Below are 57671 nucleotides of genomic sequence, written 5' to 3' on the forward strand. Positions count from 1 at the left end.
GACACTCACTGACAACACATAAACTCTTAATCACTAAAATTATGCTGCAAAGTACTTTTTTTGTAAAGAATATAAATCCTATATTCCGAATATATATTATCTTAATGCGTATAAGGTAACTTAATTAATTCTGTTTATAGTCTGATTTTTACCGAAGATGAAGGGTTAATACATTAGGAGTCAGAAATATAAAGATTTAGTAGACACCTACAGTCGGTTCAAAATAAAAGCGCTACGATTGTAGTAAAGTAAATAGCTTTATATATATTCATAGAACCCACTCTTTTTCTCTTATCCCTTCAAAATAAGCCGTCTGATCGCCTCTCAGTATAAAAGACATAAGCCACTGTGCACGGAAATACAGTTTATACTGATAGTCCTTTTCGCTGATAAGATCAAAAGGGTTTAAACTTATATTAAACTGCTTAGCCAATCTACGATACTCGCTCATAATTCGCCAAATAGTTATCCACCCTTTATTGGGCATGACACTAAAAAACATCTCAGCACTGTCTATCAAGTACAGCTGAACAAAACGCTGCTTTACGATATTGATTTCTATATCAGTTTTGGCAAGTACCAAACTTTCTTTCAGTCCACAAGTTGATGTGTAAAGACGATCAAGTGATTTTAGACTTATTTCACCTCTAGTAATAGAAGCGAATTCTTGATGATATAGATAACCAACGATGTCTGTTTTTAAAAAACTCGTGACGAGAAGCGGAACAGTGAATGCCAGTGGGATGTCTTCGTAATAGCAGTAATCAGGATAACGAACTTGGTTTTTAATTAAAAAATTTCGCCTAAAAGCTTTGCACATTTGAGGCATAAACCTACTCAGAAGTATATGAGGGATTTCTTGTGTATTTATATATCTACCTGCTACTACGCCTATTGTATTCATAGGAATACCATCTGAGCTTATAATATTGAAATCAATAAAATCATACTGATGGTCGCAGTTGTCTTTTATGCACGCTAATGCCTCTAGCGTTATATCATCATCAGAGTCGACGAACCAAACATATTCACCTTTTGCGAGTTTCAGCCCCGTATTCCTAGCACCACCAGGACCTTTATTTTTTTGTTTTATTACTGTTATATTGGCTTGTGGCAAGCTATCTCTAAAATCTGTAAGTAAACGATAAGTGTCGTCAGTTGAGCCGTCATCAACTAAAATAAGCTCGAGATCGAGATCGAGATCGCTCGACATTATTTCTTTTACACGTTTAAGAAGTCTCTTGCATTTATGTGCCGAATTGAAAAACGGAATAACCAAACTTAAGTACATATCAGAGCTCCCGTCAGTAACGCTAAGCGTATTTAGTCATTTCTTTAAACTTTACATTACGTACCACAAGTTCCTGATAGGTCCCATAATCAATTATTTTACCGTATTCCATAAAGTAAATAAGATCACATTTCTCTACAGTCTTTAGACGATGAGCGATCATGATAATGGTCTTTTGACCACTGAACTCATGGATAGCGTCCATGACTATCTTTTCAGTAATACCATCTAATGCACTGGTTGCTTCGTCGAATACTAAAACCTCTGCTTCATGATAGAGTGCGCGCGCAATACCGATACGTTGCCGCTGACCACCTGAGAGCTGTACACCGCGCTCACCTACTTTGGTATTGATACCTTCTGGCAGTTGCTCCACCAATTCTGTCAAACTGGCTAAATTTAACGCTTTATTAACTTGTTTTAGGCTGATGTCTTTCGCCGGAATACCAAAGGCAATATTTTCAGCGATGCTTCCTTCACTTAGAAAGATACTTTGTGGTACAAATCCCAATAGATCTTGCCAGGCTCGTTTATTATCTGCAGTGATGCGAATGTTATCGACATATATACCGCCCTGTTGCGGGGTCAGCAAACCAAGTAGTAAATCTATCAAAGTTGATTTGCCAGAGCCTGATGAGCCAACAAGACCAATCACACTATTGACAGGGATACTCATATTGACGCCGTCCACGGCCGCTCTATCCTTACCAGGATAACTAAATGCTATATCATTCAGAGCAATGTTTTGATAAAGGTTTATGGATGGAACTATCGAGGCTTCGCTGACGATCTTCTGGTTTTCAAGTGAGCGCTGTAAGTCATCTTTGACGGCCTCGAACGCAGCGACATTACCTTTAATAACAGATAGACTAGAATATATTTGTTGTAAAGCTGGCAACAACTTAAATGCCGCCAGAGCATAAACTGCTAAGATTGGTAAGACTTCTCCTAAATTACCAGAGTGTACCTTAATCAATACCAATACTAATGAAATCATCGCACCAAAGGCTATAAGCTCTATAAAATATCGTGGTACTTGGCTAATAGCTATATTGGTTCCTTGAGCACGAGCGAAGACTTTACCGCTATCATGAAACCGAGTGATAAAATCATGGCTACGGTTTAGCAGTAAGACGTCTTTAATACCGCCAAACCCCTCGTTCATGAGTCTAAAACGTTGGGTCGACACTTCAGACAGCTGTTGACCATTACTTTCTAATTTTTGTCGCACCAACCTATATAGTACAAAGTATGCTAACGAAAATATGAATAATCCCAATATCGCGATAACTGGATCATAAATCACGATACTGATGGATATAAATAGTGCTAAGACTAGCTTGGAATTCATTTGCATCAACGGTTGTATGATGTCATTACTGATGCGTGCCGCTTCAGTGGATACTTGCTTAGTAAGCTGTGCACTACTACCGCTGGCATGAAACTGCCAGCTTTGCTGCATATAGTAGGTATAGAGACGATCCGCAATCTCAGTACCGATCCGCGCGCCAAAGATTGATAATCTCCAAATTGTAAACATAGAAATGACAGTAGAAAACGTCAACATAACTAGGACTATCACACCAGTATAGAATAAAAAGTCCATAGGATTATTTAAGCCAGACAGCTGATACAATTGCGCAAAAACGCCATTAGTCTCTAGTATGCTAATATCACCAACTAAAGCCATAAAAGGGGCTATAGAAGCAATCCCTAATAGCTCTGTAAACGCCATAATAACCACTAACACTTGTAGCGTATAAAATTGCTTTAGTTGCTTATCCGTCAACAACGAGAAAAGCTGCATAATTACTTTCAACATAGATTATCCAACTACAAGTTGTTTTGTAAAAAATCAACATACCAAGGCATCGCTTTTCTGATACCTTGGACGATATCGAATTTAGAATCATATCCTAATGCGTTTTTGATTTTACTGATATCTGCTTGACTGTGACGCACATCACCTTCTCTAAAATCACGATAAATCGGCGCTTGGCTATAGTCTACGCCATTAGTATGTAAACTATCTTTTAACGCATTAAATAAGGTATTTAGCGTAGTGCGACCACCGACTGCCACGTTATATACTTGGTTTTTGAAATCGTCATTAGCGGTTGCTGCTAAAATATTAGCCTGCACAGCATTTTCAATAAAATTAAAGTCACGGCTAGTGTCACCATCTCCATTAATATAAACTTTTTCACCCTGAATCATGGCCGCCGTCCATTTAGGGATTACGGCCGCATAAGCACCGTCCGGAGTTTGACGCTTACCAAAAATATTAAAATAACGTAGACCAATAGTATGAAAATCGTAAGTACGAGCAAAGACTTCAGCATATAGCTCATTGACATATTTAGTCACTGCATAGGGTGATAAAGGCTTACCTATAGCATCTTCGACCTTTGGTAATGCTGGATGATCACCATAAGTTGAGCTACTAGCGGCATAGGTAAAGCTAGCCACTCTAGCATTACGAGCCGCGACTAGCATGTTTAAAAAACCTGAGATATTAGTGTCGTTAGTATTGATAGGGTCAGCGATAGAGCGTGGCACTGAACCTAATGCCGCTTGATGTAAGACATAATCTACGCCTATGCAAGCTGTCTCACAGTCTGCTAAATTTCGTATATCACCTTCCATGAAGTCAAATCGTTGCCATTGCTCTGCAGTTACTAATGACTGCACTTCATCCAAGTTATGTTGAAAACCAGTGGCAAAATTATCTAAACCAATGACTTTTTGATTCAACAATAACAAGCTCTCAAGTAAATTTGAACCTATGAACCCTGCAACTCCTGTAATGAGCCAGATCTTTGGTTGATTAACCAACGCTTCTGTAACTTGTTGATATACGGTTACTTTCATAGTAAATACATTCCATATTACTGTATATATTAAAGGCGTATGTCAGTTTCTTCTCTAGTAAACAGATACTTTAAATCATAGAGGACATGGTTATCTTTACCCAAAGCCCTAATTTTATCTATACCCATTTTAATAAACTGCTCATGAGCGACCGCTAAAATGACGCCGTCATACTGGTTTAATAAAGGTTTAGAAATAGGTGTGATACCGTATTCTCTATCAGCTTCGTGAGCATCAACCCAAGGATCATATACATCAACTGCTATATTATATTCCTGTAGCTCATGTACAATATCAATAACTTTAGTATTACGTACATCAGGACAGTTCTCTTTAAAACTTAGTCCTAAAACCAAAACTTTAGCACCTTCAACTTGTATGCGCTTTTTGATCATGGTTTTGACCAACTGTGTGACCACATACTCACCCATACTGTCATTCAAACGCCGACCTGCCAATATAATCTCAGGATTATGGCCGATAGCTTGCGCCTTATGAGTCAGATAATAAGGATCAACACCAATACAGTGACCACCTACTAGGCCGGGACGAAACGGTAAGAAGTTCCATTTGGTTCCCGCTGCCTTGAGCACCGCTTCGGTATCTATTCCCATCTTATTAAAGATTACCGCTAACTCATTAATCAGGGCAATATTGACATCTCTTTGGGTGTTTTCGATTACCTTGGCTGCTTCTGCGACCCTAATACTTGGCGCTTGATGCGTACCAGCGGTAATGATTAAGTTATAAACTTCATCAACAAAATCAGCGACTTCAGGGGTCGAGCCTGCCGTTACTTTTAGAATATTAGTTACGCGGTGCTCTTTGTCACCCGGATTGATACGCTCAGGACTATAGCCTGCATAGAAATCTTGATTGAGGGTTAATCCAGATACTTCCTCTAGTACTGGGACACAAACCTCTTCGGTCGCGCCAGGATAGACTGTAGACTCATAGACCACAATGTCATCTTTCTTTAGTAAAGAACCTATTGCCTTTGAGGCCGTGATTAGTGGCATTAAGTTAGGTTGCTTTGAGCTATCGATAGGTGTCGGTACGGTTACAATAAAGAAATTACAGTCTTTGAGCGTTTGGATATCTGAGCTATAGCGTAAATGTATCGCTACAGCTAGCTCTTCATCACTAACTTCCAAGGTATGGTCTGTGCCTGCTATTAGCGCAGCAATGCGGCTGGCATTAATATCAAAGCCTACCACTGAATGCTGCTTGCCAAACTCGACTGCTAATGGCAATCCCACATACCCCAAACCAATCACAGCTATTTTTAGCTCATTTATATTTATCATAGAGTTCTATTACCTAACTATATATAGTTAATTCTAAATAAAAAGAGTGCAGCCTTCACAGCGGGCTAGTGATGAAACTGCACTATATTACCGATTGTCGGCATAGCCATAGGTATAGCGATAATGGTAGCTATATTTACTCATCAGGCCTTGCTTTACGTCATTGAGAATAATGCCATCTACTCGAGTATTAGAGTCATACATTTGTTTAACGGCATATACTAACTGTTTTTCCATTGATTCATCGTATCTGGTTATCATGAGTACTTGGTCTGCATATTGAGCTAACACCATTGCATCTGAAGCGGCCAATAATGGTGGTGAGTCGATGATAATATAGTCGTACTGAGACTTTAATCCTGTTAGCAACGCTTCAAACTTTTCGCTGATTAGTAGTGATTCAGGATTACTTGGATGCTTTCCGCGTGGCATAAAGTCAATATGCGCTATATCACTAGGGTGAATAAAATTCTCTAGACTAAAGTCAGAGACATCGTTCATGATTTGATTATCGGCGCTTTTGTTAAATTGGTTAAGTTGCAAACTGCTGTCATCTAACAGCAGATAATCTGCTAGGCCATCATATTGACTCATACCAAAAACCTTATGCAGCTCACCCATACGCATATCGGCATCTATGACCAAAACTTTTTTGTTCAGCTGAGCAAAGACTTCTGCCAAGTTAGCAGAGATAAACGACTTACCAACGCCTGGGCTTTCACCAGTGAACAAAAGTACTTTTGCTTTTGGGCTATCTGAAATGACCGTTGGCATACTCAAGATAAGTCTCGTTCGAAGGCTTTTGATCGCTTCATAACTCAAACTACTATTATCAACATGAGCCAGCATTCGAGGGGCTGCTTTTTTGTTCATACTTAATCGTGATAATACAGCAGAGCGTGGAATCGTGGCGATGACTGGCACTCCTGTCTTAGACTCAATACGTTCAGGGTCTTTAACGACATTTCTAAGCAGGTTCATAATGAATATTAATAAAGCACCTAACAGAGCACCTGCTAGGGTGGCTAACATTATTATTAATTGTTTTTTAGGGGTAACGATTCTATTGGTATTGATAGGCAAATCAATGATACGGGCGTTGCTGACTTCACCTGCTTTGACAATTTTTAGCTGCTCGTATTTCTTAAGGATGGTGAGATAGATCTCTCTATCGATGTTTACATCCTCAGAGAGTGTCAAGAACTCTCGCTGTACTTCTGGTAGCGCACTAATGGTATTGTCGATTTGCTGTTTTCTAGCATTCAATACTCCAAGTTGTTCGTTTATCTGGATGACTAAAGGATGCTCATTGGTATAGTAAGTGGTTAGATCTGCCCTTTTTAGCTTAAGCTCACTGATTTGTGTATCAATTCCAGCATTTTCGCTAAGCAATATTGAGGCTTCTTGTGCCACATCAATGGTGCCAGTATTTTCACGAAACTTATTAAATATTGCTTCTGATGCTTTGAGTTTTTGTTTTAATTCTGGAATTTGTTTTTTCATAAACTCAATAGTTTTGATAGTTTGTTCCGAGCTACGTGTTTGGTCCTGTGCACTATAAGACCGTACAATATGTTCTAATATTAGGCTAACTTGCTTTTGGTTTAGACCTGACAAAGACAGCTCGATCATACCGGTCTTAGTGCCTTCTTCCACTACTGATAACGCACTATTGATAGAGTCCGTGGTGATTTGCAGTGATTGCTTAGTAATATCGATAGGATGTTCATCAGTAGGTAGATCATTGACCATAATTTCAATGAGACCGCTCTTGCCTATGAAACGATGGGCTTTGTTCAACTGCCCCTGAAATTGCTCACTATCATTACTTAAAACAAAGCCTGTCTTAGTTCTTGATAAAGTGAAGGGTTTATCTAAATAGTCTTCTGTCACATTAAACTGACTAATTTGTACCCGGCCATCACTAGTCTCGAGTACAACGCCATCAGCACTATTCATTTGCACGTTCGTTTGGTTGTTTTTTATTCTATCTATCTTATTAACTGCTGGATCATTCAATTTAATACCTAAATGAAGCAAATCCACCACTGGCTCTAATACCATGCGAGATCTTATTAGCTTAATCTGCGCTTGCATTGAACTATCATCAGGTGGCAATAGCTCTGCTATATTCGATCCTAGACCTGATAAGTTTTTGGAGGTTTCATCAATTTGAATCAATGCATCTGATTTAAAGGTAGGGTTTTCGTAGCGAACATATAACACCCCTATTATTAAACCCAAAATTGCAAACAGAGCAATGATCTTCCAGCCGCGTAGTAATACTAAAAGCAGACCCAGTAGATCATTATCTTTGTCGGTACCTCTGAGGGTATTGTGTCTAGATAAATCTTTTGAATTGTTATCCATAACTATGTCTTCATCAATTAGTGTTAGTCAGTCAGCTTATTTTTTTAGTCCATTATTCAAGGCTCGTGATGATATTATCAAACGCCATAACTGTTATCGCTTAAAAGTCTGAGATTGACCTGATCGCAGAAGTTGATGGTAAAAGAGCACTGATCACACGGTTCCAACGAGTTAGGCCCGTAGGATCAACGTAAAGAATGTCATTGGCTTGCATCTCAAAGCGATTTGCCAATGCTAAGCCGGTAATAGTCTGCATATCGGCATAATAGATATTGGTATAGTTATACTTTGAGTTATCACGGACAATATATACTTTGGCAGCATTGGCTGTGCTCGCATTTAAACCACTTGATTCACCCAGTACGTGCGCTAAGCTAAGCCCCTGCTCAGGTATAGCAACTGGTGCGATTCGACCAAACTCTCCCAAGACATAGACTTTATTACGGCTTTGACTATTGACATGAATGGAATCGCCATCTTGTACATAAATTTGGTTGGCAGATAGTCCCATCTGCCTTAATGACTGCAACCCTAAGTTATAATTTTTACCTCGGCGATTTAATACAATATTATTTGAATCGCCTGTCGTAGTGGCACCCCCTGCCATGGACAAAGCACCATATAAGGTGACCGGTGCATCAGTAATAGGAAACTCGCCAGACTTAGCAACTTCTCCATCGATAAAGAATTTGCTACCAAGATAGTTGATGACTCTGACTTGCGGGTCTGAGTATTTCAGATAGCGTTGCAACCTACCTTGTAATACTGCAGTGAACTGCGGCACACTCATGCCACTCGCCTTCAGGCGTCCTATCAATGGAAACTGAATAAAGCCTTGCTGATCGACAGTCAGACTTGAGGTTGATGCACTGATATTTGGATAGTCAGTGAGCACTATACTCATTACGTCTCCTGCTTCAATACGATAACTTATTGGTCTTGAAGCTTTGACCAAGTTATATAGCTCATTGTCGAGTACTGGGGCTTGCTTAGCTGGTAAGGTCGCTACGTCTAATGGTTGAACATTGAAGGTAATACCATTTTCTGCGACAAAGGCACCACTGGGCGGTAAGTTGCCCGCTTGTAGTCCAGAATTAATACTGCTACAACCAGATGTGACAGTGAAGAGCACTAAGCACGCTATCGTTGATAATTGAGATGAATATCCGCCCATAGTAAACCCCTTGTAATCTATAGCTATAAGTAACAGCTATTAGCGATACCGTAATTTTCATAATGTAGGGCTATGACAAACTCATTAAATAGCTACATCACAAACAAAAAACGTCTTAGTGATAATACGAGTCATAATCTAGTAAGTAGTGGTTACCTATTTAACAGAAACTATATATACTAAATTGAATTTATATACTCATTAACAGTTATATACTATCTGTCAACAATTGGCAACAAAAGTTATTTATTACTTACATTAGCTCAAAGGGGGAGAATTACCGGATGAGCTACCAGATCTGGCAGCAATTGAGGCTATTGGTTAAATTTTTGACAAAAAAATAGGACTTGCTAACTTATTAGCAAGTCCTATTCTGGTTATATACAACATTATCCTAACTTATAAAAACTCATATCTCTAAGTAGCTTTACTCTAATAAGTTGCTAGCTCAATACCTACACCTACGCCGAAATCAGTCGACTGGCTATCTGAATCTACTGCCCAAATTCGGCTAGAGATGAGCGCTTTGGGGTTGTATTGATGCTCCCAAGCGACATCGATACCAGTCAGTTTATCAGTATTTGGGAATGCTTGATTGGTGTCGTTTCTTCTGTCCGCTTGATTTACCTTGGCATGCTGCACTTTTGCATTGATAAAGTTACGGTTATCCAGCCATAATCGACCACCAACCGCGATACTTTCTGCATCGCCGCCTAGAGCATAGCCTAATGGGAAGCCTTGCTGATAATAACCATCGGTATAAATACTATGGTTATAAGAGATACCTCTAACTTCACCACTAGTACGGGTATCTGTATACTCAGCATAAAGCTGGTACGGCTTACCGTAAGCAGCAGACGCATAATCAACACCCGCCAAATACATGTTTTTAGCTGGCAAGCCGCCTGCTTCATCTTCACCGATATACTGAGCATAAACACCCGCAGGCACATTCACCAATGGCGCCAGATTTAAGCGCGCATCAAAACCAGCAAGTTGGTTGGCAGGGTCACCTCTTTCGTTACCACCATTATCTTTGGTTCCTAAGAGAGCATCAGTAAAGGAGCCAAAACTTTGTGGACGACCTTCACCACCCCACATAAAGGTACGTGAAGCACCGACTTCTAACCACTCCCATGGGCTGGCCGTAAGCCTTGCGCCAAATAACTTAGCATCCGGAATAGCTTCATAATCCTCTAGCTGACCTGCAAATAACTGATATTGCCAAGGCCCGGCCCACGATAAATACTTCGATGTAGGCGCTGTTTGCTGATCACGCTGCATGGTGAAACCAGCGACTGGCAAGCTTGCATCGCCTCGAATAAGGCTACCATCATGCCCAGGTCCCCACCATGTTGGTATTTTACCCGCTATTAACCATTGATTGGCAGTCGTACCCGCAAGGTACGAACCCTCAAAGCTAACGTCTGAGCTGTCGTCGATGAGTTCATCATTTTTCAAATTGGCTTGTAAATTAAATTCCCATTCCGCTTCGCTAAGCGACACCCCAACGCTTGCTTGTTGACCAGCAAGTTGATCGTCGGCAAATTTTTGCGGCAGCTGATCTCTATCTGTTTGTATATGCAGTGTTGCCGACCCTTTTACCACTGAGTCACGGTTCTGATTCAGTCGCGTTTGTACTGACTGTAATATCTGCTGCTGCGCTGGCGTTTGAGCATTAGCCGTATTTAGAGCGTGCTTAATCTCGTTAGCAGTCAACGGCCAAGTACTGGTACTAATCTGCGTGACCCCTTGAGTATTCAGCCAGTCAAGATCGGCCTTAAGCTTTAGATCGTTCATATACAGGTTCTGCGCTGATGCCAGCATAGACACTGTCGATAGAACACCAAAACCCAATAAAATACTCAGCTTCTTATACATGATTAAACACTCTTTGGTTATCAGCTGTTAATTATAAATGCTATCTGTCAAACATCAATCAGTAGTAACATAATAAAACTGTACAGCCAATAAATCATTGGTTATGTATTTTAGTAAATACTTTATTAATAGTTTGTACCGTTTGCTCAATCTCTGCGCTGGTCAAAGTCGGATGCACCATAAACATTAAGCTAGTTTCACCCAGTTGTTTCGCCATTGGCAATCTAGACTGTGGTCGTAAACCGGTATTATCGAATGCTTTTTCCAGATAAACCTCAGAAGCTGATCCTGAAAAACAAGGCACCCCTAACGCATTGATCTCATGAATAATACGATCTCGTGACCAGTCGCTAGGTAGATTATCTGCTTGTACATAAACATAAAGCTTATAATAAGCATGAGTCGAACCTCCCAACTGCGGTGACGCTTCTAACCTTGGTACAGAAAGATAGCCTTTTTCTTCCCACGGGGCACACTCGTCTAATATAGTTTGAGCGTTTGCCGTACGCTTGGCGGTCCAATCAGGCATTCTAGTTAATTGAATACGACCGATTACTGCTTGCATCTCAGTCATGCGCCAATTGGTACCAAAACTTTCATGTAACCAGCGATAGCCCGGTGGATGTTCCGCTTCATAAACAGCGGCGTAGCTTTTACCATGGTCTTTATACGCCCACATCTTGCGCCATAACTGCTCATCATTGGTAGTGACCATACCGCCCTCACCACCTGTGGTCATAATCTTATCTTGGCAAAAGCTCCAAGCACCGATATGCCCAATGCTACCAACGCTACGACCTTTATAACGCGCACCATGTGCCTGCGCACAGTCTTCGATAACATATAGATTATGCTTATCTGCCAATGCCATGATGCCATCCATATCACAAGGCCAGCCTGCCAAATGCACACAGACGATACCTTTAGTTTTATTCGTCAATACAGCCGCGATCGATTCAGGGGTGATATTACCGGTTGCTTCATCAACCTCCGCAAAAACAGGCGTTGCGCCCGCATTCACCACCGATGAGATACTTGCGATAAAGGTGCGCGGAGTGACGATCACTTCGTCGCCTGCACCGATTTCTAACGCTTGTAGGGCAACGTCTAATGCCAACGTACCATTACCCATGGCAATCGCATACTTACTGTCTCCCCACTCAGCAAACTCAGTCTCAAACTGACGACACTCTTGCCCTGTCCAATAATTCACCTTATTGGATAGTAATACTTGGCTGACAGCATCAGCCTCTTGTTGAGTAAAGCTTGGCCAAGGTGAAAATGGGGTGTTTAACATGGTTACCTCGATGGTACTTATTTATAATTGATGATTCATCATTGACGATTAATAACTTATAACGAAATATTTGATTCTGAGTTTTTATTTATGGAGTGGTCGTGCAGGATTACCAACTACGACTGCCCCAGCTGGGACGTCTTTAGTAACCACCGCACCCATCCCCACGATAGCACCTTTACCAATAATTAATGGCTTGTCAGGTGTACCCTGCTTGATAACTGCTCCTGACCCAATGTAGGCATGGTCATGAATATGAATATTGCCATTACAGCTGACGCGTGGGGCAAAGGTAACATAATCGCCAATCACGCAATCGTGAGCAATATAACTATAAATATTAGCGTGGAATTGCTTACCAATTTTAATATTTGATGTCAATTGGGTGAAATGACATAATACCGAACCTTCGCCTATTTCAACGTTATCTAATACAATAGTGTTAGAGGCTTTTACTGATAAAACAGCTAGATTATTTTTGCTACATTTAGCTATTAAAACCTCTCGAATCTTACTATCCGCAATAGCCAAAACTACCGACTTATCTTGATACGCTAAGCTTAAATAGTCTTCATAGTTATAAATCTTATAGCCATTTAGTTCTTTATCTTCTGATCCATCATCTACAAAACATAGACTTGCTTTTGGGTATTGCTCACGTACCAAAGGCAATAACTCTCTACCAAAACCACTTGCACCATATATACCGATTAATTGCTGCATTTTACTTCCTTTTTTTAATTATTTACTTCCTGTAAACTTACTCATGGTCGCTTCACCATCAGCACTAATACCGTCTTTGATAAGCACTTTTTTGACTGTCTTAAGCAATATCTTAATATCTAGCCACAATGATTGATTATCCACATACCATGTATCGAGCTCAAACTTCTTATCCCAACCGATGGCATTACGCCCATTCACTTGCGCATAACCAGTAATACCAGGGCGTACATTATGACGACGCGCTTGCTCTTTACTATATAGTGGCAGGTATTCCATCAATAATGGGCGTGGTCCGACTAAGCTCATGTCACCTTTGACTACATTCCACAGCTCAGGTAGTTCATCAAGACTGCTATTACGTAAGGCTTTACCAAAATCAGTCAAACGCTCACTATCAGGTAAAGGATTGCCATCACTATCTATCGCATCTTTCATCGTGCGAAATTTAATCATATCAAACGGCTTGCCTTCTAAACCAGGACGCGTCTGACGAAATAGCACTGGCGAGCCTAAGTTCTTTTTGACTTTATAGGCAGTGATGGCATATACCGGAGATAAAGCGACCAAAGCGGTGGTCGCAGCAGTGATATCGAAGAGTCGTTTAAGCATTTTTCACTCCAGTAACCCAATCATTAAATTTTTGTGCAAGCTTGGCTCTATCAAACTCGCGTTTAGCTAAGGCCTGAGCATTCTTACCCATTTGTTTTAATTTTTCACGATTCAAAGCTGCTTTCTCTAAAGCGTCAGCAAACTGAGTAGGACTTTCAGGGCTAACGGCATATCCAGCATCTTCTTGTTTAATGAGCTCAGCTAACCAACCTGGATAGTTATTTAAGACCGGTAGACCAGCAGCAATATAATCAAAAAACTTGTTAGGTGAAGTGCCATAGTAGAATGCAGGAATATTTGCTAGGATTTGTAGTCCTATATCCGCTTCGGACATGAGCCCTGCAAGCCGCTTTTTATCAACAGGATCATGAAAGATGACATTCGAAAGATTTAACTCTTGCGCTCTTTTTTGTAAAGCTGTTTTTTTCATACCATTACCAACAAGTACCAATTTGATATCTTGTTGCTTTCTATTTTTTAGCTCTGACGCTACTTCTATAACCGCATCTAAGCCATTAGCTAAACCATGAGTACCCGTAAAAATGGCCATCAAGTCTGTTTTTGCTACGCCTTCAGGACGCCAACCGTCTGGTTGGATAGCAAAAATATCTAAATCGCAGCCATTCGGTATCATAGCTACTTTTTCTCTATTAATACCACGACTTATGATACCGTCGACAATACCTGGAGATAGTCCGATGAGGCGGTCTGCTGAATGATAAGATACCCACTCTAATACGGACATCAACCCTAGTATAATAGGATTTTTTATTACCCCCATTGCCTTTGGCAACTCTGGCCATAAGTCTCTCACTTCAAATACAAATGGCTTTCGGCGTAGCCATTTTGCAACAATACCAGGAATAGAAGCTGTTAAAGGTGTTGTCGTTGCAAATATTACATCATAATTTTCAGTCATCGCCACTTTGACAGACTTATACGCAAAGCTCAAAAATAATGATACGCGCTGTGCAAAAGTTAAATTATTTGAATAAGACAACTCAAACTCTATAATTTCGATCCCATCTACAGTGCCACGGCGCATACCATTCTCGAAGGAGCCAGTTAGCCCTGTCTGTCCATTACTAAATGAGCCACATACCATAGTCACTTGATGACCATTTTTAATCAAGCTCTGAGCCATAGCATATGATCGTATACCAGCGGATCCTTTAGGAGTGGAAAAATGCTGATGAAAGTAAAGTATTTTCATGATTTCTCTTCGTTTTTTCTAAAAAATAAAATTATTATAAAAGTTATGAACAAACCGTGTGTGACCAGAACAGAGACAAAAGAAGTTTCAATAAAACTCCAAAATGTAGGTACAGTAAATAATATAATGAATAGCTTTTTATTATTGCCACCCTGTGCAAACTTATTAATAACTACTAAAATCAATAATAATAATAACAAGAAAACCAAAACTATAATAAGACCACCATTACCATAGGCATCAATAGCAAAATTCACATTGGCTGAAGTCCATTCATTACCAAAATAGTACTTACCTATAAGAAATGGCGCAGCTAAACCATCATTACCGTTAAAAAAATTACCCAGAAAACTATTGTTAAAATAGGCATAGTCATGAGAATCAAAATAGTTCACCCACCAAATAGACAAAACTCCAGGAACAAGCAAAGCACGTCTTACAACCACATCAACAAGAAAACTAAAACCAAATACTTTATATAAGAAAATAGAAGTAAAAGAAAACAAGGTTAAGGCAGATATCCATTGATAGAATGTAGTTCTATATACAAGAAGGATATAAATTATAAAAATTAGTAATACCGAAAATATAAAGCTTTTATGTGCGGATATACTAAATATTATTACCTGTAGAACAACACCAATAATTAAAAAATATTTTTTCTTAAATGCCAGTCCATAGCATATAAAAAAAGGAACTAGAACTTTAGCTAGCCAAAAAATAGCATATGATGTTAAAGCAGAAGAACTTGCTTTAGATTCACGAAATTCATCACGAATTAAATAAGCATCTTTAAAAATAGATAAATCTATAACTTTAGCGAAATTGAAATTATAGTTCTTAATAAGTAAAGCAATAAAAAACACAGTTACTATAGAAACAACTATAATCATAGCTTTATAGTTCACTCCTTTAATTTTTGGTACAATTTTATTTTCATCAATAACACCAATAAATATTAGAAAGAAACTTACTAAAACTACTATGGAATTTACTATAAACCCTGTATAAAAACTACTCGCCAAATAAGGTGCTAACGACACTGTAGGTATACAGGCTAAGAAAAAATAAATCCAACTTAAAAAATCAGAAGGTTTTTTTATAGACTTTCTTATAAAAATACCTATTATTACGGGTACCAAATAAAATACAAACAAACCCTTCTTAATATCAGGGTTTATATAAAACCAATAATCATACTCTATTATTACATAATATATATATATATATGAGATTAAAAACAATAGAAGGATAATAGATATCGAGCTAATTAACAATCTCTTCATTAGATTAGTATTTCCTGAAAAAAATCATCATACTCAGACCATTTCAAAACTTCAGGTTTTCTTATCAACTGTTTGAAACCTACTTCATTAACAATCTCTTTTATCGAATGCCTATTAATATTATCTAAGACTAAGACATCATTATAATCAGATGTAGTTCCGACTAAAGTTGGATTATTACCAATTATAACTGGCACACCAAGAGACATAGCTTGGTATAGGCGATTAGCATCACAGTATATTTGATTTAAAGAATTTTGTTTATAAAAAATAACTGTAAAATCGCATTTATTCAAAACCCTATTTATCTGATTTATATTTAAGTATCCAGATAAATATAAATCATTACTATATAATTTATATTTATCTAAAAATACTTTATTTATTTTCCCAGCATGAAACACTTTATATCCAGACTCTAAAAGTGCAGTTATGGTCTCAAAACCATATCTATTTTCTTGTAAACTATTTTGTAAATACACAAAACTACCTGCATTTTTAATCCAACACTCAGCTTCATGAGTAAGTTCAGCTTCATCAGTATTATTAGCATCTGGATAATTACTAATTATATATGACTTTCTAGCTTTTACATTTAAATGTTTTTCTAAAAAATCTTGCCTATATTTATTAGCATGAATCACTATATCTGTTTTTCTATATGCGATTTTAAATATATTTGTTAAATATTTACTTTCTAGAAACCAACTTGGTGGCAGCTCATGATGGTCCCAAACCACTTTAAGCTCTGGTTTAATTTTCTTTAAAGCTAATACCAATAGAAACATAATGGGATCACAAACCCATACTACCGAATAATCTTTATATAAAATAAAGGACATTGCTTTAATATAAAAATGTAATATACCTATAATTCTTACTATCATTTTACTAGGTGCTGCTCCACCAAATATTCTAGCTTCATATAAAGTGTAATTAAATTGAGACTGGCTAAGATCACAGTCTTTCGCAACGAAAACATCTACATTAGCACCTAGCTTTTTAAAGGAGGCTAACTCTTTCAGGATACGCTGATCATTTTTTAAGCTTTGGGTTTTCAATATCATTAATACATTAGTCATAGCTATACCGCTGGATAGATTTTATTAATAAAAAATAATGGATTATATATAACACAAAATTTGAAATTGAGTAAAACAATAAACTACACATGAAAGCATTATCAATTTTAAAGTAAACAGGAAAAACTATTGAGAATGTTATAAATAACATTCTTACAATGTCCCATAACAGTTGTTTCTTTTCACCTTTAACTAGGATTAATAACTGAGAAAAAGGGGAAAAGGCAATCTGCCCAACTAGTAGTGGGATTAGTACGAATACAAACTTATGTATATCAAGCCAGTCATCACCAAATATAAATACTTCGAAGTATTTAAATATTATACCGATAAAAACAAATAGCAATATACTTAAAATAAAAAACAAAGCACAGACTTTATGCATTTTATTAATTAGTTTGCGTTTATCCTGTTTAATAATATTTTTAAAATCACCCAATAAAACAATAGATATCGATTGTGCCATCACTGTTACAGGGGCACTTAACACCTTATGAATGAAAAAGTATTTACCAATTAGTATTGGATCATAAAACCTTAGAATTAATATAGGATATAAATTTAGGCCTAAAGAATTTAAAAAGCTAGAAGTTACTACATACTGAATATATTTATTTTTGCTCTTTATTAGAAACAGAGACTGTCTAATATGAATTTTATAGTAACTTTTCCTAGATAATGATATCAACCCAATGAAACGTGCAAATACCTCACCTAAGAATAAACCACCTTTTATAGACATGAATGAAATTTGTAGAAAGACTGAACTACTACTACGTAATATCCTTGCTTTATTTGTAACACCTATTTGATCTTCTCTCACATTTAATATATTAATAGTATTAAAAAAATTAAACGTAATTGAAGCAAATAGTATTAAAAAAGCTACTAATATATAAACAATATCGAATTGGCTATTCAAAAATGACAATATTAAGAACGCTATACAAAGTATTGGAATTGCGGTTATCCAAGCAACGCTTATGACAGTAGGTAATTTACTTGCTATATCGTCTTCTTTAGGAAGAGTTGTTTCAAGCTTTAGGGTTACGAAAACAACAAGCACAGATGCAATTGAAAAATATACTCCAAAGAGAGAGAAGTCCTCTGGAGTGTATATTCTTGATAAAAAAGGAATACTAAAGGCTGTTATTATTTGTGCAAGTACTATTCCACTACCAAACTTCACAACTTTTTTTATGGTACTCATTATAATATCTTAATTAGTTATTCCTTTAGTATCAATAAGAAATCTACTATCGCTTAAATCTACAAGCTTAAATTCTTTATGATCGACTAAGATTAAGTGAATATCGGCTTGATTTCTTTCATCTAACCCAATTAAATTAATATTATATTGCATACCTTTAGGTAATTTATCAATATTAGGTTCAATTGCTAATATATTCAGTCCTTGTTTAGCCAGCTTCTTGGTAATATTCAAAGCAGGACTTTCACGCAAATCATCAATATCTGGTTTAAAAGCTAGTCCATAGCAAGCTACGGTGACATCTTTAATGCTTTTTTCAGGATGATCTCGTAGGAACTCAATGACCTTTTCATTCACCTTAGCGATTACCCACTCAGGCTTACTTTCATTAACTTCACGAGCAGTACGAATCAGTCGAGCTTCCTCTGGTGTCTTAGATACGATAAACCACGGATCCACAGCGATACAATGTCCACCTACACCAGGCCCTGGTTGTAAGATATTTACTCGTGGATGGCGATTGGCTAAGGCAATAAGCTCCCATACATCGATATCCAGCTTATCGCAAATCATAGATAGCTCATTAGCGAAGGCAATATTGACATCACGGAACGAGTTTTCAGTCAGCTTACACATCTCAGCCGTACGAGAATTCGTCGTCACGCAGCTGCCTTCTACAAATACGTCATATAAATCACAAGCCGCTTGAGAGCATTTGGTCGTCATACCTCCCACGATACGATCATTACTAATGAGCTCTTGTAGTACCTTTCCTGGTAATACGCGTTCAGGGCAGTGTGCAATTCTGATATCTGCCTGTTCGCCTGCTTGCTGAGGAAAGCTTAGGTCTGGACGGGCTTGACTTAACCATTCAGCCATTTGTTCAGTAGCCCCTACTGGCGAGGTTGACTCTAAAATGACCAGATTGCCTGCGGTTAAGAATGGTGCTAGTGCTTTTGAGGCGGCTTCGATATACTTTAAGTCTGGATCATGATTGCCTTGAAATGGAGTGGGTACGGCAACGATATAAGCATCTGCCGCTACTGGAGTCGTCTGTGCGGACAACTTCCCTTTTGCCACTACATCTCGCACTAACGCATCTAAATCAGGCTCAACAATGTGTACCTTGCCTTGATTAATCATATCAACGGCATATTCATTAACGTCCACACCTGTGACTGTAACCCCATAAGCTGCAAAAGTAGCCGCCGTAGGTAAACCGATATAACCCAAACCAATGACACAAATATGACTAAATTGAGAATTTTTCATTTACTATTTTTACCTATATTATATTAGACACTCTTCAAAAAGTTAATAATTTGCTGACACGCAGTACCATCTCCATAAGGGTTATGGGCTTCTGTCATCTTTTTATATAAACCTTGGTTTTCTAGCAGCTCTATTACTGAACTTTCAATCACAACAGGGTTGGTGCCAACCAGTTTTACCGTCCCTGCTGATACTGCTTCTGGGCGTTCAGTCGTATCACGCATGACTAATACTGGTTTACCTAAAGAAGGCGCTTCCTCTTGGATACCGCCTGAATCTGTCAAAATCAGATAGCTCTTATTCATTAAATAGACAAAAGGCAAGTAATCTTGAGGCTCAATCAGTTTGATATTATCGATGCCTGATAATAATTCATTGACTGGTTTCTGTACGTTAGGATTAAGATGTACCGGATAAACAATTTGTACATCTGGGTTTTTCTGTGCGATATTAGCAAGTGCTAAGCAAATATCTTCAAACCCTTGACCGAAGTTCTCTCGGCGATGACCGGTTACTAAAATAAGCTTCTTATCCGCATCCAAGAAATCGAACTGCTGTGCAAATCGTGCTTGCATCTCTTGATCAGTTTCAACCTTTTCTTTAACAGTTAATAAAGCATCGATTACGGTATTGCCTGTAATGACAATATTAGCGGCATCAATATTTTCTTTAATAAGGTTGTCATAAGAATTTTGCGTTGGAGCAAAATGATACTGAGCTAAGACACTGGTTAATTGCCGGTTGGCTTCTTCGGGCCATGGAGAATATATATTGCCAGTACGTAAACCTGCCTCGACATGACCTACCTTAACTTTATGATAGTAAGCGGCTAATGATGCAGCAAACGTAGTTGCCGTATCACCATGAACCAATATTACATCGGGTAGCCAAGCATCAAACACCTGATTAAGTCCTTTTAAAACACCAGAGGTGATATCAGCTAGAGTTTGTCCTGGTTTCATCAAGTTCAAATCGAAGTCTGGCTTTAAGTCAAATAAATTCAGAACCTGATCTAACATCTCTCTGTGCTGACCTGTCACACATACCTTAGTTTCGAACTCATCGTCTAGCGCTTTTAAACCTATTGCTAAAGGCGCCATTTTAATGGCTTCAGGACGTGTTCCAAATACCAAAAGTACTTTTTTCATTATTTACTTCCTAGTTTTCTTGTGAATTATAACCTGCTACAAACTGCTTAAACTGCTGCTTTAACCAAGGAACATCGAATTGTTTCTGCTTTTTAGTCAGCTCAAATAATACCGATTCAAGCTCATCTAATGGAAAGCTATGCTCCATCGCTTGCATGATCAAAGGATGATACGTCGATTCAATATTATCTTCACCGATGATTAGCTCCTCGTAGAGCTTTTCACCCGCTCTGAGTCCCGTAAAGATAACTTCTATATCACCATCTGGATGCGTGGTATCTTTAATATCAAAACCGCTTAAATGAATCATTCGATGTGCTAAATCAACAATCTTGACTGGGTCTCCCATATCAAGCACGAACACTTCACCACCTGATGCCATTGCACCTGCTTGAATCACTAGATTGGCCGCTTCCGGTATAGTCATAAAGTAGCGCGTCACATCGGGATGCGTCACGGTAATCGGCAAACCTTTCTCAATTTGCTTTGTAAATACGGGTACGACAGAGCCTGACGAGCCAAGGACATTACCAAAGCGCACCATACTGATACAAGTTTGGCTGTTTGCCTGGCTTAGCCCTTGGCAGACCAATTCGGCTAAACGCTTAGAAGCACCCATTACATTGGTAGGCCTTACTGCCTTATCGGTAGAGATAAGTACAAAGGTTTCAACATTGGCTTTGATAGCTGCTCGCGCACAGTGATAGGTGCCTTTGGTATTATTGATAACACCCTCAAAAGGATTGTGCTCTACCATTGGCACATGCTTGTAGGCAGCTGCATGATAGACAGTCTGTATATTATAAAGCTTAAATATTCTAAGAAGATTGTCTTCATTAGTCACATTACCAATAACGGCAATGATTTTAATGTTTTTATAAGCAGGGTTGCTAGCTTGTTTTGCTATCAGTTCTTGATGAATGCTATAAAGTGCAAACTCAGATAGCTCGTAGAGTACGATACATTCTGGCTGGTTTTTGATCACTTGGCGACATAATTCGCTACCGATAGATCCACCCGCACCAGTGACTAATATGCACTTGTCTTTAATATTTAGCCGTAAAAGGGCTTCATCTGGCTCAACTGTTTGCCGATCTAGCACATCCAAGATATCTACCTTACGCATGCTACTGACAGTCACTTTTTCGTCAGCGATTTCTTCTAGGCTCGGTAATTCTTTGATTTTTATCGCAATACCTGAGAGCTTATCTATAATATGTCTTTTTTGCGCGCGACTGATAGAGGGAATGGCCAAAAATACCTGAGCAACGTCTAGCTCATCAATCAAGCTTAATAATTCGTCAGCAGGATAGATTTTTTTGCCTAGTAAATAAGCACCCGTAAGCTGTGAGTCATCATCGATATAAGCCACAATATTATATTTATGTGAGTTCCTTAAGCCTTCTAATAAGTCTTTACCCGCCTCGCCTGCACCATAAATCACAACATTATCGTAACCATTTTCATCTCTTAAGCGCTGCTGATTCTTACCGCGCCAACGCATTAAGAGCTCACGGATGGTCAGTCTGCTATTCCACAGCCAAATAAACAAGAAAAACAAAAATATAATCGGAACGGAGCGCGGTATATTTTCTAAAGGGTTAAGGTAGATAATAACCCCATAAAAAATAATAAGGACAAAAAACAACTGCGCCACACTACCCATGACGGTATCGAGAAAGCCTCTTGCTACCCCTTTATAGAAGCCGATGAGATACAAGCCTATAATAGGAAGCGCCGCATAAGCCAACAATATCACCGGGCTAATATCATGGGCGATATGGCCATAGCGTAAAGATAAGGCTAAAAACAGACAAACGGCTGACATGACAAGGTCGATACTTAACAACACCGTGCGCTTGATACCACGCGGAAGCGATAGCAAATACTCAGCGATCTGTGTTAACCATCCATTGTTATCGTTCAGCGATTGATAATCGCTTTTGGTTTTTGACTTTATGAACATAACACTCAACTACTTAAAGGATATTAATTTAGGCAAAGGCTCTAAAAAACCGACTAATTATTATTACCATAAGCATAACTATAGTGGTAGCTATATTTGCTCATAATCCCTTGTTGTACATCGTTGAGAATAATACCGTCAACCTGTATATTAGCTTTACTCATCTGATTGACCGCATAAACCAGCTGCCCCTCTATCGAGCCATCATATCTTGTGACCATCAATACCTTATCAGCATGCTGCGCCAGTATCATAGCGTCAGAGGCTGCCAATACTGGCGGCGAGTCGATAACAATATAATCATAATGCAGGTTTAGCTCTGTCATCAAAGTATTAAAGCGACCATTAGCCAATAGTGATGATGGGTTGCGTGGATGCTGACCTCGCGGCATAAAATCAATATTATCGATGCCCGTCGAATGAATAAAACTCGTCAAATCGCCTAAAGATTGTACGATATCGGTCTGCTGCAATATATTACTATTTTGTGATAAGTTACTTTGTGATAAGTTGCTTTTTGACAAATAGTCCGCTAGACCATTATCTTGGTTCATGCTAAATACTTTATGCAGCTCACCCAAACGCATATCGGCATCTATAATGAGAACCTTTTTATCTAATTGGGCAAATACCTCAGTTAAGTTAGAAGAGATAAATGACTTACCGACACCAGGACTTTCACCCGTAATCAATATAACTTTTGCGCGCTGATCTGCTCGCCCTTCTATAGGCATACCAAACATCAAGTTAGTTCTTAAGCTTTTGATCGCTTCGTAGCTTAAACCATTATGATCAATATGAGCTAGCAAACGATTAGGCAGCTTCTTATTCTTACCTAATTTTGTCAAGAATGGAGAACGTGGAATAGTGGCTATCACAGGTACACCAGTTTTAGCTTCGATACGTTCAGGATCTTTAACCACGTTTCTAAGCATGTTTTTAAGCAGTACGAGCATCGTTCCAAGCATGGCTCCTAACAGCATGGCCAATATCATAATTTGCAATTTCTTTGGCGCAATCGCTCGATAAGTACTAATAGGTAAATCAATGATACGCGCAAAACCAATTTGACCGGCTTTAACAATTTTTAGTTGTTCATAATTTTTAAGCAGCGTGAGATAAATCTCTCTGTTGATAGTAGTATCAGCTGACAGTTGTAAAAACTCTCTTTGTATCTCAGGTAAACCCGCAATAGTATCGTCTATCTCATTTTTTCTATCATTAAGCACTGCAAGTTGCTCATTGATTTGAATGACCAATGGATGCTCTTCGGTATAATAAGTAGTGAGATCCGCTTTTTTAAGCTTAAGCTCATTAAGTTGCAAGTCGATTTGAGAGTTTTCTCCCAATAATAGCTCAGCTTCTTTACCGACATCGATAGTGCCATATTTCTTACGGAACTCATTGAATATGGCTTCAGAATCTTCCAGTTTTTTCTTTAGGGTTGGAATCTGAGTTTCCATAAAGCTAATGGTTTTGGTGGTTTCTTCAGAACCACGCGACTGGTTTTGATCGATATAAGATAAAACGATTTGTTTTAAAATCAAACTGGTTTGCTGCTGATTAGCGCCAGTCATAGACAACTGAATAATGCCAGTCTGCTTGCCCTTTTCAACCACAGATAATGCACTATTTATCTGCTCAGTGGTTATTTGAAGCGATTGCTTGGTAATATTAACTGGGTATTCATCAGTTGGAAGATTATTAACTGTGATTTGAATCTGACCATCTGTACCTCTGAATTGGTGTGCTTTGCCAATCTGACCTTTAAAGTCGTCGAAACCATTACTTAATACAAACCCTGTCGCAGAGCGCGTTAAGGTAAATGATTGGTTTAAATACTCTTGTGAGACATTAAACTGGCTAATCTCTATTTCACCATCTTCAGTTTTAAGAGACACTCCTTCAGGCTTATTTATCTGAGTATTAGTACTATTACTTTTTATTCTATCTAAAGCACCAATATTAGGATCAGACAGGCGAATCCGTAGATGTAATAAATTGACAACTGGCTCTAAGATCATACGCGACCTTATCAATTCCGCCTCTGTCTGAGCCTTACTGACTTCCGAACCGATTAGCTCAGAGATATCACTACCAAGCGCTGAGATACCTGAAGATTTTTCCTCAACCTGAATAAGGGCATCGGATTTATAAGTAGGATTGACGTATCTGCTATATAAAACCCCTATTACCAAGCCCAATACAGCAAAAAATACGATGATTTTCCAGCCACGCAAAATGGCAAACAGCAGCGCCATCAAATCAATTTCGTCATTATCTTCTTTAGAAGCAGGGCTTGATATATTCTTCGAATCTGTATTCATAACGGTAGGTTCATCACTTAAGGTAATCGTTTAGTAATATGAGTCTTTTAATAATAGTCGTTTATCAATAACAGCAGTTTATTCATATAAGTTAGCTAATTTTATCAGCCCATTGCGCTATACCGTCAACAATATCTTGATATGCCGTCTTAAACGCGCTCATCTCATGCTTATAAGGATCAGCTATATCTTTATCCATCCAATGACCAAGCTTAAAAGTTTTACCACGGCAAAAAGGCCAGCGCTCTTCAATCCATTTAGTTTGGCCGTCTGACATGGTAAAAATAATATCAGCCTGTTTCGCCAAGTGCTCATCAATTTGCTTGGCAGCATGATCGTTAATGTCAATCTGCTGCTTCGACATAATTTCTAGTGCCGCTGGGTCCGCTGGGTAACTAACCAAAGCCCCAACACCGGCAGAATCAATAGTTTTATTAGGGAAACGCTGCTTTAATAGTGCTTCTGCCATCGGACTACGACAAATATTACCGACACAAACCACTAAAATATTATCAAATGCCATAACGACTATTACCTGTTATCTATAAGCCTGAAAGGAGACTAATTGCAGAAGTTGAAGGTAGTAGTGCACTAATGACTCGGTTCCAGCGCGTCAAGCCAGTTGGATCAACATAGATGATATCATTGGCACGCATCTCAAAACGATTGGCAAGCGCAAAGCTGGTGATAGTCTGCATATCAACATAATAAATATCCGTACCCCTTGTATTTAGATTATCACGGACGACATATATCTTGGCTGCATTGGCAGTACTAGAGTTAAGTCCTTTAGACTCACCTAAAACCTGCGCCAAACTGATACCTTGCTCTTTAATAGCTACAGGCTCTACTTGTCCAAATTCTCCTAGGACATATACTTTATTACGATCTTGGCTATTGACATGAATAGAATCGCCATCTTGCAGATATATTTGATTGGCTGAAGCACCCATTTGACGTAGTGACTGTAGTCCAATATTGTAGCTTGTCCCTTTGCGGTTCAGTACCACATTATTTGAGTCACCAGTAGGTGTTGCACCGCCAGCCATAGAAATCGCGCTATATAGCGAAACTGGAGTATCAGAAATTGCAAATTCGCCAGGTTGCTTCACTTCGCCATCAATAAAGAATTTATTACCACGATAATTAACGATTTTAACCTGTGGATCTGAATATTTAAGATAGCGTTGCAATTGACTCTGCAGGTTTGCGGTAAACTGTGGCACGCTCAGACCACTGGCTTTAATACGTCCGATTAGCGGAAACTGTACGTAGCCTTGCTGATCAATAGGGAAACCTATTGCATAAGGATTGGCAGTATTACTGCTATTAGTTAAAGGAGGCGCAATCTCTGGATAACCGACAAGCGTGATACCCAGAATATCTCCTTCAGCAATACGATAGTCTACTCGACCGGATGTTTTTATTAATCGTGCTAAGTCACTACTAGGAATAACGGCTTGTTTTGGCGGTAATGTGGCTAGGCTTAACGGTTGTACATTAAAATGTAGGCCATTTTCAGCGATGTAGGTGCCACTTGGCGGTAACTCACCTGCTTGTAGCCCTGAATTAATGCTAGCACAGCCTGAAACTAGGCTAATCATTAGCAAAGACGCTACACTTAATAGCTTTGATGAATTGAGAAGCATATAAAAACCTTTATAAATCATAGATATAAGTAGCGTTCACCGATAAAACCAATTAAGACAGCTATACTAAAGGGTTACATTAGCCACAAAAAAACAAAGCCATAATAACATAGGTGATTAAATATTGAATAACAATGGGCTATTTTTAGCAAAAATTACGTAAGAGCAACAATCAATTTATATTCATTTTTTGTAAAATCTGGAAATCGTGATTTCTCTCATAACTACCTAGTAAAGCAGCGCTTATTAGGTAGTTATAATAGCCTTAAAGAAATTTCTCTTAAACATAGCTTTAATAAATAGCGTATAATACTCAGTCCAAATTTATACATTGAGAAATGTAAACCCACCGATTCAAGGAAATCGTTATGAAAGATGAAAAACTACAGAAAGCACTTGCCCGTATGGGACTTGGTTCACGTCGTCAGATGGAAGAAGTTATTAAAGCAGGCCGTGTAACCGTCAATAATGGTCCTGCAACTATCGGTGATCGTGTTGAGCAAGGTGATGAGATCCGTGTTGATGGTCGTCAGATTAAATATACCTCCGAAAATGAGAAACGCCGCCGCGTCTTGGCTTACTATAAGCCTGAAGGCGAAGTTTGCTCTGCCAATGACCCAGAAGGCCGTCCAACGGTGTTTGAACGTCTGCCTAAACTAACTCACGACCGTTGGGTAATGGTTGGACGCTTGGATATTAACTCAACTGGGCTGCTACTATTTACTAATGATGGCGAGATGGCGCATCGCTTGATGCATCCGTCTAGCGAAGTGACCCGTGAATATGCCGTACGTGTACTGGGCGATGTTACCCCAGATATGGCACGAGCGATGACAACAGGCGTTATGTTAGAAGATGGCTTGGCTAAGTTCGAAGACATCAAAGAAGGCGGCGGTGAAGGCGTCAACAAGTGGCATCATGTTAAGCTTAAAGAAGGTCGTAACCGTGAAGTACGCCGTCTATTTGAATCCCAAGGTCTTAAAGTCAGCCGTCTATTACGTACGAGCTATGGTAATATTGCGTTACCAAAAGAGCTACGTACGGGTCGTTTCTTAGAGCTAGATAGAAAAGATATTAATACGTTAACAGACCTAGTGAGCTTACGCCCACGTTATGGTACTGGTCTTCATGGCGCCGCTAAAGAGAAGCAAGAGCGTATTAAAAGCAAGCCGCTTAAAGCACGCCGCACTGAAAACAGTTCGCGTAGTGGTGGTACTAAAAATAGTAGCGCAAAACCTAAAAGTAGTGCAAGTCCTGCCAGTCGCGGCACACGTAATACTCGTGACCGCAACGACAAGCGTTAATCTAAATTTATTTTAAGTCTTTTATAGATTTAGAATAAGACATAAAAAAGCTGCCAGTGATAAATAATCATTGGCAGCTTTTTATTATGTGGTGTTAAGGAATATGCTCTATTTACTAAAATCTTAGTGATTGTGACTATCCATATAGCTTTTCATGACTCGCAAATCCTGTAATTTCTGCTGCTCCATTTGTTCTAATAAGCTATCTAAGCGCTTTTCGATATTATCCAATATCTCTTGCAACAACTTGCCAGCTTCAGCTAGGGCTTTGTTATTAACACTTTTAGCCTTTGAGCTAATAGTCGTTAATTGATAATAGCTACTGAGTATTTCGGGCAAACGTGTGTGCAACATTTTATGCAATACAAACTGCTGTTCGCTGATTGCAGGTGTCATTTTCTGTGCTTGCAGCTCTTTTTGATATGCTTCATAGTTACTTACCTTTTCATCAATACGCTGTAATTGATGAAGCTGTTCGTCTGCTAAGGATTTAAGATATTTTTTATTAAGCTTCAACTGTTGCCAGCTTATATTTGATAGCAATAGTGGTGCACTAGCATCCTGATAAATAAGCACGCCAGGCGTAATACCGACCGCTTTATGCAGAGCGTGCCAACCTTTTCTACTCAAATAAAAGACGGTCACTGTCGTTACGACACCAACGCCTATTAATATACTCATGCCAGCTCACTTTTTATCATTCAATCATTCAACTTATGATTTAGTACTTATACAGTCCGTCCCAAATAAAATAAGTATAAATGTTATAACGTGCTACTGGTATAACTTTTCCTTGCTTGCTGTGCCTATGCAGACAGATGCTGCGCAAAATTTATACCAGTAGCACTGTGTTTATTTTATAGTGGATTGATTATAGTGCGCAATCTAAAGCTTAATGTCTTCAGCATCAGCGCGTTCGCCAGTTGGGTTTTCAATAGCATTGTTTTTAATAGCATTGATCTCAGTAGCCTTACTATCAAGCTGCTGTATATCGGCCTTGTTTACCGGATTCTCAAAACGCTGCTGTAAATATCTATTGGTGGCTAGGAGCTTTTGTCCATCTTGATGATATGAGGCATTAAGCAGGTCATCAAACTGTGTATTAATCGTCATAAGCACATCTAGCAGCGCCTCTTTGCCAGTAACATCAGAGTGCTTAATTTTAGTATTATCAGCCAGTGCGCCATCTAAGTCATGTAAACGACGATAATCCGCTATTGCTTGCGGCACATGTCTATCCATCAAGTTTTGAATCATGATATAGGTCTCGTTAACGGTATCTTTGTCATCTATCCTACCATCATTATTACTATCGCCATATATGACCCGCAGCTTCTCACCTTTTTCATTTATTTGGGTAAGTGCTGTTTTAACTCCCTCTGGTAGGCTTTTTTCAGGAATATAACCCAATTGCGGCATCGCTTTATATTCGAGCATTTTGGGCGCAGTCACTTTTTTGATACCCCGATACCCGAGATATAACCCAGCGGCTGGTAACACCCCATATAAAACAAACATTACAAGCATCGCAGTTATTTGGGTCATTAGATGGTCCTTATTATCTGGCAAAATTGATTGAGAACTTATTATTATTTTAAATACCACTTCTGTATTTTAGCTCTTATTATTAAACAAAAAAATAAGGCTCTATTAAAGCCCTATATTGTTATGCATTGAGTCGATTGTGTGTAATGACGCTAGCTTAGCTTAATCTGATAATGCCAATTTAAAGTAGTCAGCAGTTAGTTTTGCGTACGGCTTTTGACATAACGATGGGTTGAAGCAAGACGATTCATCACGGTTTGATGTAATTCATCCAATAACTCATCCAACTCATAGTCGATCTCTAAAAATAAATCAGTCAACATATCGCCTGCCGTCATTTTACCCTGTACCACATTGTTTTTCGTACGATGCGGACTGAAACGTTGCAGCTGCTCGTAATGATGTAGCGCTTCAGGAATGCTTTCGGACACGAGTTTATCAATGACAAATTGCCGCTCATTATGTTGCTGCTGTTGTTGCTCATTGAGCTCGCTACTCCACTCACGATAGCGTTTTAGCTTACCATTTATTCGGTCTAGTATCGCGACGGCCTCAATAGGCATGGCATTTAGGGTGGCTTCATCGACCACATCAACAAGCTCAGTCATAATCGGACAGCGTCCATGTTTGAGATACCATAAGGTATCTGGGTCAAAAGGAGGTCTATTGGTCGGTCGCATATTGGCGCGATTGGACAAATAGCGATCAGTCAATGGCGTCGGCGTCCGAATATCGTTGACTTGTGCTAAGGCATTACAAATACGTTCGGTACGCTGCGGTTCGGTAAGTGGCGAAGCAATAGACGGTGAAGCTTTAAGCGTTGCAGCATTGGCATGCTTGTCAGCAGTATCGCGACGAGCAGCATCGCTTTCATTATTAGCAAGGTTATTAGCAGCCGCTTGCTGAGCCTTTTTGGCAGCGACGGTTGGCAGGTCATCTTGTGCTTGCCCAAACGACTGTAGCATTCTTGTCAAACTTATGACCATGACCTACCCTGCTCCTCGCCTATTTACGATTGGTTGCATCTTACTGTATATTGCATTCGGAATATTGCATTCGAACAATTAATCCCTTATCTTAACAGCTTTTTCCGGCGCTGCCAGTAAGCAAACGTCACCGTTTTGGTTTTTAAAGGTTAAGTCGACTGTCATGAATATCACCGATTATAGTTCTGGTTTTTTGCTTGGCTTATCACTGATTATCGCCATTGGTTCACAAAACGCGTTTGTCCTCAAACAAGGGCTAAAACGCGAGCACATATTTTTTGTTTGTCTGTTTTGTGCCGTGAGTGATGCGCTTTTAATATCGGCTGGCGTTGGTGGTTTTGGCGCAGTAACGGCACGCTATCCGCAAGTCGTCAATACCGCAAAGTTTGCTGGCGTCATATTTTTGTTAGGCTATGGATTACAGAGCTTGTATGCCAGCGTACGCTTATCACATGCGCTTACCGTCGATGGACAAGTCGTGACCAGCTTAAAAAAGGCGCTGTTACTATGCTTTGGTTTTACGTGGCTAAATCCACATGTTTACTTGGATACATTGGTGCTCGTCGGTATGGTTTCAACCGGTGCCAGTAGTAAGCTTACATTTGCGATGGGTGCAGTCAGTGCCTCGTTCTTTTTCTTTTTTGCGCTTGGCTACGGTGCAAGGTTACTCAAACCTTTATTTGCCAAACCAAAAGCGTGGAATATACTCGATGCTTTGGTAGGCATACTGATGTTGTATTTGGCTTGGCATTTATATCAAAGTTAAAACAGCTATTTATAGCTAGAAATATTTAAACTAAAAATAAAAAAACCAAACACATCTATTAAATGTATTTGGTTTTTTTAACTCTTTATGCTTAAGTCAATCCTACTTAAAAACGATGCCGTGCTACTGATACTGATTTTTGCAGCCTCTGTCACGCATGCGAACAGCAAGCAAGAAAAATTAGTATCAGTAGCACGTTGCTATAAACGTATCTCTTTTATTATTAACAAATTATATAGACTATGACGCCTTTTTACGTTTTTTAGGCTTAACAAAGGTTAAGTTCAGAAAGTGCTCTAGCGAATCATCAAGAATATCTAACCAAGGCTCTGGCAACTCAGGTGATAGCGTACCAGTCAACGTGGAACGATAAGCCTTTTCTCTAAAGGTCATGATATCTTCGGCTTTATCCTTTTGCCATTCCTTTAAGATTTCGCCTTGCTTTTCAACCGCAAACTCTGGGTAATCAGTGGCATTGGTTAAATCACGGATATAGCTTGCCTGAAAATCAATCGAATCACTGACGGTGAGGCACTTAGCATAAGTTGCTAACCATTGTTGCTCGTCTGTTTCACGGGTTACTACGTCAGGCAATTGGATATCGCCCATGATGACATCGCGTGCATACCACGCTTGGGCATCAAACATATTAAAGGTGAAATACTGATCTTGCATACCTAAGTAAATCAACTTTGGATTAGGCTGCCAAAAGATACCTTTGTACAGATTGGCGGGGTATAAGCAATTATGCGTCTGCAAACGCAGTTCATCAGGCATAAATGGGAAGTGAAACAAATAACCCGTACACATGATAATGGCGTCAAATTTTTGGCTAGTACCGTCGGCAAAATGCGCCACATCGTCTTCAAAGTGTGTCACTATCGGAACTTCTTTAATACCTTCTGGCCATTCATAGCCGAGTGCTTGTGAGCGATAACTAATAGTGACTGATTTAGTGCCATACTTATAACATTGCGTACCAATATCTTCGGCAGAATAGCTACTACCGATAAGCAGAATGTCCTCACCTTTAAATTCTAGCGCATCACGGAAGTCATGAGCGTGCAGGATACGACCTGGGAATTCTTCTAAGCCTTGAAAGTATGGCATATTTGGCGTTGAGAAATGACCAGTCGCCACTACAACATAATCAAACTCTTCAACTTCTTGCTCATCCGTTTTATGGTTCATGACCGTGACGGTAAATTTTTGCGTGTCATCATCAAATGATACCCAACGCACTGGGCACTCAAAGCGGATGTATTTTTGGATGTCTTGTTTATCGATGCGACCCATGATGTAGTCTTTTAAAACCTCACGAGGCGGATATGATGGAATGGCTTCGCCAAAGTGCTCATCAAACGAATAATCAGCAAACTCTAAACATTCTTTAGGTCCATTTGACCATAAATAACGGTACATACTGCCATGAACGGGTTCACCGTTTCTATCTAAACCGGTACGCCAACTGTAATTCCACATGCCACCAATGGCATTTTGCTTTTCGTAGCAAATTATTTCAGGTAAATCCTTTACCCCGGCCAATCGAGCCGCTTCAAAAGCACGTAACTGTGCCAAACCACTTGGACCTGCACCTAAAATCGCTATTCTTTTCTTACTCAAAACGAACTCCTGTAATATTGTCGTAACACTATCATAACATATTTTCATGAATGACGTTTAGGAGCAGACTTTTGGTGATTAATCGAAATTATTAATGCCATGACTAAGCGCTAAAACACAGGCGTTAAGCAGCCTTTCATCTCGTTCTAATTTAATGATGTTTAACGATTATTGGCTTATCTTGATTGATGGTTTTTGAGGTGTTTTTTAAGGCGTGTTGAATTTTCATTGTTTAGGCTGTATTTTTCTACACAGCCTAAACAATGAAAACAACGTATAAGAAGAAGTGATTTAATATAAAGAAAAATAGCTGAATACGAGAAATGAAAGACAAATAAGGGAGGAGAAAAGTACAACAATTACATTAAGTCAGGAAATAAAGTGCGTAGCCCATTAACGATAATTTCGATAGAAACCGCCGCCAGTAGCATACCCATGATTCGGCTCATAATATTCAGCCCCGTATCACCCAATAAACGACTGATACGACCTGCCGCCATCAATGCCAAATAACAAAATAGGCTAATAAACAATCCAGCAATCAATATCGCAGAGACCTGCAAAATACCAGAGACTTGTGACGAATAAATAATAACGGTTGAAATACCACCAGGTCCAATCATCATTGGAATAGCAATAGGCACTACCGCTGCTGCCATTGTTGGTGGCGCACCTTGCAGATGATCGACATCAAAGTTTTCTTGATCAGGTTTAACCGGATTGCCATCACCATTCATCATATTAAGGGCAATCAAAAACACCAATATGCCACCTGCTAACTGAAATGAGCCAATCGAGATACCCAAGACTTTTAGTAATGTTTCACCTGCTAGCGTGAAAAAACTGATGGTAATAAAAATCGTTAGACAAGCAACGCGCGCGACTTTACGTCGATTGTTCATCGAGTAACCGCGCGTCGAATCCAAAAATAACGTCAATGCGCCAAAGGGATTAATCAGTACCATAAAGGCTAAGATTATTTTGATAATTTCAGTATTCACTGAGCGCTCGCTTGTCTATTGGTCAAATCGGGCAAAAAGATAAGGCCATCGCGCGAGTGCAGCGATGACCTAATAGGCGGTTAGCAACGGCATTGTATCATAGGCAGATAAGCTAATAAAATCATTACTTTGCCTAAATTTTCTTACCCAGCCAAATCCATAAAAACTCAATACCAATCTATCCTTTCAATAGAATGCTTAACAGTAATTCCAGCTATAAAGTTAACATTACAGAGCTCAAACCATAAAAACAAGTGCTAACTTTAGGCGCTAAAATCAAGCCCAATATCTAGTGCTGTCGTACTATGAGTCAAATAACCCATCGCAATAAAGTCAACGCCGGTTTTTGCTACCGCTTGTACCGTTTCAGGGGTGATACCGCCTGATGCTTCGGTCTTAGCACGACCTTTACACATCTCGACTGCCTGCGACAATATCTCAGGCGACATATTATCTAACAATACCAAGCTCACGCCAGCATCGAGCGCCTGCTCTAGCTGCTCTAATGTATCCACTTCAACTTCAATAGGGATCAGATGACCAGCAAAGTTTTGCGCTTGCTCAATAGCTGTTTTGATGTCACCAGCAATGGCAATATGATTGTCTTTGATTAAAATCGCGTCATCTAACCCTAAGCGATGATTGCGTCCGCCGCCGCAGCGTACGGCGTATTTTTGTACGATACGCAAGCCCGGAATGGTTTTACGCGTACAGGTAATTTGGGCAGGATATTCTGCCACGCTATCGACAATCTTTTTAGTATCTGTCGCAATGCCACTCAGATGGGTCATAAAGTTAAGTGCCGTACGCTCGGCAGTCAGCAAATTTCGCGCATTACCACGAACAATCGCCAACACCGCGCCAGCATCAACCGTGTCACCGTCATTGACTTGAGCAATAAATTCTATCTGCGCATCAATTAAGGCAAAAGATAAGCGCGCTAAATCCATGCCGCATATCACGCCTGCTTGTCTTGCTTTAATCTGTAATTGCGCTTGCATGTCGGCTGGAATGGTTGCTTGTGACGTGACATCACCGCGTCTGCCCAAATCTTCAGTTAATGCGACCTCAACCAAAGGTTTAAGCAATACCTCAGCCAATGCTGGCTCTTGTTTAGCTGTCATTTTTAACCCTTATTTTTGCGTGTTTTTACTTAATATATGCGTATATTATGATAAATATTGTTTATTTAAACTCAAAATGAGCATAAATATAGCGCAAAGTTTATAGGCTCGCAAGAAAAGTCCATAAATTTATGGATTTAATAAGCTCTATAGGGCTTAACTATAATTAAGTTTAATAAAAAAGAGTCATTCATAGCGACGTGTTAGTGCTATCAATTTTTCTTGCTTGCTGCTGCCTGCGTAACAGAGGCTACAAAAAATTCATAGCACTAGCACTGTATGGTTTTTAAATTGAATCGACGATATCAAAGAGATTGCGTAGCTATTTACGTTTAGGCAGTTTACTGTCCATCAGTAAGCTTTGCAGCTCAATATCATGGCGAAAGCGATAGAGTTTGGCAGGGCGACCACGCTGAGCGCTACTACTCTGCCCTGTTTCCATCACAAGATTTTGCGAATCCAGCAGGCGACGAAAATTTTGCTTATGTAGTCGCATTCCTGATAGCGCTTCAACACTTTGCTGTAATTGCGACAAGGTAAACACATCTGGCATTAGACCAAAAATAAGCGGTCGATATTCAATTTTTGCGCGTAGTCTTGAGATAGCCGTTGCAATTACTCGGCGGTGGTCGTAGTACATCGGCGAACCTGTAAGCTGTGACCAATTACTAGGTAATTTAAACGAATTGTTAGTTTGAGCACTGTCAGATTGAGTATTGGACAAGTAGCTTGGTGGATAAGTCGATGCTTCTGCTATAAGACCTGCTTCGTATAACATCTCATAGCGCAGAAGCACATGTTCTGCAATCCATTCCCTATTCTCGTATTCTTCGTTATTTATTGGCTGATTACTGGTCTCTGTATTTGAAAGTGCGCTTTTATTTTGAAAGCAATTATCTAGCATAATTTCACTGACGCCCCAGCATAAACCAATACGCTGACGGCGGCGCTGCTGAACATCAGGCTCTTTTGCATCATCTGCCCAGCGTAATAACGCCAGTACAATATAATCCATAATGATAGCTGGCATACCGTCCAAGTGATTTTCCCATGGGAAATAATCGTACCAATCACGCCATAATGCTTGGCTTTGTAACTGCGTTTGCGCCTCTTGTACTAAGCCTAGATAGCTGACGTAAACCAACGCATGACTGTCGACATTGCGTCTATTGGTATCGACAAAGGTATATAGCTGTTCCAAATAGCCAAGCGGCTGCTGCGTTTGCTCTTCAACCCATTGACGTACACCCGCTTGTAGCGAACGATGTAATGGCATCAGTGGTCCATTAGGCAATAGCTTGCCTTGATCAACCGTTAAAACGCGTGCCGTGTGCTCCGTAATAGCGACAAGCACTGCGACGACTTCGGTCGTGCCGCTACCTTGTTGATGGGCGTGTGAATAAGACAACGTCATGGCTTTGGGGGTTATCCTTTATTTTTAAAATGCGTGTGAAAGCTACAAAACCTGATATTTGTAGTACGGCTTAGTATAACGTGAATCTAAAACTATCATAGCCTGCCGTTATAAATATAAGAGTTTGAAAAAGATAAATATGAAAACAAATGAGGGAGATTTTGTATAGCCATGTTTCTTTTTTAAGATAAATTAGTATCGTTTGTAAAACCAATGATAAAAAAACCTTGTATTTATGCTCAAAATGAGCATAATAAAAACAGTCTATTTCTAGCTGTATTTAATTGTCTTATTTCTAGCGGCATATGACTTGTCGTTATTGCATTAAAGGTTTGCCATTATGAAAACTTATCCGTATGACGCGCCCATTATGAGCAATGACAATCGCATTGCAACTCACATGAATATCGAATACGCCAAAGCTAAGATGCCAACTGATTTGCCGCGTAGTGAGCGACTCAAAGTCGAAGAAAATATCAAGCAATTATTGAAGGATAATAACGCCGTGCTGGTCGCGCATTATTATGTCGATCCTTTTATTCAAGACTTGGCATTAGCAACAGGTGGCTGCGTAGGTGATTCGTTAGAGATGGCACGCTTTGGGCAAGCCCATAGTGCGCAGACTTTAGTAGTTGCTGGCGTACGCTTTATGGGTGAATCAGCCAAAATCTTAAGTATGGAAAAAACCGTACTGATGCCAGACTTAGAAGCGGAGTGTTCGCTTGATTTGGGCTGCCCTGCTGATGAATTCTCTGCCTTTTGTGATGCTCATCCTGAGCGTACGGTGGTGGTTTACGCCAATACCAGCGCGGCAGTAAAAGCACGGGCGGATTGGGTCGTGACCTCCTCAGTCGGTATCGATATCATCCGTCACTTGCATGCTCAAGGCGAGCCTATCATTTGGGGTCCTGATCGGCATTTAGGTAAATACATTGCACGTGAGACTGGCGCAGATATGCTGCTTTGGCAAGGCTCATGCATGGTACATAACGAATTTAAAGCCACTGAGCTTGAGCAATTAAAGGCAGAACATCCCACAGCGAAAGTCTTGGTGCATCCAGAATCCCCCGATAGCGTGGTTGCGCTCGCCGATGTGGTGGGCTCGACCAGTAAGCTGTTGCAATCAACCTATGAGATGGATGCCGATACCTTCATTGTTGCCACCGATTTGGGCATCTTACACGAGATGCAAAAGCGCTCGCCAAACAAGCGCTTTTTGGCTGCGCCGACTGCTGGTGAAAGTGCCAGCTGCAAGAGCTGTGCTTTTTGTCCATGGATGGCGATGAATGGTTTGCAAGGTATTGAACAGTGCTTGACGCAGCATAGCGGTGAAGTGTTGATGACGCCTGAGCTGGCAGTAGCAGCCAGAAAACCATTACAACGTATGCTTGATTTTGCCGAATCACAAAAACAGCGTGTGGCAGCGAGCGGCGATATCGTTAAAGACCGTGCACTGTTTGCTAATGTCGGGGCTGCCTAATATGAGCGTGATATGGTCGAATGGTAAAGATTATTCTGATGTGGCTAATGAATCTGATGAGGTTATACAAACGGACGTACTTATTATTGGTGCTGGGCTTGCTGGTTTAAGTACTGCCCTTGCCTTGCCAAAATCGCTGAATATTACCGTATTGAGCAAAGCAGCACTAGAAGTTTGCTCAAGCCATTATGCCCAAGGCGGTATCGCTGCCAGTTTGGATAAAAACGATTCTATTGCCGATCATATCGCCGATACGTTAATCGCTGGCGCAGGATTATGTGCCACTGACAATACCAGTAGTATTCTCAGCGCCGGACAACAAGCCGTCCAATGGCTGTGCGAGCAAGGCGTGCCCTTTACTCAGATTACGCAAGAAAACAAGGGACAAAACTACAGCGCAAGATCTTCAGCCGACTTACAAACTACCGATTTGCATTTAACCAAAGAAGGCGGTCATGGCTGTAGACGTGTTGCCCATGCTGACGATGCCACTGGTCGGCATGTGATGGAAGCCTTGAGCATAAAAGTGCAAGCGGCATCCAATATCACTATATTGCCCTATCATGAAGCGCTAAGCCTTTTAAAAAATAATGATAACCAATGCCAAGGCGCGCTAGTCTTTGATCATAACAACCAACGTCAAATCACCTTTCATAGTCGCGCCGTCGTACTAGCCAGTGGCGGTTTAGGACAGTTGTTTAAGCGAGCCAGCGCGCCCAATGTTTGTGTCGGTGATGGCGTTATGATGGCATGGCAAGCAGGTTGCCGCTTAGCAAATTTAGAATTTATCCAGTTTCATCCAACCGGTCTAGCACTAGGCGATAGTAATTTTTTGATATCTGAAGCCTTGCGCGGTGAAGGCGGTAGACTATATTGTCCAAAAACTGGCAAACGCTTTATGCTAGATGTTGATGCGCGTGCTGAACTTGCACCGCGAGATATCGTTGCTCGCGCAATTGCTGAGCAGATTAATAATAATGGACTTGGCTACGTAAATCTTGATGTCAGTCGCTTGCCTGCAGAATTTTTGCAGCAACATTTTCCACAGATTTATCAAACACTCTTCAGCCTCGGTATTGATATTACTAGGGAGCCTATCCCCGTTGCCCCTACTGCTCATTATAGCTGTGGCGGCGTGGTCACTGATGCCAATGGTTTGACTGATGTACAAGGGCTTTATGCGGCTGGTGAAGTTGCTTACACTGGTTTGCATGGTGCAAACCGTTTGGCGAGTAATTCATTATTAGAATGTGTGGTGGTTGGGCGAAATATTGCCAGCGACTTGCCACGCTATTTAACCGCAATGGAAAATATAGATCCTGTTGTCATTTATAATAGCTCAAATTTATCGGCTCCTGACATTTGGACAGCGTCAACGCTTAGAAACATTCAAATTACTGATTTAACTTCCTCTACTGCATCTCCATTTACTTCATCTCATTATGATGACGCCGATATCGATACCAATATCGTTACTGATAATCAGGCTACCAAAATAACCGCAGCATTAAAAATCCTGATGACATCAAATATGGGTATCACGCGTAATGCTGAATCATTGGAGCAAACATTGATGCAGATACAACAATGGCAGCAGTGTCTTGAAAAATCTGAATCAAATCAGTACGACATTAGCAGTCAAAATGACGCTATGAGGGCTGATACGCTAATAATTTTTCAATTAGTAAGACAATTAAAGTTAGCATACCTAATTGTTCAGTCTGCTTATCAACGCCTTGAAAGTCGCGGTGGTCATTATCGCAAGGATTATCCAAATTTAGCGGCCACGCCTAAGGCCAGCATCATTGAGCCATTATCAAATGGGCAAGAAGGTAGCATTACTTGTTTGCTTCAGCCTATAATTAGCCATACAGAGGCTAGAGCGCCAAAAACAGTTGCTAATGGCTAATAGCGATTTAGGATCACCGCTCTAACCATTTCTAAACGGTTAAATACCATTTCTATCTATCAAAGTGCTGAGTATATGGCTACCGATACGCTATTTGTTATTGGACTCATGATGGTGGTCAGTCTAACGTGGGGCACGCTTGCGATACCAAGTCTACGCAAGCGCCTACCAAAGATTTATTTGATTGCGCGCTCTTGGTGGCTGATGTTAGCCGCGCTCTGCATCTGTTATTTGGTTGCTAAAATAACCAATGATACGCAATACGTTCAACTTCAGCCGCAACCTCAAGCCCAATCGCCATCTCACCCTTATCAATGGTTGCTCATTACCTTTTTTATATTAATCGGTTTGCGCGGCAGCTATGAAATCAAACGTTTATGGTGTATAGATAGTAAATCGCGGTTTATTCGCAAACTCCAAGCGCGCGGCTTGCAAGCAAAGCTAATCTCTTCTGAAAAAAAATTAAAACCCACCAACTCTTATACTCGTCTAAACTTATTAGACCTGCTCTTTAGTTTTATATTTGTTTTATTAATTATTAGCCTGATTGCATTACAGCAATTAGCTTGGCAACGCGAGCAGTATGGTGTGTTGCTGTTTGTGTTATTTGCCAGCCAGTTTAACGACATTGCGCAATATTTATGCGGACGATTACTTGGAGGCAAATTATTTAAGCGCAGTCTTGCCCCTAATATTAGCCCTAATAAAAGTATTGAAGGCGCTGTTTTTGGCAGCTTTTTCGCGGCTCTATTGGCGTCGTTACTCGGTATTTGGCTAACGCCTTTTGATTGGTGGCTAGGTTTATTGGTGGCCTATAGCTTGGCGGTCAGCGGTATCGCTGGCGATTTATTAGAATCCGCTTTTAAACGCCAGCACGGAGTAAAAGATACCGGAACATTAATTGCTGGGCATGGCGGTTTACTAGATAGAATAGACAGTTTTCTGATTGGGGTGCCGTTATTTACTTTATTTTATTGGCTACTTGGGTAAATGTAACAAAGCTATAGCTAATGCACTTTAAAACTAATACTAGTGCTACTGGAGTAAATTTTTCGCAGCCTCTGTTACGCTTGCGAACAGCAAGTAAGAAAAATTTAAAACAGTAGCACGTAGCTACCAACGTATCGATTTTATTTAAACTGCCTATATACTGATTCAATAAGACTATTTCTTTTTATCTAGCTTGCTACGCAATATCCAATTCAGTAAAGGCTTGGGTAAATAATTTAGCGCACGAGTAATGTAGCGCATGGAACGTGGAAATATCGCCAGCTCAACATCATTGTCAATCGCTTGCATAATATGCTCAACTGCCGTTTGCGTACTCATAATAAAGGGCTTATGGCTAGCATCGCCATTATTCAAATCTCGTAATGCTTGAGTATCGATATAACCTGGAGCAATACAATTCACTTGGATATCATAAGGCGCAAGTGCCGCTCGATAAGCACTGGCGGTCACAATCATCGCACGTTTACTTTTGGCATAAAGACTGGCATAAGGATAATCCATGGTACCCGCTATAGAAGCTATGCAAATGAGGTTTGGTTTATCAATTTTAGTAAAATCCAGTGATTGATTCTGAGTTTTTAGGCACGCACTTGCCCACCTAAATACCTGCTCGAACGCTTGAAAATTAATCACTAGCATTTTATCGCTATCTGCTTGATTGAGATGATGCACACGCTCATTTAGATAGCTTCCCGCACTATAAATCAGCCTTTGAAAGTGGACATCTGATAACTTATCTAATAACCCTTGTGTTTGAGCGGTGTCGGTTAAATCGCAAGTATAAGTCACTATATGAGGATACTGGCTATTAATATGGCTTATCTTTGATACGCTATGACCTACAACACTTACTTGCCAGCCGAGCTGTTGATGGTGAAGCGCCAATGCCAAACCAAGCCCACTCGTACCACCAACAACAATAATATGCGGTGCTATACTCTCACAATTGGAATTTTGGTTATTAGCATTACATTTAAATTGCATTGGGTTTGTATTCATAGACCTTGCTGCTGTATATAGTCAGACGTACGCTGATAACCATACTGCCACTGCGCCTGCATTTGCTTCACAAAGCCATCATAATCGCTATGTAGTAGTTCAATCGTCATTTGCTTGAAATTAAAGCGCTTTTGCACGTGTTGCCCTGTTAATTGTTTGCCGTTATCAGCAAATGGTAACCAATGCAGTTGACTGCTATTCTCAAAATTATCTTGATATGACTCAGTATTTGGTAAAAAGCCATGTACCTGTGCCAAACGCTGATTAGGGTCAAAACCAAAAACGCGCTGGATAGCAGGAGCAGCAAGCCATGAATCATAACCTGCTTTGGTCTCTGCAAATACCGTCTCTGCCAACTGACAAGCCAGCTCAATGGGCGTGAGATTAATCACGCCACCTAAGCACCAACCAATCTCCTCAATATGCGTTGGCGGTAAATAATACATATCTGCCATCGAAGCACGAATCGCTGCAGCAAACTCCCAATGGCTCAGGACTTTAACAGACTGATGTATGCGTTCCTCAGCAAATACGTGCGCAGGTGATCGCATTTCTTTATCAGTGAGTTCTACAAAAGAAGCCGTCAAACGTGGCGGAGCAAATAATAACTCTTGGAGATTTAATGGAGCATTAGGCGAAATGTGGCTAACAGGCTTTTGATAAAGGCGGCTGGCAATGATAGCTACCTCTGGTGTACTTTTATTGGTTTCGCTATCGGTTTCATCAGGGTCATTTTTACTAGCATCAAAACGAGATAACTCATTAAGCCATTGACTCTCACCATCAATTCGAAACATAGCTAATTTCTGCAGCTCATCTAATAGCTGCTCGTAACTGTCGGCTTGCTGCTGTGCTTGCCGTTTAGATAGTTGCCTTGATAAGCGCCAACGTTTGAGTGCGTGAGTCATATAGCGTATTTTTAGACGTCTACTGGCTTCATCTGGCGCGACATGCCTAATTGCAGCAATGGTATAATATAACTCACGGCTACACATCAATTGCTGCAAGTCTTTGGGGTCAGATGCAAGCTGTACTAGATAGGCTGATAAACTACCACCGCACGTACCAATGATAATATCTGGTGTCAAATCATGAGCCACTAATGCCGCATAGCTGCCTAAATAATAGCCAAAACGTGAGCCACCTCCTGAAAAAAGCTGCGCACGCTGATAAGGCTTTATGCTTTTATCATTCATCTATTACTCATCACTTATGATTCACAACTGGCTGGTGCTGTTTTAATTGCTAATGACACGGTAAAGATACCAAACCTATCGATACGCATCGCAACTTTTTTAAAGCCTGCACACTCAACCAATTGATCCATTTCAGCTTGTGAGCGACAGCGCATCACCCAACTACTACCGCGATGATTATTTAAGGTTTTACTGATAAATTCCTGTTCAGGGTGCCACGGCTGATTGGTATAAATTAAATAGCCACCAGCTTGTAAGCTGTCATAAATACCTGTCAATGCCGTCGCTGGTAGCGTGTTATCCGAAAACAATTCAAAAACACCGGAGGCAATAGCGATATCAAAGCCTGACTTTTTTAACGCTGTTTCTTTAACGCTGGCACTTCCCTTCTGCACATTTAAATAACTGGCAGGGTCAAACGCATCTTTTTGACAAGTGATGACACGATCAGCAATCTCTAACTGCTCCGCTTTGCCCTGTAACGCTTGAATATTATGACCCTCATAATCACGTAGCTCAGCATGTAAGTTTTCAAACTCTGTCAATAAATCAAACGCGTAAAAGCCATGACCACTAGCGATATCCAGCAGTTTTGGTTGGTATGGCTCATCAGGGCTGTTTTGATTAACTTGGTTTTGATTGGCAAGCTTAATATCTGCTAACGCTTCACGTGCCAGCTCTAGTATATGCTCACGACGGATACGAATCCCTTGCCAGCCAATATTATTGAGATAAAACTTATCGACCGCCTGACCAAATTTATTCTGACCACTAGGCTGATTATAATAAACGTGATCGAGCGAATGACCGGAATCAAAACCATGCTCAAGTCCTGTGGCAATAGCGTCGCTAACATGACCGAACTTTTGCATGGCAAAACGCGTCAGTGCAAAGCTTGGATTAAAAGGCTTAATCGCTAAACGATCAACCTTGTCTTTACTGGCACTATTAAGATGAGCCGCGCTCAAATCAGGCGCTTTTACCTCCGTACTGAATACTTGCTCAGCGAAATCAATACAATCATCAAAGACATCTGCTTTGTTGGTCTCGTGAAATATTGCATGATAGCTGTCTGGATACAGCTGCCAACGCTTATTAGTAGTATTAATCGCTTCATAAAAGTCACGCTCAGCTTGCTTATCAACCACATAGTCTTTACCGGCGCACAATACAAACGTTGGTACCGTGATAGCGCCAGCATCATCGAGTAAACGCTGTCCAGTCGCATGGGTATCGATGAGCAGGTCGGTTGAGATACTGTTTGAGATAAGCGGATCGGCATTGTAGGCTTGCTGCGCTTCTTTATCATGAGTCAATACTCGCGCTTTGACGTAACTACTGACGCGTGACATCAAGCCTAGCGTACGTGCTACCTTTAACGACGGTATCGCAAACGGCATATATAAGCGAATGCGCAGCGCAGGTGTGCCGAGTATCATGCCACGAATATTGGGCGCATAATCATGTACCCATGCTGCTGCTAGTACGGCACCAATACTACTGGCTACGATTAGCGTATCGTCAATTGCTATACCCGTCTGTCCAATAACCATTTGCACAAAATCGTTTAAATCGCGCTCAAGCTGAGTCACGCTCTCGGCATGGTCTTTGATACCGCCCGAACGCCCATTACCGCGCGCATCCCAAGCGAATACTTGATAACCTGCGATGGCAAACTGTTGCCCAAGCTCTGCTAAGCGTCCCGAATGTTCATGACCACGGTGTAATAAAATGACTTGGCGCTTTTGTTGTGCAGCTGGCTGCTCTGCCTTTTCTAACTCCTCTAAAGGCATCGTGAGCCAGTAGCGGTAATAAATCGCCGTACCATCATAAGCGTTATAGCAACTTTCACCATTAATTATAGGTTGCTTAGCAAAATCCACGTCAATAGCGGTTTCCTTTACAGCATCTGGTACATTTATAGTAGTTTTAGACATAGATGGCATTATTTTGGACTCCAATAAGGAAGCTTTAATAGAAGAATGGTGCAAAAAGGCTGGAGAAGTAAGATCTTCAGATTTTGACTCAAATATATTTGATTGAGGATTTGATTGAGGATTTGATAACACATTCAAAGCTGATTTAAGCACAGGCGGCTGACGCATCAAGTATAAGTTTGCCATATAGCGTAAACGATTAAGACAAGTTTTTATTAATAGCGCTTCTGTCAGTAGACATAACTGCCCTATTCTTATAGGAGATAACGATAACGGGGCTTTACTGCCCATAAAAGCACCCAGCACACCAAGCATAAAAGCCCGATCACTTTTACCTAATGGTCCTTGGTTTGCCCGAACTCCTAAAACCGCATCACTGGCTATGGCCAATAGCTCAGTGCTGGTGCTTAACGCAATCAGGTTAATAATGTGGCGCTGGTTGGAGGCGATATCTTTTTTTAAAACTTGGGCTTTATTATTAGCAACATGAGGCGAAAGACTGGCTATAAGCGCCGCATCAGCAATGATATCTCCAGCCTCATTAAGTATCGCCCCAAGTTTTGACGCCTGTCCATGCTCACGCGCCATCATGCCGTCGATGGCATTGAGCGCCATACGTATAAACAATGACGAAGGTAATAGCAGCCATAACGCTTGCTTTTCAGTTGCTGGCTTGGCAATCACATAAGCCGTACCAATACTCAGAAACAACGCTGAAACGGTCACTTGGTTGGCAGTGATTTTTTGCTCGACCAAAGTGTCACTTATGGGTCGCAGATGATCTTGAAATTGGGTTTTGAGTTGATATAACGACATAGCGCCTGCCAAATATATTCATTACTTTAATGTAGCAACAAAACTTTGTTAGGTAAAGTAATTAAACTCATATCTATCAAGCAATCACTTTGCATAATTTGCCATGAATTTTAGTTGTGCATATCAGTATCGGTAGCCTGATATGTTACAATCTCCCGCTTCTTAGAAATGCCTTCTTGAAAACGCCTTGTTAAAAATGCTGCGAGCCTATCACCATGCAAAGCCTAGTTACCCTTGTCTTGGTATTAATGCCAATGTTTATTGGTTTTGCCATTCCATCCAACCCCACTATGACTAAGATTGCCGATAAAGGCCTGTCATATCTGGTATTTATCATCTTAGGCTTGATTGGTATTGAGCTATCACAAGTGGAAGGGCTAGGTAGTCAAATAGGCGAGATTGCGCTGTATGTCACGATATTATCGATATTGACGATTGGGTCGGGCTTGTTTGCTCTTATGCTGTTTGACCGTCTGCGTCCATGGCATGCTAAGAAACCTAGCGTCAAATCTAAAGAACATCGCGTTAGTATTCGCGGCAGCCTCGCCCAAGTCATCTGTGTAGTAATCGGTATGGTAATCGGTTATTTCTTACCAGCCGATTATATGCCGCCTGAAAACACCATGACCGTGATGCTAATGATATTAATCTTGCTGGTCGGTATTGGGCTAAAAGGCTCGGGTATTACTTTAAAAGAAGTGCTACTCAATAAACGCGGCGTTGAGATGAGCATTATCTTTACCCTAGCCGTTCTGGCTGGAGGGCTTATCTTTGCGCTAATTTTTAGCGATGTATCATGGACCAAGGGCTTAGCACTGGCGTCAGGATTTGGTTGGTATTCGCTATCAGCCATTGTAATGACCGATGCTTATGGGGCGATTTGGGGCAGTGTGGCGTTGTTTAATGACTTGATACGTGAATTTTTTGCGCTAATCTTTATCCCCGTGTTTATGCGTAAATATCCGTCCGCCTCAGTCGGACTTGGCGGTGCGACCAGCTTGGATTTTACTTTACCAATTATCCAACAATCAGGTGGTCTAAAGGTTGTGCCATTGGCGATTAGCTTTGGCTTTATTACTAATATTGTCGCGCCAGTGCTGATGGTGGTTTTTTCGGCGTTGGGGTAAGGTTAAATTTTGACGGTTTATCAGAATTTGCCATTATTCAAATAACTCACAGTGCTTGGCGTATCCACCATATCTTTGAATATCAGATTTATATTTAAGATTCATTAAATCATTGACTAAACTACTCGCCATTAAAGTTGCGCGGCGTTGTTTTGCCTCAAGACCTTTGAGATTAAGCGCGTTAAAACTAGGGTTTATATAATCTGTGTCTTTAACTAAGATTTTATTTGAGCAATCATAAGTACGGATACGCTTAGCATCAATATTATGTTGCAAAACCAACGTATTTTTGATACTAAGGGCGCGATTGCGTGATAAAGAATCGAAACCAAGAGTGGCTACAGCATCTTCATCAATTTCATTTGTGGCTACATGACCAAAAATAAAAACATTGGCTTTTGGGTAATCATTAAGACTTTCTGCTACTTTCACAAATACTGCATCATAGATATCAGGTAATTGACTGCTCATTGGCGGAAAAAACCCATTGAATTCCATTTCAAGTCCGCCCACATCAACCTCTATTGGACAGCCTTTAACGTCTACCACTACGTTAGATGGCGTTTCAGGACACTCGTCTATATCATCGAGTACGCCATCACCATCTGAATCAGGAATATCTGCTTTCATTGTCCTGATATTTTCATATTGAGGTGTGGTTTTGGGTGGCACAATTGTAATAGTTTGGCAGCCTACTAAGCTTATTGATGCGGTCAATAATAAAACGTTGTAGATTTTTCTAGTCATAATTACTTCCATAAATATTATCAATTCTGTCAAAACTAATCATCAGTATTAGACCAACGGTTTTCTGTGACATATACTCTTTGATTCTTCTTTCTATCTTCAGGGTCATCGTTTGAAGCGATTGGTTGCGTATCATTCCGTCCAATAACTTTAAAACGCTTAGGATTGATTCCATAATTTAAGACAATATAATTTTTTATAAACTCTGCTCGAGTCGTTGCTAATGTATCGCTACCAGAGTTTTTTTCATGGGTACTTATATGTCCCTCTATCAAAAACTCTTTATTATTATTTCTTAGATACTCGCCGAATTTATCGAAACCTCGATAGCTTGAAGCAATAGGCTCACTACTGTTCTCAGGGAAGAATACACGAGCCTCCACCCCTTCATACATAAGTATGTCTACAGATACAGGACAGCCGCTTTCATCTACGACTACATTAGTTGGCGTTTCAGGACATTGATCTAAATCATCAGGAACGCCATCACCATCTGAGTCCAAACTGATAAGCAATATGGGCATATCTGCGTAATTCACTTCAGCTATACTTTTTGGCGGTACAATTTCGGTAGTTTGGCAACCAGCTAGCGTTATAGATGCTGTTAATAATAAAATACTATAGCGTTTCATAATGATTCTTCCTTGAAATGGACAGAAGCTAGTTTTTATTTATAAAGTAAAATGTGGTTCAAGCCATCTCCAACCCTTTATTCACCTGACAAGCACTATCATGCCAGTGGACAAAATCTTCAATGCTGGCTTGTGGTTTGCTGTTATTGGCAACCTCTTTCCCAACAATACTCTCGACATAATGGCACGCTCGATAATTTTTAGCATAGTTATCATAGTCTGCAATCCATTGCTGACGTGCCGCCAACTCTTTGCGGTGTTGTGCGTCCGTCTCATCAATACCACTATCTTCAGCGAACCAAAAGTCTTTCGCAGGGATATCTCTAGCCAAGTTGTTATTCTCGACCTCATTCATACGCCACGGTTTGGCAGAGAGCCGCGCACGAAAGCACTGCTGTGATTGACATAGACGCACGTAATTGGCATCCGCATGGAAATACGCAAACCATTCTTCGACCACACTATCACTTGGCGATATAATATCGTGAGTCGCAATAATACGAAAGCCTGCTGGCGTTTTATACAGTCGAAACTGCTCATTGGTATGACTAGCGACACGCTTATTCAGTAAATCAGTCATATAGGGATTAATCGACTCAACCATCGTTATCATTTTTTGCTTATTCTCTTGCTTAATAGCTTTTTCTTTTTTGCTAGCCTGCTGCCAAAGATAAGACATTATAACGACCATAAAAGCGATTAACCAAATCCATGACAACCCTAGCCAAGTTATGACACTAGCAATAACGATAGAAGCTATAATAAAACCTATAACCTGAGGTTTCATAGAAGACCGTTTAGAGTCATTACGAGCCCACAGTTTCAGATAATAGTCTGAACTATCAGAGTCGAACACTTTACTGCTTAAAGCGTCTTTCCAAAACCATTCCATCCCAAAATTAGCATAATCCTCTGGATATAATTGAGCAAAAAGATCAATCGCATCGACATCAATAATTGCGATGTTATCAACGTTGGCGACTTGTGCCCCATAGCTGTTACGCGTGACGATTAGATGAGTATTAGAGGATTTTTTTGATAGGCTATTATTAGAAGTCTTACTAATAAGGAAATCGCTATTCGGAAAAAAATGCTCGGAGATAATTTGTTCACGGATAGGAATGCCGTTGCTTGCGTTATATTCTTCCCTGCGTTCACGGCGTAAGATATCTTCACCTGCCTGCCAGCGCTTATGAGCATCATCCACTCGCGCTTTGGCATGACTTAACGCTTCGCTTTGACTAATATCTGACCAACCATAACGTTTGATAGTTGCTTGCTTGGAGGGTTTATTAGGCGTCTCTCGCAATTCAAAGCGCTGTTTATATTGCGCCCAGTATTTAGGGATGAGCATGTGATTTGCCTTTAGATAGTTGTTTTAAACTAAAATCTGCTGATTGAATATTAAATAATTAATAATTAATCTTCAAGCTCCGTAGTTATACCATAACCTCGGCGGTTCATGGACATCTCCTCTTCGCTATCAAAATTTGCAATAGCTACCCCATAAACTCGGCGGTTCATAGACTTACCTTCTTCAGTATCAGAAGAGGCAATAGGCTGTTCAGCACCAAAACTAAAAGTACTTAAACGATTAGGATCAATTTGATGCTGCATTATCAGATAGTTTTTGACGATAAGCGCCCTATTTCTTGATAGAGAATTCAATTGTGAACTAGAAACTGATGTTTCACCTATTTCATCTGTTGAAGCGTGTCCCTCAATACGCATAGTTGCCGTATAGTACTCTTGTAGCTTTGCTGCTACTTTATCAAGCTCAAGCTGATACTCGGGTGATAGCTCACTACTACCCTTTGCAAAAAAGGCACGATATTCCATTTTTAAACCTATCCCCATACCCGTAAAAGGACAACCCCTTTCATCTGTTACTATGTTCATTGGCGTGCCTGGGCACATATCTATATCATCAGGTACGCCATCTCCGTCCCTATCCAAATTAATCACAACCGTTGGCATGTTGGTAGTTTGACTTGTTTGCTTAGACAAGTCGGCGGTTTGACAGGCGGATAATGTTAAAGCGCTGATTGAAATGACAAGCATACTTCTTAATAGTATATTCATAACTGATACCTTCAAAATTGCTGACAGAATTCTTTATAGTAAGTGAGTGATTGCTCATGACCACTGCCCGTATAAAAATCATCTGCCTTTAACGCTTTACCATAAATACGCTGATTCATGGACGCACCTTCCTCAGTATCATTAGGTGCAATCGGCATACTATCAGCGCAATCGAACGTATAGATTTTATCACGAGCTATATTTCTCTTAATCAAAGCATTCTTTATTATCTGTGCCCGCTCACGTCCTAATAGACGTTTATCAGCTTTTGCTTGATTCATTTTCCCATCTATATCTACTGCTATTTGCACAGCTTCAGGCTCCGAGATGTGACCAGACAGAACTACTACTAGCTCAGGATCGCTATGCATTTTTTCCGCTACTTTCTCCAATTCTATCAAGTACTTCGTTTGCAACTCATTACTATTGCGCTCAAAGAAAACTCTTAGCTCCATCGTAAGATAACCTATTAAATTCACCGCTACTGGGCAGCCATATTCATCCGTTACCACGCCTTCAGGAGTGTTAGGACAGTTATCAAGTTCATCGGGCACGCCGTCATTGTCTGTATCTGCAAGTGCCTCTATCAAGACTTTAGGTAGAACATATACTTGTTTATCTATTATGGTATTTTTAGGTGTGGATTGGCAGGAGGCTAACGTTATAGATGCTGCTAGTAGCAATAAAGTGCTATGAGTTTTAATTCTCATTATTACTCTCTCTTAATACCTTCAAAAACGACTTTTTATGTATGTTGAGATGATAGCTATTTATAAAAAAACTCTATTTAAAATTCAACGCAGATGCCTGCTTTTAAATTGCTAGGATAGTCATTGCCTTCTTGTTCTTCAGGTTTTGTAACTACCCCATAAACACGGCGATTAACAGTCCTACCCTCTTCAGTATCATTAGGTGCGATGGGTGCTCTAGTCTCACAATTTAAAGTCGTTAAACGACTAGGCTCTATGCCGTGTTTTAATAAAAGATAGTTTTTGACCATTAGCGCCCTGTTTTTAGCCAATGTATTTGACTTAGCTATCGAATCACCATCATCGATTTCATTTTCTGAGATACCGCCTTCAATACGCATAGTAGCAGTATTATGCGTATTCATTATTTCACCAACTTTATCCAGTTCATCCTGATACTTTAGTGAAAGCTCACTACTACCTTTAGTGAAAAAGGCGCGGTATTCCATTTTTAAACTCATATCAGGGCCCATAGTAATAGGGCATCCTCTCTGCTCTACCACCACGTTCTCTGGCGTATTCGGACACTGATCTAACTCATCAAATACACCATCACCATCGCTATCCAAGTTAACGCAAACCGTTGGCATATTGATAGTTTGAGTTGTTTGCTTAGAAAAATCAGCCGTTTGACAACCTGTTAGAGCTAAAATACCTATCATGATTGGCGCTATTGTCCATAATTTAACGTTCATATTTTACTCTTCCGTAAGTTAAAGCTACTCTTAAACCCCACTCGCCTGCTTAGCAAACAAGCGCATCAACGGTTTAATTTTGCTCACCCGATACATACCTTCGCTACGGATTTGTTGGATAGGACGCAATTGAGCCAGCGAGCCTGCGAACAGCCAGTTAAGCGCTGAAAAACTGTGCATCATCAGACTGTTATGCGGACGACGCAGGCGCTCATAACTACGTAAAGTTTGATTGACACCCCAAAGCGTACCGCCACTACGGTTATAATCATGCGCCAATTGTTTGCTTAACGCTTTTACATCGAGCATACCTAGATTGAGTCCTTGCCCAGCAAGTGGATGTACCCCATGCGCGGCATCGCCAATCAATACCAAATTATCCGCAACATAGGTCTTTGCTTGCTGTGCTGCTAACGGAAAACTAGCGATTGACTCAATTTTATGGATAGCCCCAAGCTCATAATGACTGGCAGCGGCGAGTTTATCAGCGATGTATCTTGGGTGTTCTGCTATCAATGCTAATGCTTGATTGCGTGGCAATGTCCATACGATCGATTGCCAATGTTGTGGGTTGGCTTTATCCTCATCAGTGATATCCGCTAAAGGCAACAGTGCCAACGTGCCAGTCGGTAGCATGGCTTGACGAGCGGTTGCTTGGTGCGGTTTGTCAGTTTGAATCGCACAGCAAATCGCCGTTTGATTATAATCAAGAACATCCAGCTCAATACCTGCTTGCTTGCGCACGAATGAACCACGACCGTCAGCACCGACCAATAAATTTGCGTCAATCACCGTATCGTTATCTAACGTCACACAGTAACCTTGTGTCGCACCGAGCCAGTCCATATTGACAACTTTGTGCCCGTCAATGACCGTTAGATATTGGCTGACATCGGGAGCTGATAAACGCTGCCATAAGGCGTATTCGATAACCGCTGGCTCGACCATGCTGCCGAGGATTTTTGGTACAGAGTTGCTGCTATTATTAACAATATTTCTATTACCATTAGTACTGCTATTAGAGTCACCACTATCGCCAAACAGTAACTCGCCCATACCGTTTAGTTGCCAAACCTGCATTTGCGAGTAATCAGCTTTACGCTTTGATGCTGCTATTTTTTGCCAAGCACCAACCTCTTTTAATAATTCAATACTGGCAAGGCTTAATGCATAAACACGCGCATCACGTTGACTCAGTACTTGCTGCCAGTCTGCTTCATCACGTTCAGGTCGCGCATCAATAAGTGTCACGGGCACTTCCGATTGCGCCAGTTTAAGGGCAAGCGTCGCACCGACGATACCGCCACCGATAATCAGCGTATGGTTATTTTTCATAAAACATCCTTTGTGTGGCTATTTACGCTCTCCGCTCAGATTTATCGCAGTTAGCAGCAGCTTAAATTTTGGATTTCTTTAGGGCGTGTCCTCAATTCAAGCGATTGTATCTAAATGGGCTAAAAATGGCTAAATTTTGCCAAACATCGTCAAATAGCTAATTAATATCCCGATATTATTTGCGCTATTTTCCTCGTTTGACTGCAATTTATCTCATTTTTATAACCATTTTTAAAATGAGGACACGCCCTAGTAACTTATAAAATTATTAACGGGATATCACTTGTACGAACTATGATTTTAAGCCCATCGCGTAGTTGGCAATTAAAGGTTTAATATTAGGCAATTTATCAAAGGCAACCAGAGCTACATTACGTGCCAGCTTCACTGCTGGATTTGGATGAGTAAATCCATGTACCACGGCATCACAAAAGCGGATAACACGTTTTTGATCGGTTTGACGGGCTTTTTCATATCGTTTTAGTAGTGTAGGATCACCAATATCTGCGCCTTTCAGCACTTGGGCACTCATCATTTGCGCCAATACATGAGCATCACGCATACAGAGGTTAAAGCCTTGACCAGCTACTGGATGTAAAGTATGGGCCGCATTGCCCATAATGACACAGCGACCATCGACTTGCTGTTTTGCCAGCACTCGCGTTAACGGATAAGCACCGCGACGACCAGCGGCCTTAAACGTGCCAGCGCGCTCGCCAAATGCTTGCTGCAGAGTCGCTAAGAAATGCGCATCGTCTTCTAAGTATTGCGTTTCTTCCCCATTCGGACAGACCCAAACGACTGAACGTCTATAACCTGCTTGATAGTCATCATTGCCATCGCCTTCTGGATCAGTCAATGGCAACACCGCAAGTGGTCCTGCAGGGCTAAAACGCTCAATAGCAACATGCTCATGAGGTTTGTCCGTTTCTACCACGCCAACAATGGCGGTTTGCCCATAATCATAGTTGGTAGTAGTGATACCTAGCAGCTGACGCACAGTAGAATCACGACCGTCACAAGCTACTAAGACGCTGCCTTGCAATTGCTGCTCGTGTTCTTCTTCACCATAGTAGCTAAAGCTTAACATCACGCTGTCGCTTTGTTGGACAACAGCGATAACATTGGCATTATCAATGAGCGTAATCAGTGGTTCTTGTTGGGCGGCAAGGAGCAACTTACGCCCAAGCCAAGCGTTTTCCATTACTTGTCCAAACGACTCGACTTTTTCATCCGCTTTATTCAGTTGCGCGCGTCCAAAGCTACCTTGTTCACTGATTTGAACCGCATCAATTCGGCAAGCATGACTTTGCAATTCATCCCACAGCCCAATCTCTTGATAAATCTGTACCGTACGTCGTGACAGAGCAGTATTGCGGCTGTCTAAATAGTGACTGCGCTGACTATCATCACTGGGACTGATGGCCGGATAGCTGTTTTTTTCAAGCAAAGTACTGGCGATACCATGATGCGCCAATAGCAAAGCAAAGGACAAACCGACATGACCGCCACCCGCGATCAGTACCTGCTGCTCAGTCATTGCAGCCTTATTTTTAGCATTATCATTCATAGTAGATTGCTTAGTATTATTAGAGTTTGATGAATTTGATTGAATATTTTGCATCATTATTATTCCTATAATCGCCCATTTAGCACGCTTCTATACGTGGTTAGTACCTACTCAAAAACTTTACACTTTAGAAAATTGCTCGTTTTTTTATCGTTTTTAGCCCAGTTGTTATTGCTCTGTTATCTAAGCAATAGATTACCACAAATTATCTATCATGCTGTGGTCTTGACAGTATCCATAACGGCTATGCAGAGTGTCCAAACCCTGTAATAGCTAAATTTCTTGCAGCCTTTGTCATGCCTGTGAATAGCAAGCTAGAAAAAACTATCCTAGTAGGACGTTACTATAGAGCAATGTATATATATCCATTTTATTTTATGCTGACTATAACTATAGCTTGCTCAACCTCTACTGCATCTAAGCTTTAAAAAAGCTCAAAAAATATTAAAAACACGCTCAGTAGTTGCAATCATCATACAAAAACAAAGCGCTGCATTCCTTTATATAGCTTGAATTTTAAAAACTATCTACCATAATGAAAGCAGGATATTTACTTATTATCATTCATATCACTAATAACGATTTTTCCGTCATTTTTATTTCTACTATCTAAAAGCAATAAAGCACGACTACCCATTTTATCTCTGAAGCTCGTTCGCCTATGACGCATGGAAGCATGACCGATAGCAGCGGGCAACCAATACAAGGATAATCGCTTGACTGATTCCATGAGCCGCCGTATAAAATTTGAATCCTTGACCCCAGCACAGCTCAAAACCGTGCTTGGCGAATATAATAATCACATGAAGTACATTCAACAACGCCTCGATATCAAAATTAGCCAACGCCAAGGCGACTTCTGTCTGAGTGGCGACATATCGGGTGTCGAACGCGGCGAACGTATTATTTATAAAATGGTCGATGAAGCGCAAAACACCAAAGACATCAGCGCAGAAGAATTACATCTCATCATTCAATCGAGCATCGCACGCGATGAGGATATAGAAGAAGATGAAGAGCCGACTGACGAAGAGGAAGACTTAGAAGCGCCGAGTGACTTTACGCCCATTAGCCTGCGTACCCGTAACGGCAAAATCATCCCACGCGGTGGCAATCAGCAGCGATATGTGAAGGATATTTTATCCTCTGATGTATCATTTGGTATTGGACCTGCTGGTACCGGTAAGACTTATCTGGCCGTTGCTTGTGCCGTTGATATGATTGAGCGTAATGAGATTGAACGCATTTTGCTGGTACGTCCTGCGGTTGAAGCTGGTGAAAAGTTAGGGTTTTTACCGGGGGATTTGACCCAAAAAATCGATCCGTATTTGCGTCCTTTATATGATGCGCTGTATGAGATGATTGGGTTTGAGAAAGTGAGTAAGATGATTGAAAAGCAAATCATTGAAGTGGCGCCGCTTGCCTATATGCGTGGTCGTACTTTGAACAACTCGTTTGTCATTCTGGACGAAGCACAGAACACCACACCTGAACAGATGAAAATGTTCTTAACGCGCTTGGGTTTTGGCTCACGAGCAGTTATTACCGGTGATATTACGCAAGTAGATTTACCACGTGGTACTAAGTCAGGATTGGCACAAGCGATGGAGATTTTAAGTGGTATTGAAGAGATTCGTATCACAAAATTTGATTCAAAAGACGTGGTACGCCATCAATTAGTTCAAAAGATTGTTGAAGCCTACGATGTCTTTGATGACGAGCAATTGGTACTAGAAGAAAAACGTAGGCAAGAGCGTTTTATCGCTGAGCAAGAGCGTAAACAAGCGATAGCAGATGCTACGTCTAATATGTAATTCATAACCTTAAATTATTAGTATTGATTCAAAAAAAAGCCGGATTTAATATCCGGTTTTTTATCATCTATCTTTTACTAAATTTTTTTATTAAAGAACCACGCTATAAAGTTCTCTCACATCAAGGCATCTCACATTTTGATTTTATAGTGTTTTTAAAGACGATTTTCTCAAAAACTTGTTGTGCTTTATTTACCTGTTCAGGGTTCAGCTCTTGCTTACTATAATGACTATTTAAACAATTATTCCATGCATAGCCAACTAGACCGAGCTTCGCATAACTGACCGCATCTTCTGCTTTTTCTGAGCGATAGCGGTTCATTGCATTTTTGCGATAATCAGTATTATCAATTTTTTCTTGCTGTCGAATATGCTCTAAAGTATAACTCATCCAAGCAGCTTGCAATTTTTCCGGACTTTGATTCAGCGGTATTAGGTATTCCTGACAGACTTTAGGTGCCGCTTTCAACGCTTGCCCGATATCTAAGTAAGCCATTAACCCTAAATGATTCAGCTGATATTCATTAGTGATGTCCTGCTGTAACTTTTTCTTAAAAAAACTCATATCAAAATTCGTCTGCTTCGGTATAGTCGTTAATCGCTCTACTTGAGTACTTAACTGTAGATAATCTGTTTCCAGCTTACCTATAGACTGACTGTTCAGCTGACGTAGCTCCTTTGGGGTATAAGGCGCATAGTTTGGTAGATTCACTTGCGTCAGACGCTTAAATATCTCAAAACCGTCTTCGATATTTTGTACAGAAATTTTGGAGGCATCATAGTAGGCTTCGTTTTCGCAAAGCTCAGTTGCCCATTGATACTTTTTCATCTTAGCTGGCTTATTAATATTGGACGCATTTTTGCTATTAACAATATTGCTGGCTGTGCTTATTTGCGTAGTGGTTAAAGTTAACCCGACTGCTAATAATACGACTAAAGGTGCTTTCATATTGTATTCTCTCTTTAATGTGTGCAATACACTACAACGATAAAGGACTGTCTACTTTTTATAAAAAAGAACCCTCATAGCGTGATGTTAATCACCCTATTCATTACTAGCAGCGACATCATAACCTAGCTATAGTAATATAAACGCACAGAGTAATCTCAAAATAAAAACCACTTATTTT

Annotated in this window: 47 protein-coding genes; 7 read left to right on the forward strand and 40 right to left on the reverse strand. The window is 40.3% G+C overall.

Annotated elements, in window-relative coordinates; all coding sequences use genetic code 11:
• Window positions 1-268: 268 nt before the first annotated feature.
• From EPB74_RS07710 to EPB74_RS07805, 20 genes are all read right to left on the reverse strand, one after another.
• The gene (locus EPB74_RS07710) at window positions 269-1291 is read right to left on the reverse strand and encodes a glycosyltransferase family 2 protein (protein ID WP_274903675.1); all 1023 of its coding nucleotides are present in this window, start codon (window positions 1289-1291) and stop codon (window positions 269-271) included.
• A 22-nt stretch (window positions 1292-1313) separates the two neighbouring features.
• Entirely contained in the window at window positions 1314-3113 is a 1800-nt protein-coding gene (locus EPB74_RS07715; protein WP_274903676.1) for an ABC transporter ATP-binding protein, read from the reverse strand.
• Between the two features lie 11 nt (window positions 3114-3124).
• The gene (locus tag EPB74_RS07720; RefSeq protein WP_274903678.1) at window positions 3125-4162 is read right to left on the reverse strand and encodes an NAD-dependent epimerase/dehydratase family protein; all 1038 of its coding nucleotides are present in this window, start codon (window positions 4160-4162) and stop codon (window positions 3125-3127) included.
• Window positions 4163-4191: 29 nt separating this feature from the next.
• Complete coding sequence (gene tviB / locus EPB74_RS07725) at window positions 4192-5469, reverse strand: Vi polysaccharide biosynthesis UDP-N-acetylglucosamine C-6 dehydrogenase TviB (protein ID WP_274903680.1); 1278 nt, start codon at window positions 5467-5469, stop codon at window positions 4192-4194.
• An 87-nt stretch (window positions 5470-5556) separates the two neighbouring features.
• The gene (locus EPB74_RS07730) at window positions 5557-7839 is read right to left on the reverse strand and encodes a GNVR domain-containing protein (RefSeq protein ID WP_274903682.1); all 2283 of its coding nucleotides are present in this window, start codon (window positions 7837-7839) and stop codon (window positions 5557-5559) included.
• Window positions 7840-7939: 100 nt separating this feature from the next.
• Window positions 7940-9013: a polysaccharide biosynthesis/export family protein gene (locus EPB74_RS07735; RefSeq protein ID WP_274903683.1), complete on the reverse strand. Its 1074-nt coding sequence runs from the start codon at window positions 9011-9013 to the stop codon at window positions 7940-7942.
• Window positions 9014-9445: 432 nt separating this feature from the next.
• A complete protein-coding gene (locus EPB74_RS07740) occupies window positions 9446-10894 on the reverse strand; it encodes a capsule assembly Wzi family protein (protein ID WP_274903684.1) in 1449 nt (482 codons plus the stop codon).
• Between the two features lie 94 nt (window positions 10895-10988).
• Window positions 10989-12191: a DegT/DnrJ/EryC1/StrS family aminotransferase gene (locus tag EPB74_RS07745; protein WP_274903687.1), complete on the reverse strand. Its 1203-nt coding sequence runs from the start codon at window positions 12189-12191 to the stop codon at window positions 10989-10991.
• A gap of 84 nt (window positions 12192-12275) precedes the next feature.
• Window positions 12276-12914, reverse strand: coding sequence for an acetyltransferase (locus tag EPB74_RS07750; protein ID WP_274903689.1), 639 nt, complete (start codon window positions 12912-12914; stop codon window positions 12276-12278).
• Between the two features lie 18 nt (window positions 12915-12932).
• Window positions 12933-13526 carry a sugar transferase gene (locus tag EPB74_RS07755; RefSeq protein ID WP_274903691.1) on the reverse strand — a complete coding sequence of 198 codons (594 nt, stop codon included), beginning with the start codon at window positions 13524-13526 and terminating at the stop codon, window positions 12933-12935.
• A complete protein-coding gene (locus EPB74_RS07760) occupies window positions 13519-14739 on the reverse strand; it encodes a glycosyltransferase family 4 protein (RefSeq protein ID WP_274903692.1) in 1221 nt (406 codons plus the stop codon). The genes EPB74_RS07755 and EPB74_RS07760 overlap by 8 nt, the downstream gene beginning before the upstream one ends.
• Entirely contained in the window at window positions 14736-15896 is a 1161-nt protein-coding gene (locus EPB74_RS07765; RefSeq protein ID WP_274903693.1) for a hypothetical protein, read from the reverse strand. The genes EPB74_RS07760 and EPB74_RS07765 overlap by 4 nt, the downstream gene beginning before the upstream one ends.
• Before the next feature lie 128 nt (window positions 15897-16024).
• Window positions 16025-17107 (reverse strand): glycosyltransferase, encoded by a 1083-nt coding sequence (locus EPB74_RS07770; protein ID WP_274903695.1) that lies wholly within the window; start codon window positions 17105-17107, stop codon window positions 16025-16027.
• Complete coding sequence (locus tag EPB74_RS07775; RefSeq protein WP_274903697.1) at window positions 17100-18317, reverse strand: lipopolysaccharide biosynthesis protein; 1218 nt, start codon at window positions 18315-18317, stop codon at window positions 17100-17102. The genes EPB74_RS07770 and EPB74_RS07775 overlap by 8 nt, the downstream gene beginning before the upstream one ends.
• A gap of 9 nt (window positions 18318-18326) precedes the next feature.
• Complete coding sequence (gene wecC / locus EPB74_RS07780) at window positions 18327-19589, reverse strand: UDP-N-acetyl-D-mannosamine dehydrogenase (RefSeq protein ID WP_274903699.1); 1263 nt, start codon at window positions 19587-19589, stop codon at window positions 18327-18329.
• Between the two features lie 23 nt (window positions 19590-19612).
• Window positions 19613-20737 (reverse strand): non-hydrolyzing UDP-N-acetylglucosamine 2-epimerase, encoded by a 1125-nt coding sequence (gene wecB / locus EPB74_RS07785; RefSeq protein WP_274903701.1) that lies wholly within the window; start codon window positions 20735-20737, stop codon window positions 19613-19615.
• A 10-nt stretch (window positions 20738-20747) separates the two neighbouring features.
• A complete protein-coding gene (locus EPB74_RS07790) occupies window positions 20748-22703 on the reverse strand; it encodes a polysaccharide biosynthesis protein (RefSeq protein WP_274903703.1) in 1956 nt (651 codons plus the stop codon).
• 53 nt (window positions 22704-22756) lie between these two features.
• A complete protein-coding gene (locus tag EPB74_RS07795; RefSeq protein WP_274903705.1) occupies window positions 22757-25030 on the reverse strand; it encodes a GNVR domain-containing protein in 2274 nt (757 codons plus the stop codon).
• Between the two features lie 91 nt (window positions 25031-25121).
• A complete protein-coding gene (locus EPB74_RS07800; RefSeq protein WP_274903707.1) occupies window positions 25122-25553 on the reverse strand; it encodes a low molecular weight protein-tyrosine-phosphatase in 432 nt (143 codons plus the stop codon).
• A 19-nt stretch (window positions 25554-25572) separates the two neighbouring features.
• Window positions 25573-26679 carry a polysaccharide biosynthesis/export family protein gene (locus EPB74_RS07805; protein WP_274903708.1) on the reverse strand — a complete coding sequence of 369 codons (1107 nt, stop codon included), beginning with the start codon at window positions 26677-26679 and terminating at the stop codon, window positions 25573-25575.
• Window positions 26680-27047: 368 nt separating this feature from the next.
• On the opposite strand from EPB74_RS07805, the gene rluB reads away from it, so the two are divergent.
• The gene (gene rluB, locus EPB74_RS07810; protein WP_079691109.1) at window positions 27048-27983 is read left to right on the forward strand and encodes a 23S rRNA pseudouridine(2605) synthase RluB; all 936 of its coding nucleotides are present in this window, start codon (window positions 27048-27050) and stop codon (window positions 27981-27983) included.
• Between the two features lie 123 nt (window positions 27984-28106).
• On the opposite strand, the gene EPB74_RS07815 is transcribed toward rluB, so the two are convergent.
• The 3 genes from EPB74_RS07815 to EPB74_RS07825 all read right to left on the reverse strand — a co-directional run bounded on the left by EPB74_RS07815 (window position 28107) and on the right by EPB74_RS07825 (window position 30493).
• Window positions 28107-28664: a hypothetical protein gene (locus tag EPB74_RS07815; RefSeq protein WP_274903709.1), complete on the reverse strand. Its 558-nt coding sequence runs from the start codon at window positions 28662-28664 to the stop codon at window positions 28107-28109.
• Between the two features lie 204 nt (window positions 28665-28868).
• Entirely contained in the window at window positions 28869-29528 is a 660-nt protein-coding gene (locus EPB74_RS07820; RefSeq protein ID WP_274903710.1) for a hypothetical protein, read from the reverse strand.
• Between the two features lie 197 nt (window positions 29529-29725).
• A complete protein-coding gene (locus EPB74_RS07825; RefSeq protein WP_274903766.1) occupies window positions 29726-30493 on the reverse strand; it encodes a hypothetical protein in 768 nt (255 codons plus the stop codon).
• A gap of 184 nt (window positions 30494-30677) precedes the next feature.
• Between EPB74_RS07825 and EPB74_RS07830 the strand changes: the two genes are divergently transcribed.
• The gene (locus EPB74_RS07830) at window positions 30678-31280 is read left to right on the forward strand and encodes a LysE/ArgO family amino acid transporter (protein WP_274903711.1); all 603 of its coding nucleotides are present in this window, start codon (window positions 30678-30680) and stop codon (window positions 31278-31280) included.
• Window positions 31281-31520: 240 nt separating this feature from the next.
• Here EPB74_RS07830 and EPB74_RS07835 read toward each other — a convergent pair whose 3' ends face one another.
• The 4 genes from EPB74_RS07835 to EPB74_RS07850 form a co-directional block, all read right to left on the reverse strand.
• Window positions 31521-32903, reverse strand: coding sequence for an NAD(P)-binding domain-containing protein (locus tag EPB74_RS07835; protein ID WP_274903712.1), 1383 nt, complete (start codon window positions 32901-32903; stop codon window positions 31521-31523).
• Window positions 32904-33262: 359 nt separating this feature from the next.
• A complete protein-coding gene (locus tag EPB74_RS07840; RefSeq protein WP_089555493.1) occupies window positions 33263-33904 on the reverse strand; it encodes a MarC family protein in 642 nt (213 codons plus the stop codon).
• A gap of 263 nt (window positions 33905-34167) precedes the next feature.
• Entirely contained in the window at window positions 34168-35028 is an 861-nt protein-coding gene (gene nadC, locus EPB74_RS07845) for a carboxylating nicotinate-nucleotide diphosphorylase (RefSeq protein ID WP_274903713.1), read from the reverse strand.
• 322 nt (window positions 35029-35350) lie between these two features.
• Window positions 35351-36442 carry an NUDIX hydrolase gene (locus tag EPB74_RS07850; RefSeq protein ID WP_274903714.1) on the reverse strand — a complete coding sequence of 364 codons (1092 nt, stop codon included), beginning with the start codon at window positions 36440-36442 and terminating at the stop codon, window positions 35351-35353.
• A 340-nt stretch (window positions 36443-36782) separates the two neighbouring features.
• Here EPB74_RS07850 and nadA point away from each other — a divergent pair, with 340 nt between their 5' ends.
• The 3 genes from nadA to EPB74_RS07865 all read left to right on the forward strand — a co-directional run bounded on the left by nadA (window position 36783) and on the right by EPB74_RS07865 (window position 40821).
• Complete coding sequence (nadA, locus tag EPB74_RS07855) at window positions 36783-37922, forward strand: quinolinate synthase NadA (RefSeq protein ID WP_274903715.1); 1140 nt, start codon at window positions 36783-36785, stop codon at window positions 37920-37922.
• Window position 37923: 1 nt separating this feature from the next.
• Complete coding sequence (gene nadB, locus EPB74_RS07860; RefSeq protein ID WP_274903716.1) at window positions 37924-39831, forward strand: L-aspartate oxidase; 1908 nt, start codon at window positions 37924-37926, stop codon at window positions 39829-39831.
• Window positions 39832-39906: 75 nt separating this feature from the next.
• On the forward strand, window positions 39907-40821 hold the full coding sequence (locus EPB74_RS07865) for a phosphatidate cytidylyltransferase (RefSeq protein ID WP_274903717.1): 915 nt from the start codon (window positions 39907-39909) through the stop codon (window positions 40819-40821).
• A 174-nt stretch (window positions 40822-40995) separates the two neighbouring features.
• On the opposite strand, the gene EPB74_RS07870 is transcribed toward EPB74_RS07865, so the two are convergent.
• Genes EPB74_RS07870 through EPB74_RS07880 form a run of 3 tightly spaced genes read right to left on the reverse strand, consistent with a single transcriptional unit; the run spans window position 40996 to window position 45790 of the window.
• Entirely contained in the window at window positions 40996-41841 is an 846-nt protein-coding gene (locus EPB74_RS07870) for an SDR family NAD(P)-dependent oxidoreductase (protein WP_274903718.1), read from the reverse strand.
• Window positions 41838-43037: a patatin-like phospholipase family protein gene (locus tag EPB74_RS07875; protein WP_274903719.1), complete on the reverse strand. Its 1200-nt coding sequence runs from the start codon at window positions 43035-43037 to the stop codon at window positions 41838-41840. The genes EPB74_RS07870 and EPB74_RS07875 overlap by 4 nt, the downstream gene beginning before the upstream one ends.
• Window positions 43038-43051: 14 nt before the next feature.
• On the reverse strand, window positions 43052-45790 hold the full coding sequence (locus tag EPB74_RS07880; RefSeq protein ID WP_274903720.1) for an alpha/beta fold hydrolase: 2739 nt from the start codon (window positions 45788-45790) through the stop codon (window positions 43052-43054).
• Between the two features lie 215 nt (window positions 45791-46005).
• Between EPB74_RS07880 and EPB74_RS07885 the strand changes: the two genes are divergently transcribed.
• Window positions 46006-46917: a lysine exporter LysO family protein gene (locus EPB74_RS07885; protein WP_274903721.1), complete on the forward strand. Its 912-nt coding sequence runs from the start codon at window positions 46006-46008 to the stop codon at window positions 46915-46917.
• Window positions 46918-46950: 33 nt separating this feature from the next.
• Here the strand turns inward: EPB74_RS07885 and EPB74_RS07890 are convergent, their stop codons facing one another.
• The 9 genes from EPB74_RS07890 to EPB74_RS07930 all read right to left on the reverse strand — a co-directional run bounded on the left by EPB74_RS07890 (window position 46951) and on the right by EPB74_RS07930 (window position 55457).
• Window positions 46951-47676, reverse strand: coding sequence for an OmpA family protein (locus EPB74_RS07890; protein ID WP_274903722.1), 726 nt, complete (start codon window positions 47674-47676; stop codon window positions 46951-46953).
• 23 nt (window positions 47677-47699) lie between these two features.
• A complete protein-coding gene (locus EPB74_RS07895) occupies window positions 47700-48296 on the reverse strand; it encodes an OmpA family protein (protein WP_274903723.1) in 597 nt (198 codons plus the stop codon).
• 58 nt (window positions 48297-48354) lie between these two features.
• Complete coding sequence (locus EPB74_RS07900) at window positions 48355-49650, reverse strand: hypothetical protein (RefSeq protein ID WP_274903724.1); 1296 nt, start codon at window positions 49648-49650, stop codon at window positions 48355-48357.
• Between the two features lie 65 nt (window positions 49651-49715).
• Window positions 49716-50378, reverse strand: coding sequence for an OmpA family protein (locus EPB74_RS07905; RefSeq protein ID WP_274903725.1), 663 nt, complete (start codon window positions 50376-50378; stop codon window positions 49716-49718).
• A gap of 11 nt (window positions 50379-50389) precedes the next feature.
• Complete coding sequence (locus tag EPB74_RS07910; protein ID WP_274903726.1) at window positions 50390-51088, reverse strand: OmpA family protein; 699 nt, start codon at window positions 51086-51088, stop codon at window positions 50390-50392.
• Window positions 51089-51165: 77 nt separating this feature from the next.
• Window positions 51166-51822: an OmpA family protein gene (locus EPB74_RS07915; RefSeq protein WP_274903727.1), complete on the reverse strand. Its 657-nt coding sequence runs from the start codon at window positions 51820-51822 to the stop codon at window positions 51166-51168.
• Window positions 51823-51852: 30 nt separating this feature from the next.
• A complete protein-coding gene (locus tag EPB74_RS07920; RefSeq protein WP_274903728.1) occupies window positions 51853-53157 on the reverse strand; it encodes an FAD-dependent monooxygenase in 1305 nt (434 codons plus the stop codon).
• Between the two features lie 292 nt (window positions 53158-53449).
• Window positions 53450-54727 (reverse strand): FAD-dependent monooxygenase, encoded by a 1278-nt coding sequence (locus EPB74_RS07925; protein WP_274903767.1) that lies wholly within the window; start codon window positions 54725-54727, stop codon window positions 53450-53452.
• A 550-nt stretch (window positions 54728-55277) separates the two neighbouring features.
• Window positions 55278-55457: a hypothetical protein gene (locus EPB74_RS07930; RefSeq protein ID WP_079691084.1), complete on the reverse strand. Its 180-nt coding sequence runs from the start codon at window positions 55455-55457 to the stop codon at window positions 55278-55280.
• On the opposite strand from EPB74_RS07930, the gene EPB74_RS07935 reads away from it, so the two are divergent.
• Window positions 55456-56541: a PhoH family protein gene (locus EPB74_RS07935; RefSeq protein WP_274903768.1), complete on the forward strand. Its 1086-nt coding sequence runs from the start codon at window positions 55456-55458 to the stop codon at window positions 56539-56541. The two genes, EPB74_RS07930 and EPB74_RS07935, sit on opposite strands and share 2 nt — an antisense overlap.
• 121 nt (window positions 56542-56662) lie before the next feature.
• On the opposite strand, the gene EPB74_RS07940 is transcribed toward EPB74_RS07935, so the two are convergent.
• Window positions 56663-57490, reverse strand: a complete 828-nt coding sequence (locus EPB74_RS07940; protein ID WP_274903729.1) for a hypothetical protein — start codon at window positions 57488-57490, stop codon at window positions 56663-56665.
• Window positions 57491-57671 lie beyond the last annotated feature (181 nt).

It is taken from the genome of Psychrobacter sp. DAB_AL62B (assembly GCF_028895345.1).
In the GTDB taxonomy this organism is placed as follows: Bacteria; Pseudomonadota; Gammaproteobacteria; order Pseudomonadales; family Moraxellaceae; genus Psychrobacter.

Coding starts and splice junctions, on each gene's coding strand:
- EPB74_RS07710 (WP_274903675.1), bottom strand. CDS start 1,291: ATGTACTTAAGTTTGGTTATTCCGTTTTTCAATTCGGCACATAAATGC.
- EPB74_RS07715 (WP_274903676.1), bottom strand. CDS start 3,113: ATGTTGAAAGTAATTATGCAGCTTTTCTCGTTGTTGACGGATAAGCAA.
- EPB74_RS07720 (WP_274903678.1), bottom strand. CDS start 4,162: ATGAAAGTAACCGTATATCAACAAGTTACAGAAGCGTTGGTTAATCAA.
- tviB (WP_274903680.1), bottom strand. CDS start 5,469: ATGATAAATATAAATGAGCTAAAAATAGCTGTGATTGGTTTGGGGTAT.
- EPB74_RS07730 (WP_274903682.1), bottom strand. CDS start 7,839: ATGGATAACAATTCAAAAGATTTATCTAGACACAATACCCTCAGAGGT.
- EPB74_RS07735 (WP_274903683.1), bottom strand. CDS start 9,013: ATGGGCGGATATTCATCTCAATTATCAACGATAGCGTGCTTAGTGCTC.
- EPB74_RS07740 (WP_274903684.1), bottom strand. CDS start 10,894: ATGTATAAGAAGCTGAGTATTTTATTGGGTTTTGGTGTTCTATCGACA.
- EPB74_RS07745 (WP_274903687.1), bottom strand. CDS start 12,191: ATGTTAAACACCCCATTTTCACCTTGGCCAAGCTTTACTCAACAAGAG.
- EPB74_RS07750 (WP_274903689.1), bottom strand. CDS start 12,914: ATGCAGCAATTAATCGGTATATATGGTGCAAGTGGTTTTGGTAGAGAG.
- EPB74_RS07755 (WP_274903691.1), bottom strand. CDS start 13,526: ATGCTTAAACGACTCTTCGATATCACTGCTGCGACCACCGCTTTGGTC.
- EPB74_RS07760 (WP_274903692.1), bottom strand. CDS start 14,739: ATGAAAATACTTTACTTTCATCAGCATTTTTCCACTCCTAAAGGATCC.
- EPB74_RS07770 (WP_274903695.1), bottom strand. CDS start 17,107: ATGACTAATGTATTAATGATATTGAAAACCCAAAGCTTAAAAAATGAT.
- EPB74_RS07775 (WP_274903697.1), bottom strand. CDS start 18,317: ATGAGTACCATAAAAAAAGTTGTGAAGTTTGGTAGTGGAATAGTACTT.
- wecC (WP_274903699.1), bottom strand. CDS start 19,589: ATGAAAAATTCTCAATTTAGTCATATTTGTGTCATTGGTTTGGGTTAT.
- wecB (WP_274903701.1), bottom strand. CDS start 20,737: ATGAAAAAAGTACTTTTGGTATTTGGAACACGTCCTGAAGCCATTAAA.
- EPB74_RS07790 (WP_274903703.1), bottom strand. CDS start 22,703: ATGTTCATAAAGTCAAAAACCAAAAGCGATTATCAATCGCTGAACGAT.
- EPB74_RS07795 (WP_274903705.1), bottom strand. CDS start 25,030: ATGAATACAGATTCGAAGAATATATCAAGCCCTGCTTCTAAAGAAGAT.
- EPB74_RS07800 (WP_274903707.1), bottom strand. CDS start 25,553: ATGGCATTTGATAATATTTTAGTGGTTTGTGTCGGTAATATTTGTCGT.
- EPB74_RS07805 (WP_274903708.1), bottom strand. CDS start 26,679: ATGCTTCTCAATTCATCAAAGCTATTAAGTGTAGCGTCTTTGCTAATG.
- rluB (WP_079691109.1), top strand. CDS start 27,048: ATGAAAGATGAAAAACTACAGAAAGCACTTGCCCGTATGGGACTTGGT.
- EPB74_RS07815 (WP_274903709.1), bottom strand. CDS start 28,664: ATGAGTATATTAATAGGCGTTGGTGTCGTAACGACAGTGACCGTCTTT.
- EPB74_RS07820 (WP_274903710.1), bottom strand. CDS start 29,528: ATGACCCAAATAACTGCGATGCTTGTAATGTTTGTTTTATATGGGGTG.
- EPB74_RS07825 (WP_274903766.1), bottom strand. CDS start 30,493: ATGCTACAGTCGTTTGGGCAAGCACAAGATGACCTGCCAACCGTCGCT.
- EPB74_RS07830 (WP_274903711.1), top strand. CDS start 30,678: ATGAATATCACCGATTATAGTTCTGGTTTTTTGCTTGGCTTATCACTG.
- nadC (WP_274903713.1), bottom strand. CDS start 35,028: ATGACAGCTAAACAAGAGCCAGCATTGGCTGAGGTATTGCTTAAACCT.
- EPB74_RS07850 (WP_274903714.1), bottom strand. CDS start 36,442: ATGACGTTGTCTTATTCACACGCCCATCAACAAGGTAGCGGCACGACC.
- nadA (WP_274903715.1), top strand. CDS start 36,783: ATGAAAACTTATCCGTATGACGCGCCCATTATGAGCAATGACAATCGC.
- nadB (WP_274903716.1), top strand. CDS start 37,924: ATGAGCGTGATATGGTCGAATGGTAAAGATTATTCTGATGTGGCTAAT.
- EPB74_RS07865 (WP_274903717.1), top strand. CDS start 39,907: ATGGCTACCGATACGCTATTTGTTATTGGACTCATGATGGTGGTCAGT.
- EPB74_RS07870 (WP_274903718.1), bottom strand. CDS start 41,841: ATGAATACAAACCCAATGCAATTTAAATGTAATGCTAATAACCAAAAT.
- EPB74_RS07875 (WP_274903719.1), bottom strand. CDS start 43,037: ATGAATGATAAAAGCATAAAGCCTTATCAGCGTGCGCAGCTTTTTTCA.
- EPB74_RS07880 (WP_274903720.1), bottom strand. CDS start 45,790: ATGTCGTTATATCAACTCAAAACCCAATTTCAAGATCATCTGCGACCC.
- EPB74_RS07885 (WP_274903721.1), top strand. CDS start 46,006: ATGCAAAGCCTAGTTACCCTTGTCTTGGTATTAATGCCAATGTTTATT.
- EPB74_RS07890 (WP_274903722.1), bottom strand. CDS start 47,676: ATGGAAGTAATTATGACTAGAAAAATCTACAACGTTTTATTATTGACC.
- EPB74_RS07895 (WP_274903723.1), bottom strand. CDS start 48,296: ATGAAACGCTATAGTATTTTATTATTAACAGCATCTATAACGCTAGCT.
- EPB74_RS07900 (WP_274903724.1), bottom strand. CDS start 49,650: ATGCTCATCCCTAAATACTGGGCGCAATATAAACAGCGCTTTGAATTG.
- EPB74_RS07905 (WP_274903725.1), bottom strand. CDS start 50,378: ATGAATATACTATTAAGAAGTATGCTTGTCATTTCAATCAGCGCTTTA.
- EPB74_RS07910 (WP_274903726.1), bottom strand. CDS start 51,088: ATGAGAATTAAAACTCATAGCACTTTATTGCTACTAGCAGCATCTATA.
- EPB74_RS07915 (WP_274903727.1), bottom strand. CDS start 51,822: ATGAACGTTAAATTATGGACAATAGCGCCAATCATGATAGGTATTTTA.
- EPB74_RS07920 (WP_274903728.1), bottom strand. CDS start 53,157: ATGAAAAATAACCATACGCTGATTATCGGTGGCGGTATCGTCGGTGCG.
- EPB74_RS07925 (WP_274903767.1), bottom strand. CDS start 54,727: ATGAATGATAATGCTAAAAATAAGGCTGCAATGACTGAGCAGCAGGTA.
- EPB74_RS07935 (WP_274903768.1), top strand. CDS start 55,456: ATGAGCCGCCGTATAAAATTTGAATCCTTGACCCCAGCACAGCTCAAA.
- EPB74_RS07930 (WP_079691084.1), bottom strand. CDS start 55,457: ATGGAATCAGTCAAGCGATTATCCTTGTATTGGTTGCCCGCTGCTATC.
- EPB74_RS07940 (WP_274903729.1), bottom strand. CDS start 57,490: ATGAAAGCACCTTTAGTCGTATTATTAGCAGTCGGGTTAACTTTAACC.